A 57,671-nucleotide genomic window follows, 5' to 3' on the forward strand; every position below is an offset into this window, starting at 1 on the left:
CTGCCGAGCGAGTGATCGGGGTGCAGGCCGAGGTACTGGCGGCGGGTGCGGGTGCTCCAACTGCGGGCGGCGTCGGAGCGGGTCTTGTAGAAGTTCGCCGTGTAGCCGCCCTCGTAGATGCGCAGCAGCATGTATCCACCCGGATACTCCTTGACCGCGGCGACTTCGAGGAATTCGACATCGATGCCGATGTTGGGGCGGCTGAGGCGGTTTCGGTGCGTGTGGCCGCTGTGATGGAGAAAGACGCCCGGGGCATTGCGGTAGAGGGTGTGCAGCGCGGCGGCGTTCGACGGGTCGAGGACGAAGCCGGGTCCGCCCGGATTGCTCACTGCCGCATGCGATGTCACCGGGTGATGGCCGAATATCAACGTCGGCCGGTGCGGGTCGGCGGACAGGAGGTCGCGTAGCTGATCCCGTTGCGGGGCGACGATAGTGCCGCCGGAACCGGTCAGCCGTGTGGTGTCGAGCCCGATCAGGCGCAGTCCGCCGAGGTGGTACTCGACCAGTCGCTGGCGGCTGTGGAACACCGCGCCCCAGTGGTCCCGGGTTTCGCCGCGGAGTTGTTCCGGCTTGTCGTGATTGCCGCGGCAGACGAAGTAGTCCTGGCCGAGGCTGCCCCAGCGGTCCAATCGTGCACGCACAGCGCGTGATTGGTCGCGGGTGCCGCTGTCGGTGAGGTCGCCCGCGATGATCAGGTGATCGGCGGCGCGGTCCGGGCTGTGCACGTCGTCGAGCAGGGCGTCCAGCATGATCTCCGGGTACTGCGCGGTGTCGTGGCGGAACCCGGTGGGCAGTCCGCTGACTATCAGTCCGCTGGTGTGCTCGCCGTAGTGCACGTCGTTGGCGAGTGCGATGGTGCGCAGCAATCGGCCCGGTGGGGGAGTCGCGGTGGTGAATGTGCCGGTGGATTCCGGTGTTCCGGATTTGCGGGTCACCAGGGTGCGGGCGGGGACGGCGCGGCGGCCGTACGAGTACGCCTCGAACCGGTAGGTGCGGCCCGGCTCCAGTCCGTTGATCTCCGCGTAATGGTATGCGGTGGAGCGGGAATCGAGGTGACAGGTCCGTGCCGGCCCGAGTTGGTCCGCGGGCGCGATCCGGACCTCGGTGTCCGCGGGGACCGGGCGTAGGCGTCCGGAATGATCGCGGGCCCGGGTCGTCCAGGTCAGGATCGCGGATCGGTCGGTCACGGTGACCAATTCGAGGTCCGAGACGCTCAGCGAATCACGTTGTGTCCGAACCGAATCGGCACGTATCAGGGTCAGCCGCGCCGGCGGGCGGAACGGTGTCCGCACGGTCACCGCCGCCGCGCCCACCGCGATGTTCGCCAGCCAGGCAGTTCTGAGTCGTGGATCGAGCATGGGATCTCCGTCCGCCGCTACTCCATCGACACTACGGTCGCCAGTTGAACGTGTCGTGTGCTGGCACCGTCGATGAAATGTCCTTATCGCGACGAAGGCGGATGCCGCAGGACCAGCGGCAGATACACGTCGTCCACGATGCCGACGATCACGTCCTCCTCGACCGGCACGCCGAACAGCAGGAAATGGTTGCGCAACAGGTCGGGCGCGACCGTTGCCCGGCGGGAGTTCAGGACGGCGCGATCCACCTCGCCGCGTTCGACGGCCCGCTCCAGGATCGTGTGGATCGTCGCGGGTCCGGCCGTGTGCACGTGTTCGCGGATGAGGCGGGCGAGCTCGGGATCGCGGGTCAGCTCGGCGAGCAGGCCGCGCATGATGCCGCCGTAGGGCGTGGCCATCTTCGTGGCCATCTGATGCAGCAGGGCGATCACGTCGGCGCGGAGTTCGCCGGTGTCGGGGATCTCGACATCGGAGGTGCCGCCCAACTTGCATGCGTCCACCACCAGTTCGGCGCGGCCGGCCCAGCGGCGATAGAGGACGGTCTTGCTGGTGCGCGCCCGGGCGGCGACCCGGTCCATGGTGAGCGCCGGGTAACCCACCTCGGCGAGTTCGGCCAATGTCGCGGTGAGGATGGCGTGCTCCAATTCCTCGCCGCGCCTGCGCGTGCCCTTGCGGTAATCGGTCGCCGAGTCGACGGGTTGCTGGACTTTCACTGGCGGCCTGGCTCCTGAAAAACGTTGCGTTGCTTGGGAAGACACTCTAATCTAAAAATAGAGTACTAAGAGTATCTTACGATCTCGAGGGGACCGATGACCGACACTGTTGTGACACCCCGAACCGACAACGCTCCCGCCTTTCCGAGCGACCGCACCTGCCCTTATCAACTGCCCGAGCACTACACGCAGTTACGCGACGATGAGGCCTCGCTGCGAAAAGTGACGCTCTTCGACGGAGCCCAAGCCTGGGTCGTCACCAAACACGAAACCGCCCGCGCCCTGCTCGCCGATCCGCGCTTGTCGTCGGATCGCACGCACGCGAACTTTCCCGCCCTGTCGCCGCGCTTCCGCTTCTTCCAGGAGAGCAAACCCGCGTTCATCAGCCTCGATCCGCCGGAGCACGGTGCGCAGCGACGGATGCTGATCAGCGAGTTCACCCTGAAACGGGTCAAGGCCATGCGCGCCGACATCGAGCGGATCGTGCACGGTTTCATCGACGACATGCTCGCCGCGGGTCCGCCCGCCGACCTGGTCAGTCAGTTCGCGCTGCCCGTGCCGTCCATGGTGATCTGCCGGCTGCTCGGCGTGCCGTATGAAGACCACGATGAATTCCAGGACGCCAGCCGTCGCCTGGTGCAGGCGACCAGCGGCGAGGGCGCGTGCGCCGCGCGTAATGAACTCGCCGTCTATCTGGACGGACTGATCACCCGGTCGCAGGCCGAACCCGGACCCGGCCTGCTGTCCAGTCTGGTCGCGGATCAATTGGCGCACGGCGAGATCGGCCGCGAGGAACTCGTGTCCTCCGCGATCCTGCTGCTCGTCGCAGGCCACGAGACCACCGCGTCGATGACCTCGCTGTCGGTGATCACCCTGCTCGAACATCCGGACCAGCACGCTGCCCTGCGCGCCGACCCCACCCTCATTTCGGGTGCGGTGGAAGAACTTCTGCGTTACCTCGCCATCGCCGACATCGCAGGCGGCCGGTTCGCCAAAGCCGACATCGAGATCGACGGTCAGGTGATCAAGGCCGGCGAGGGTGTGCTCATCTCCAATTCCATTGCCAACCGCGATGGTTCGGTCTTCGCCGCGCCCGACACGTTCGACGTGCACCGCTCCGCCCGCCACCACATCGCCTTCGGCTACGGCGTCCATCAATGCCTCGGCCAGAACCTGGCCCGCCTGGAACTGGAGATAATCCTCGGCGGCCTCTTCGAGCGCATCCCGACCCTGCGCCTGGCCGTCCCCACCGACCAGCTCACCCTGCGCCCCGGCTCCACGATCCAAGGCGTCAACGAACTCCCGGTCACCTGGTAACCGACCACGAAAGAAGCCCGCACATGCGAGTATCCGCCGACCGCACCGTCTGCATAGGCGCCGGCCTCTGCGCCCTCACCGCCCCCACCACCTTCGACCAAGACGACAACGACGGCCTAGTCAAAGTCCTCACCCCCACCCCCGACCCCACCACCGAAAACGAAGTCCGCGAAGCAGCCGACATCTGCCCCTCCGGCGCCGTCACCTTCACCGAATAAGTACTGGTCGGGCTGCGTCGTCAGGCAAAGGCGCTGACGGCGCGGCCCGACTGTGTCCGGTTGACTTCGGTGCGGTTGTGATGGGCTCCAGGTGGGGTGTGGGGGTGGCGGTCAGGTGTCCCAAGGAATTGGGGAAGGCTGGTTCGGGGTGGTGGGGGCGGGTTAGCGTCGGCGCACATCAGGGACTGCACGGAGTGGCGGAGGTGCCGCGTGGGCGATCGTATTGTCCGTGGCGCGGTGGTGATGGCCGTGCGTTGTGCGATAGCGGTGCTGGCCGGGATCGTGCTGACCGGGACTGCGCAGGCTGAACCGGTTATGCCGGAGCCGATTTCGGCTCCCGATGGCTCTCATGTGGTGAGTTTTGCCGAGAGTCGGGCGGGTATTGATCTGACTGTCCACTCGGCGTTGATGGGTCGGCCGGTCGTTCTGAAAGTTCTTCGTGCTCCGGATGATTCGGTACCGGCGCCGACGTTGTATCTGCTCAATGGTTCGGATGGGGGCGCGGACAAGAACTGGGCCGATGCGACCGATGTTGCGGAGTTCTTCGCGGACAAGCAGGTCAATGTCGTCATTCCGTTCGGGGGAGGGGGTAGTTACTTCACCGATTGGCGGGCGGATGATCCGGCGCTCGGTACGCAGCGGTGGGCCACCTTCCTCACCCGTGAGTTGCCGCCGATCATCGATGCCACGTTGAAGACGACCGGTGCGAATGCGATTGCCGGGATCTCGATGTCGGGGACCGCGGTGTTTCAGCTGGCATTGAGCGCGCCCGGTGTGTATCGCGCGATCGGTTCGTACAGCGGCTGTGTGCGGACCAGTGATCCGCGCGGTCAGGCCGTGGTCAACGCCGTTGTCACCAGCCAGCAGGGCAATACGGTGAACATGTGGGGGCCGCCGGGGGATCCGGCTTGGGCGGCCAATGATCCGTACCTGCATGCCGAGAAGTTGCGCGGTACAGCGATATACGTGGCGAGCGGCAACGGCAGGCCCGGCCCGCTAGATACCGTCGACGGGGTCCGTGGCGACCTGGTGCAGCTGGCCTATCAGTACATGTTCGGCGCACCGCTGGAAGCCATCGCGAACGTGTGCACGCAGCAGCTGCGGGATCGACTGCGGGAGTTGGATATTCCGGCCACGGTCGACCTGCGTTCGTCCGGCACGCATTCCTGGGGGTACTGGCAGCAGGACCTGCACAACTCCTGGCCGGTCTTCAGCGCGGCCCTGAATCGGTGAATGTGCCTGAGATACGCGACTGTTGGGAGAAACTCTGATGTCGGATAGTGCTCTCGGCACGCACCTGCCCGGTGCGCCCGCGGACGGTGGAATCGACGCGTGGCTCGCGTTCACCGGCTGTCTCATCGCGGTATTCATGCAGATGATCGACGTGACCATCGTGAACACCGCGCTGCCGAACCTCACCGCGGACCTGGCCGCGTCGCCGTCGCAGCAACTGCTCGTGGTGTCCGGCTACTCGCTCGCCTTCGCGTGCACCCTGCTCACCGCCGCCCGGATCGGCGCCATCTTCGGTCGGCGCATCGTATTCCTGGTCTCCGTGGTCGCCTTCACCGCGATCTCGGTGTGGTGTGGCATGTCCACCAGCGCAATGGAATTGGTGATCGCCCGAATCTTTCAAGGGGCCGCGGGAGCCGGGATGGCCGCGCAGACCATCGCCATCCTCATCGCCAGCTTCCCGCCGAACCGCCATCAGCAGGTGTTCGCCCTGTACGGCGCGACCGCGGGCTTCGCGGGGATGCTCGGCCCGATCGTCGGCGGCGCACTGGTCACGGCCGATATCGCCGGCCTCGGCTGGCATTCGGTATTCCTGATGAACCTGCCGATCGGCCTGCTCGCCTTCGCGCTCGGATTCCGCTACCTGCGTCTCGGCCAGCCGAAGGAACGCGACCGACTCGACCTCGGCGGCGTCGCGCTGTCCACCGTGAGTCTGTTCGGACTGCTCGCCGCGCTCGCCGACATCCAGCAGAACGGCTGGCGGCCAGGGCCATTCGGGGTGATCGCCGCGTCGCTCGCGGTAGGTGCGGTATTCCTCGGCTACGAGCGTAGACTGACTCGGCGCGGCGGCAGTCCACTGGTACGCCTCGATCTGTTCGCCAACCGCGGCTTCGCCCTCGGCTCCGGACTGGTAGCGAGCTTCTTCGGCCTGTTCACCGCGTTCGTCTTCACCGTATCCATCACTTTGCAGGACGAACTGCACTTCTCCCCGCTGCGCACCGGCATCGCGATGACACCGTTCGCCCTCGGCGCGGGTGCGGGCGCGCTCGCCTCGCCATTCCTGGTAAAGCGCTGGGGGGTAGAGGTACTCGCGGCAGGCATCGCCGTCTATGGCGGCTGCGTCGCGATCGGCGCGGGCTACCTCCACCTGACGAACGGAAACGTGAACCTCGCGCTGGCCCTAGGCCCGGTCTTCATCGCGGGCCTGGGCGTCGGCCTGTTCGGCGTGCAACTCCAGCCGCTCATGCTGGCTGGCCTGCGCGAGCGTCAGATGGCCGAGGCCTCCGGCCAATTGCCCACCATCGAACAGATCGGCAACGCGGTCGGCCTCGCCCTGCTGAGCGTGGTGTTCTTCCGCGCCCACACCCTGACCGGTAGCGTGATCATGTTGTCCGCCATCGCAATCGGCGCGATGGCCATGGCCTTGCCGACCCTCGCCCTGCCGGACCCGGCCAAGCGGCTCACGTGATCAAATGCGGACCGCCCAGCGCGGACGACAACGGCGCATCACCGGCCTGCGGTCCGATGAGCAACTGCTTGAGGATCTTTCCGGTCTCGCCACGCGGCAGCGTCGCGAGGAAGGTGACGTCGCGCGGCACCGAGAAGCGGCTGAGCCGATGCCGGATATAGGACCGGATCATGTCCGAATCCAGCCCGGATCCTTCGCGTTTCACCACGAACGCGGCAAGCCGCTGGCCGAACTCCTGATCCGGGACGCCGACCACCGCCACCTCGCTGACCTGCGGCAGGTGCGAGAGCGCCTCCTCGACCGGCCGCGGGAAGACGTTCTCGCCACCGGAAATGATCATCTCGTCGTCCCGGCCCGCGATGAACAACCGCCCCGCGACATCGAGATAACCGAGGTCACCGGTGTCGAGCATGCCGTCCGCCTCGGTCGGCGGCGCCGAGTTCACGTAACCGTCGAACAGCATATGGTTGCCGACGAAGATATGCCCGGTGACGCCCACCGGCACCGGGCGCTGATCCGGGCCGAGCACCGCGATCCTGGTGCCCAGCGGCGGCCTGCCCGCGGTGGTCGGCGCGGTCCGCAGGTCGTCCGGGGTGGCGATGGTGGCCCAGGAGACCTCGGTGGAACCGTAGACGTTGTAGAGGAGGTCGCCGTAGGCATCCATGAAGTCCAGCACCGTCGCCCCGGCCAGCGGCGCACCGCAGCTGACGACGGCGCGCAGGCTCGACGTGTCGTAGCGGGCGCGCACCCCCGCGGGCAGGTCGAGGATGCGGTTCACCATGGTCGGCACGACGATCATGCTGGCGACCCGGTGTTCGGCCACCAGCCGCAGGCACTCCTCGGCGTCGAACCGCTCCGGCAGCACCACCGTCGCGCGCAACGGTGTGCTGATCTGCAATCCGGCCAGGCCCCAGGTGTGGAACAGCGGGGCCGGGATGAGCATGGGCTCCGCGATCGGCAGCGGAATCCGCGACAGCAGCGCAGCGATGGTGCCGAAACCCTTGGGCTGCGGGCGGCGCGCACCCTTCGGCGTGCCACTGGTGCCCGAGGTCAGCACGATCAATCGGCCCGCCCGGGTCGGCAGCCGAAATCGCTCCTCGCCCTTGGCGATCAGGTCATCGATGGTGACCCGGCCCGGTGCGACGCAGCGACCGTCGGTGTTGAAGCGCGGCAGGTCCGAGTGCAGATAATGCACCAGCTGTTCGAGGTCGCCGTCGACGAACAGCGCGGCCAGCCGGTGCCGTTGCACGATGTCCTCGATCTGCCGGCCGGACAACCCCACGTTCAACAGCGCCACGTCGACGCCGAGTTTCCCTGCGGCGACCATGCATTCGACCATTCCGGCGTGGTTGCGCGCGAGCAGTCCGATCGTGTCGCCGAAGCCGAGCTCGAGCTTCGCCATCGCACCGGCCAGTGCGCTTGTGCGCGTGTGCATCTCGGCGAAGGTGCGGGTGCCGTAGTCGTCGATCACGGCGATCTGGTCCGGGGTGTGCGCCGCGGCGGTCGCGTATCCACCGGCCAGGTTGAAGCCCCACTTCGCCAGGGACCGCGCCTGTTTGACGCCGGTCGCGAAGTTCGCGGTCCGGCCGACGCCGACGGTGACCATCTGCTTGGCCACGCTGACCTGCCGTCGCACCGGGGAGTTCTCCGCGTTGATCACGGTCGAGGTCCGCGCGCCACGGATGACGTCGACCGCGCGCTTCAGTCCGCTGTTGACCCACGCCACCACTGCGGCGTTGGACCCTTCGGCGATCGATGGATGCAGCCGGCCCGGTGCGAACACGGTGACGGTGACCTTGGTGCGCTCCTCGTCACCGCGCAGCCGGACGGACACGAAGCTGCCGGTGCCAGGGCACTGCAATTCGAAGCTCTCGTACCAGCGCCACACCGTGAGCAGCAGTTGATGCGTGCGAATACCGGAGCTGGCGGTGCCGATGCGCACCTGCGCGATCCGGCTGTCCGGACGGGCTTCCACCAGCTCACAGGCGCCGATTCCGGCGAACAGCCGCGGGTAGGTCTGCGGTTCGAGGAGCAGATCCCACAGGGCTTTACGGGCGACCGCGAAGTCCGCCCCCACATCGATGATGTCGGTAACCAACTCATGCACTTCTCGTCGGCCGGTTCGAACAGCTCGGGGGCCGGCGGGTGCCCCTCGACCACGGGTCACCCGGCTGGCAGCACCAGCGCCGGCGACCTGCAATCGATCTCAGTATGCGGTGCGACGGCGCAGTTGCTCACCATTTACTCCTACATTGTGCGCTGCCCAAGAGCCGGGGCGCCCGGATGTGAATTCGCCCAAAGTGCAACGGGATTCCGGCGCTACCGGGCGGCACTCCAGCGCGCGACCTGCTGCCCGATCTCGGTGACCGGCGGTTCCCGGTAGAGCCATTCCCGCGCGATCCGGTGCCAGTTGTTGGTGGTCTCCAACTGCCCCAGCGCGGCAAAGGTGAACAGATCGGCCCGGCGGGAGAACACGTGCTCGGCGGGCAGTCGCTGCTGGCGCATGCCGCGGAACTCGGCGGCGCGCGGATCGATGGCGAGAATCAAAGCGCCGGTGGCCAATTCGGGAGTGATGGTGATTTCCTCGTCGCCCAGGTGCCAGCCGGCCGCCGCCCAGACGTACTCCAGGACCTCCGCGGCGTCGACGCCGGAATCGGGATCCATGATGTCGTGGCGGACCCACAGGTCGTACAGATCGTCGGCCCGGTACTCGCTCGCGGCTTGCAGGCACGCGCGTTCGAGCTCGACGTGCACCGGGTTCATGCTGTGGTACAGGCCGAAATCGACGAAACCGAGCCGGCCGTCGTCGGCGAGCATGATGTTGCCCGGATGCGGGTCACCGCAGAATTCGAAGTCGGTGAACAGGGAGCTGATGTAGAAGCGGTAGATCAGCTCACCGATCCGATTGCGGTCTGAGCTCGGTAGCTCCCGGATCTCTTGATACGGCTTGCCTTCGAGGAACTCCGTCACGAGAACGTGTGGGCCGCAATGGTCTTCGATGCTGTCCGGTACCGTCACGAACGGATGGCCGACGTAGCGCGCGGCCACCCGATGCTGGGTGTCCGCCTCGCGGACGTAGTCGAGTTCGCTGCCGATATTGCGCGCGATCTCGTCGAGTACCTCCGCGTCGGCCGCGCTCGGCAGCATGGACTTCCACAGCTTGCTGAACAGCGCCAGATTCCGCATATCGGCTTCGACGGCGTCGTCCACGCCCGGATACTTGACCTTCACCGCGACCGCCCGCCCGTCGCGCAACCGGGCCCGATAGACCTGACCGATCGACGCCGCGGCGATAGGGGTCTCGTCGAAGTCGGCGAAGACGCGCGCCATCGGCCCGAGATCACCCTCGACCACCTTCCGCATGGCCGGGAACGCGACGGCCGGCGCTTGATCGCGCAGTTCGGCCAGCTTGACCCGGAACATCTCCCGATGGGCTTCCGGCAGCAGGTCGACGTCGAGCACCGAGAGCATCTGGCCCAGCTTCATCGCCGCGCCCTTGAGCCCGCCGAGCACCGTGACAAGTTGTTGCGCGGCTTGCAAAGTCGACCGTTCGGACAGCCGCTGCCGGGCCTGCTCGGTGCGCCCGATCATCGATAACCGGGTGCCGACTCCGCGCACCGCCTGCCCCGCGGCCAGACGACCCAGCTTGCTGCCGCGCGCGAGGCGACCCCTCGGTACTCGATCGCCCACTGTCGCACCTCCATTGGCGAACCTGCCGCGTGATGGCACTCACTCTTGCATACTCGAGCCGGACTAAACTGAGCAAAGCTCATTTTCGAGCACGAGCAGGCAGGAGTACGCGATGCCGCCGAAAGCCGCAGGAGAGCGCCGCCGTCCGACCCAGGAACGCGCCAAAGCCACCCGGGAACACATCCTCGACACCGCCGCGCAGCTGTTCGGCGAACGCGGCATCGCCAACACTTCGACGAACCGGATCGCGACCGCGGCCGGGGTGAGCATCGGCACCGTCTACCGCTACTTCACCGACCGTTCGGTCATGGTCGAAGAGCTGCTCCGGCGCTTGCTCGAAAATGTCGAGCGACGCTTCTCCCAGCGGGTATTCGGCCTCGGGGAGCGGCCGACCGACGAGATGATCTACGGCGTCCTGTCCGTCATCGCCGACGAGTTGGTCGAAAACGCCCTGCTGGTGCGGGCGCTGGTCGCCGGGGTGCAGTTCTACAACAGCGGCATCCCCGAGTTCGAACCCCGCCTGCGGCTGCTGATGAAGGTACTGGTGATCCAGATGCTCGGTCCCGGCGACGACCACGAGTACGACCTGATGACGTTCGTGCTGATCAACACCGGTTTCGCGGCGGTGCTGCGGGCCAGTGCGCTGGAGGTGGACGCGGAGTCCCGCGCGGAGTCGCTGCGCATGACCGCCCGGATGATGGCTGCCTGGATCGACGCCGAAATCATGGCCGTCGAAAAGTGAGCACCTCGCTAGGTACGTCCGCACTTTGCTCAGCCCGAACCCCGCGTTGATCCATCGATTCCCCTGGTAACCGGCTGCGAGTGCGCTTGCGGGCAGTGTGCGCAAAGAGGAGTAGAAGGTGAGCGCCCGCTCGGTTTACCGTTGCTTCCACGAGGAAATGGCAAGGAGGCCACCGGTGACGATCGAGAGTCTCGACCGACCCGAGCTCGGTGTGCTCGGGCGACAGATTTCGTTGTCGGCGCGCGATCTGGACGCGCTGACCCGCACCGTGATCGACCACGTCGCGGCGGCCGGGCCGTTTTCCGGCGCCGCGCTGCATGGTGAGGTCAAAATCGTTGTGCGCATCTGCCTCGACTGGCTGATCCATCGGTTGAACGGGCATCCCGGGCCCGTGAGCACCGACAGTCTCGAGGCCGCGGCGGCAGGGTGCGCCCATGCCGGGATTCCGATCGATACGGTGCTGCGAGCCGTGAACGAGGCGTTCAAGTCCGGGCTCGATCTGATCGCTCGGCTGGAGCCCGCGGACACGGTCGGTGTCGTCACCGCGATCGGGCGAGTAGTCGAGTTGTCCAAGTTGGTCACCGGCGCGGTGAGCAAGGCTTACGTCCGGGAGTACAAAGCCGACGCTGCCGAGCATCAGACCGCGACGCACAACCTGACTTCCGCGCTGCTCGGCGGTCAGCCGCCGGCGCACGATTTGCTGGTTGCCGCAGAGTATTTCGTGCTCGCCCTCGCGGTGCCCGCGCATCCCGACGAGGACCGGCCCGGGCTCGATCGGCAGGTCGTCGCCCGGCGCAAGCTGCGCCGGTTGCAATCGGCGCTCGCGGCGCTGCTCGATGGTGCGGCGCTGTCGTTGCTGTCCGTCGACGGGGGAACTGTGCTCGTGCCGTGTACCGCGAGCACCGATGCCGAACTCGACGGGCTGGTGCGGGCGTTGGCCGAGGCGGCGCTGGTGCCGATCACCGCGACCGTGGTGAACGCGCGGCCCGAGGAGGTGCCGACCGCGGCTCGGCAGGCGCACGAACTTCTCGATACCGCGCAACGGATGGGGCTCGACCCCGGCCTGCATCGATTCGCCGAATTGGCGTTGCAACACCAGCTCAGCCGCCCCGGGATCGCCCGTGAGGTGCTCGGCAACCATCTCACGCCGTTGGACGAGCATCCGGAACTGCGCGACACCTTGCAGATCTACATCGACGTCGATCTGAGCAGGTTGCGCGCGGCCGAACGCCTTGGCGTGCATCCGAATACGGTCGACTATCGGCTGCGGCGGATCGGTGAGCTGACCGGGTTCGATCCGGCCCGGGCGAGTGGATTGTGGTATCTGCGTTCGGCATTGATCGCCCGACAGCTTGCTTGATCCGGTCGGGTAGTAGGCAACTGTGCCAAAACGACCGGCCCGATAGCTGTGAGCTGTCCAGTTCCGTGCCGTGCGCAGGTCTTTCCTGCCTGATGATCGTTAGCGTCGTAGCCGAACCGGAATTCGGTCATCGGCCGGCAGGAGGACATGTGCGCACTGCGTTCCGCGACCCCGTGATTCCCGACGGCGAGAAATCCGTGTATGCCGTCGGCGTCCCCGAGCGGGCGCAGGCGTTCGAGCTGACGAGCGTGGTGACGCGGGCGGAGCATGACTACCACTCGACGGTCGAACTCCGTGCGGGCGACGGTAATCCGACGATCACCATCGACCAACGGTTCAGCCGGGTCGGCGGTTGGTTGCGTGCGGCGGACTACCGGGCCGAGACGCGCTCGCAGAACACCGTCGTGTCGCGCGAGGAGGCGCATTTCCTCGACACCACCCACCTCCAATTCGGTAGCGGCGTAGGGCCTTTCCCGCCGAACGTAGTGCCATTCGCCGGGGGACTGACACTGCTGCGCGGGCTGGACTTCGCCGAGGGAGCCGAGACCTCCCTGGACCTATGGCTGGCTTTCTCCGTCCATTGGCCGGTCACGGCCCGAGTGCTGAAGCGGACAACCGTCGACGTCCCCGCCGGCCGATTACCCAGCTGGCCGGTCCACCTACGCCCAGGCTTCGCCCACGTGAACAGCCTCCTGGACAAAATGATCGGCGGCTTCATCCCCTCCGCCATCGCCTACTTCGAAACCGAACCCCCACATCGATTGGTGCAGTTCAGCTTCCCGACCGAGCCAACCACCGCGCCCCGCGGACAGATGGAACTGGTTGCCTAGCAAGGAATCCCGGATCAACGAGCGCCCACGATGTCGAGCAGGAGTTCCGGCAGGTCGGTCATGATCCCACTTACGCCCGCGTCCACGAGCCGCCGGAGATCATCGCCGGGCGCGTCGGCCCTGATGTCGCCGTAGAGGGTGTCGGCGCAAGTCCACACCGGAGTCCCGAGCTCGAGCACCGTGCGCATGAGCTGATCGCCTTTTCCATCCTCGGTGAGGATCCACGACGGCCAGAGTCGGATGAGATCTGCTCCCGCATCAGCGAATTCGGCTATGACAGCCGGATCCGGTGGTGCATCCTGACGCCCGGGCACCAATGCCAGCGCACGCAGTCCCGGATCGAGTTTCTTGAATGCCCGTAGGTCGGTGGCAGTGCGCGGACCGATAATCACTTCATCCGACGCGGAGAGCTCGGCAGTCAACTCGACCACCTCGGCGATCGCATCGATGGGGCAATCTTTGATGTCGAGCAACAACTGTGTTCGACTGCCCTGCAACACTTCCAGCACCTCCCGATAGGTCGGCACCCGTTCCCCACCGAACTCCGGACCGGCATAACGTCCGGCATCGAGCTCCTTGACCTCAGCAAACGTCAGATCGGCAACCCGGCCTCGACCGTCGGTCGTCCGATCCACCGTGTCATCGTGCAGTACGACAAGATGCCCATCGGCAGTCACCCGAAGATCGATCTCGATGGCATCCACACCGAGCGCGATCGCCCCGTGAAACGCCGCCAACGTGTTCTCCGGCAGTCCAGGTGCCAGCCCACGATGGGCTATGACCGTGACTCCGCCCGCCCTCACCATGCGGTGATTGTGTCACCGGCCCGACACCGGCGGTAGGTAGTCGCAGCACTGCGGGCAGGTGATCAAGCGCTCGGGGTGAGGACGGTGCGGTTGAAGGGGGTGGTGTCTTTTGCGGCGTGGGTGATCGCTTCGTTGACTTGGTCGAGGTGGAATCGGGTGAGGTGTTCGGGGGTGAGGTCGAGGGCGCCGGAGGCGATCAGGCGGATCATGCCTACGTTTGCGGTGCGGGGGTACATCCATTGGCCGCGGATGGTTACCGAGTTGCGCATGATCCATGGGTAGGGGAGGGCGAGGTCGGCGCCGCCGAGCATGCCGACGCCGCCCATCAATACGACGCGCCCGTACTCGCGCACCGTCATCGCCGCCGTCCGGGTGATCGCGCTGGGCGCTTGGGGCGGTAGGAAATCGAGGACCATGTCGATGGGGGCGTCGGCGGCGGCGCTCATGGCGGCGCGGTCGGTGTCGGCGTGTCCGGTGAGTTCTACCGGGCTGATCCGTGAGCCGAACCGATCGGCGAGTTGGTCGAGGACGGCTCGGTTGCGGCCCGGAGCGACCACACGCCCGGCGCCCATGGCGAGCGCGATGGCTACCGCGCTGCTGCCGAGATTGCCGGTCGCCCCGCTGATCAGGATCGTCTCGCCGGCTTCGAGTCCGCCGGCCAGCAGGCCGCCGTAGGCAATGGTGTACACGGCCAAACTCGACCACTGTGCGGGATCGAGTGCCGCCCTTTCAGGTAGTCGATACACGTTCTCGGTGGGAACGCGCATGAGTTCGGCAAAGGGTCCGTCGTGCAGGTACTGCGCGAGCCGGGCACCGCCCGGACCGCGAGAACTCCATCCTTGCAAGGTGATGTCCGGCGTCAGGGCGTCGTCGCGGGCTCGTACCGTCGAGTCGCACCAGACCAGGTCTCCGACGTGCAGCCGGGTCGCGTCCCGGCCCACGTGCACTATCCGGCCGATGCCGCCGACTCCCGGCACGACGGGCGGTTCGAGTGGATAGCGCCGTTCACCGCTGAACACGTCGGCCGCGTATGGCGGCACAGAGGTCGCCAAGACCTCGACCAGTACCTCGCCGCTGTTGGTTTCCGGATCGGGCACGTCGTGCACCGTGAGCGATGAACCGAATTCGGTCAGTGTCGCTGCGCGCATGAGAAAGCCTTTCCTGTTTCGCTTTTCCACCACGCTAGGCAGGAGGCGGGCATGCGGGAAGCGAGGATCTGGCATCTCTGGTATGCGTAGTCAGCATGGACATGTCGAGCGCGAATCTCCGGGTGCTCTGTCAGATCGCCGAATCGGGCAGCTTCACCGCGGCCGCCGAACGGCTGGGCTACACCCAGTCGGCGGTCTCCCGCCAGGCGATCGCCCTGGAACGCAGTGCCGGCGCCACCCTGTTCGAGCGCCGTCCCGACGGGGTGCAGCTCACGCAGCCCGGACTGACGCTGTTGCGTTATGCCCGAACGATTCTGGCGTCGATCGACGCGGCAGAACGTGACCTGAACGGCGAGACTCCCCGCACCGAGCTGGTGCGACTCGGGTTGTTCGTGAGCGCCGGGGCGGTGATCCTGCCCGCCGCGCTCGCCCGGCTCGCCGCGGACGCGCCACAGCTCCGGGTGACCACCCGCGAAGGAACCACACCCGGCTTGACCCGGGCGTTGCGCACCGGCTCGATCGACCTCGCCGTACTCTCCTCGCGTCCGCCACACCGGCCCCCGGACAGCGAGTCGCCACGCCTGCACCTCACCACGATCGAAGACACCGAACTCCTCGTAGCGGCGTCGGCCACCGGCACGTTCGCGGGCCGAACATCGGTGCACGTCGACGAACTGGTCGACGCCCCCTGGATCGCCACCCCTTCGTCGAGCGCGGAACCACTGCTCGGTGTCTGGCCGGGTTTACCCGGGCGCGGGCGCGTCGCGTACAGCTCCCGCGACTGGCTGACGAAACTGCATCTGGTCGCCGGCGGATTCGGTATCACCACCGTCCCGGAAAGCCTGTCGCCGGTCTTCCCACCCGGCGTGATCGGTCTACGAGTCCAGGGAGCACCGCCGGAAATTCGCCGGGTTCTCCTGGCTCGACTCCCGGGCCCCACGACACCGGCGATCACGGCAGTAGCTCAGGCGATCATGACCGTCCGCTTCGTCCCGAATCGCTTGCGGAGCTAGCTATTTCGGGCCTGACGGAAGGCGTTGCGGAGCTCGCTGACCAGCACGTCGGGCTTTTCCCAGCCCGGGAAGTGCCCGCCGTATTCCATCTCGTTCCAGCTGATGAGGTTGTGGTAGCGGTGTTCGGCCCAGCGCTTGGCGACCGGGAACGGTTCGCCCGGAAACAATGTGCAGGCGGTAGGCACGGTTACCGTCCGTGCGTTCTGCGCCTCGGCGCTGCGTGGGGTCCACCGGACAGCCTCCCAGTACCAGCGGGCCGTGGAGGCGCCGGTGCCGGTGAACCAGTAGAGGGCGATGTCGTCTACCTGCTGCTCCACACTGACACCACCACCCGCCTCGGGCCGGGTGTCGGAGAAAGCGACAAGAGCCTCGCTCAGCCACGCGGCGAGTCCGGCCGGGGAGTCGAGCAGGGAGTAGCCAAGCGTCTGCGGAAGCATGCCCTGGACGATCACGTGGGTGGGGCCGGTCATCATGAACCGGTCCCGCTTGGCGAGCATGGCCTGTTCGGCGTCGTCGGCCGCAGCGATGTCCTCGGGCAGGGGTGACGCGATCGGCATGGTCAGATGCAGGGCCGCGACCCGCTCGGGCGCCAGGCAAGCCAGTTCGGTGCTGACGAACGCGCCCCAGTCGCCGCCGTGCGCCCCGAAACGTTCGTACCCGAGCCTGGTCATCAGATCCGCCCAGGCCTGTGCGGTACGGGCAGGGTTCCAACCGGGCTCCTGCGGCCGCTCGCTGAATCCGTAACCGGGCAGCGCGGGTACGACGACATCGAAGGCGTCCGCCGCGGACCCGCCGTGCGCGACCGGGTCGGTCAGCGGCCCGATGATCTTCTCGAACTCCAGCACCGAGCCGGGCCAGCCGTGCGTCAACACCAGCGGAAAAGCGTTGGTCTCGGGGGAGCGCACATGCCAGAACGCGATGTTCAGGCCGTCGAGGCGGGTGCGGAAGTGCGGCAGCGCATTCCATCGCTGCTCGAGGGATCGCCAGTCGTGCTTTCGCCAGGCCTCGAGAAGGTTCTCCAGGCGGTGCACGCCGATGCCTTGCGTACCGTCCTGAACCGTTTCCGGTTCCGGCAGGCGGACGCGGTCGAGGCGCTCCCGCAGATCGGTCAGGTCGTGTTCGGGGATGCTCACCGGGAAGGGGTCGATCTCAGTCACGGCCACGACTGTAGTCCGGCGACACCGACCTCCTCGGTGCACAAATTGTACAAATCAGTCGCCCATGTGCGGCCTCCGCGGGGTTCGGATTTCGCTCAGATCCGTTGGGGTCGTGGGAGTCAGCGGCACCCGTTCTTCGACGCGGTCGCTCGACGGCCGACGCGGTGCTCGGCTCGCACTCAGGTCTAGTCTATACGCAACGTTGCGTCTACTCTTGCGATATGACCAACACCTTGCAGAGCGATGCAGTGCTGACCGTGCTCGACCGTTTGTTCGCGGCGGCCGCCGTCGAGGACGAGGATCCTTCCCCTTGGCCCGCGGGCCGTTCGTACGCCGATGCCTCCGCGCAGGAACGTGCGGATGTATTGCAAGACGTCCTCATGCCGATCTCCGCGCGCGGCGGCACCCTGCTCTACACGCTGATTCGGGCCGCCCGGCCGCAGACCGTCGTCGAGTTCGGTACGTCGTTCGGGATCTCGACCATCTACCTGGCCGCCGCGGTAACTGACAACGGCGTCGGCCGCGTGCTGAGTACCGAGCTCAGCGTGGCGAAAATTGCTGCCGCGCAGGCGAATTTGACTGAGGCGGGGGTGGCGGGGGCAGTGACGATCCTGCCCGGCGACGCGCTCGCGACCCTGGCCGACGTCCCGGGGCCGATCGGGCTCGTGCTGCTCGATGGGTGGAAAGACCTGTGCCTGCCCGTATTACGGCTCCTGGAGGATCGGCTCGCGCCCGGCGCCGTCGTGGTTGCCGACGACACCACCCTGCCTTCCATGGGCGAATACTTGGCCTACGTCCGTGATCCGGCCAACGGCTATGCCTCGGTCGACTTTCCGGTGGAGGACGGCATGGAGATCAGCTGCCGCACCGGTTCCGCCTGACTGCCCGTGGCGCCTGGGCGCTCCGATAATCGGTCGTGCTCAGCACGGTCTGGTTGCTACCGTGCAGTTATGCAGGTCAATTCACGAATCGCCGCCGCGGCCGCCCGAGCTCTCAGCTCGCCGGTCGCTGCCGCTTGACCTTTCTTCCCATGCCGGCGACCGGAAACGGTCCGCTGGCCTGCGTCGGTTTTGTTGCCGGACTTGCCATGTGCGGTCGCTTCCGGTCGATTTCTTATCGATGGAGCAACCACCATGATCACGACAGACCACACCGTTCAGCTCTTCCTCGACTTCTTCCGCGAACGCGGGCACGAACTCACGCCGGGCGGATCGCTCATCCCTTCACCGGGGGATCCGGTGCTGTTCACCACCTCCGGAATGCATCCGCTGACCCCGTATCTGGAGGGCCGGCCGCACCCGCTGGGCCGGCGGCTGACCGGCCGGCAGCGCTGCCTGCGCACCACCGACCTCGACGAGGTCGGGGACGACACCCACCTCACCGTGTTCGAAATGCTCGGGTCGTGGTCGCTCGGCGACTACGGCGGTTCGCAGAGCCTGCGCTGGGGATTCGAACTGCTCCGCGACGGATTCGGCATCGACCCCGGCCGGATGCACGTCACGGTGTTCGGGGGTGACGAACAGGTCGAGCCCGACCACGAGTCGTGGCGTACGTGGGAGGAACTGGGCTTACCGGTCGAACCGACCACCGAGGAGAACTGGTGGTCCAACGGCCCGACCGGGCTGTGCGGACCCGACTCCGAGATATTCATCTGGACGGGAGACGAAATACCGCAGGGCACACCGACATCCGACGATCGGTGGGTAGAAGTGTGGAACCACGTCATGATGCGTTACACCCGCCATCCCGACGGCACCCTCGAGCCGCTGCACAGGCCGTGCATCGACACCGGCCTGGGCTTGGAACGGCTGGTGCGAATTCTGCGAAATACCCAGTCCGTCTACGACATCGACGTCTTCCAGCCCTGGATCACCACCTTGCCTCGAATCTGGGATCCACTGGACGAGCGGTCGCTACGACTGCTGTCGGATCATCTGCGATCCAGCATCGTCATCCTCGGTGATCGAGTGACGCCGTCCCCGTCGGGTCGCGGCTATGTCCTGCGCCGTTTGATCCGCCGCACCCTGACCACGCTGCGGCGCGACGATCCGACCCGTACCCTGTCCGACCTGCCGATCGAGCTGATGGAGCACACCCTCGAGCACTTCCGGCAATCTGTCGACCCGCACGAGGTGCGCACCGTCTTGCTCGATGAGGAACGCAAATTCGATCTGCTCCTCCAGCGAGGACGAAAGGTATTGTCGCGCAGCCGTTTCACCGGACCCTTGACCGAAGACGACTACCACTACCTGCACGACACCCACGGCCTGCCCCGCGATCTCGTCGTGTACCTGAATACCGAAGCCGGTGTCAGCTGACCGATCAGCGCCATGCTCCTAGAACGGCACATGATGGAATTGGCGTATGGACGAGATCATCTTCCGATCCGCGACGATCGACGACCTGCCTGCGCTGGTGACGATGCTCGCCGACGACACAATCGGCAGCGTCCGCGAGTCCGCGGACGATCTGACCCCGTACCGCGCGGCCTTCGCCGAGATCGACAACGATCCACGCCAGGAATTACTGGTCGCCGAACACCGCGGAGCCGTAGTCGGCACAGCGCAACTGAGCATCCTGCCCGGACTGGCCCGCAAAGGGGCAGTCCGGGCCCAGATCGAGGCGGTGCGGGTAGACCGCCCGCTGCGCGGCAACGGCCTCGGCTCCCAGCTGATCGAGGAATGCGTACGCCGAGCCAGCGAACATGGCTGCACTCTGGTCCAATTGACCTCCCACGGCAGCCGAGTAGACGCCCACCGCTTCTACGGCAAACTCGGATTCGAACCCACCCACGTCGGCTTCAAGCTGGCACTCGCCGAAGCCACGCCGTCTCCGTCTTGATTTTGCTGCGCCGCCGAGGGTGGTGAGAATGGCTCTATGGTGGAGATTGTGCTGGTTCGGGGGGATATCACCGAGCAGGGTGTGGATGCGGTGGTGAATGCGGCGAATTCTTCGTTGCTCGGGGGCGGGGGTGTGGACGGGGCGATTCATCGGAAGGGAGGTCCGGCGATTCTTGATGCTTGCCGGGATTTGCGGGCGTCGCATTACGGGATATTCGGGTGGCCGATCGATGACGGTGCTCGCATCGCGGTCGAGACTGTGCGGGCCGCCGATACTGCGGTGCGGGAGGTGCGTTTCGTGTTGTTCGGTCCGGAAGCTTATGACGCCTTCGCGGCGGCCGTGTGAACTCTGCGCTGCGGCTGTGCCGAACATATCCTTCTGTTCGAACAGGCTGTCCGGCCAGGCAATTTCGGTACACTTACACGCGGTGAACGGGGTGCGGAAGTCACCTCTGTCTGGCCGAGCGACGCGCCCGGGTTCCTTCATCGAACGCAGCTTTGACACCCTATTCCGAGTACAGGGGAACGATATGAGCATCAGCGAACAGATCACCGCCGGCGAACTGGACAATCTGACGTTTCAGGGCAAGCTCGAGGACGGGCACCTGGTGCCCGGCGGCCTGCTCGGCGACCAAGCCGCGATCGACGACATCGAGGTCGGCATCTACGTGCTGGAGAAGGACGGCACGCTGATCGCCTGCAACAAGACCGCGATCGGCGCCTGGGGACGCACCCCCGAACTCGGCGCGAGCGAGAAGTACTGCGGCGCGTTCCGCCTGCGTTACCCGTCCGGCGAGGTCATGCCGCACGAGGCGGCGCCGCCGTCGGTGGTCATCAACAACGGCGGCACCGTCCGCAACGCCGACGTCATCTGCGAACAACCCGACGGTTTCCGGCTGCTCGCACTGGTCAACGTCTTCCCGATCCGCGACGAGTCCGACGAGGTCGTCGGCGCGGTGAACATCTTCCGCCACAACACCACCAAGACCGTGCCGGGCCTGCTGGAGTCCGCCGGCGCCAGCTGAGCACGTTGCACGCCGCTCCCGACGGGTACCGCCTGCCGGGAGCGGCGCTGTGCCGGTCTCATCCCTCGTTGGCCACCGAGCTGAATACCGCCTGCATCGTCTGGATATAGCGCTGAACGGACTCGTGCGCCACCGGAGTGTCCGGAAAGATCACGCTCAGTGAGGTTTCCGAGGGCATGCGGTTGATCCACAGCAGGACTTCTTCGGAGGCGGCGCGATTGGCGTAGATGCCCCCGTTCACCAGATCGAAGAATTCGTGTCCGGCGAAGTCGCGGGCGTCCACGTAGGAGATCATCGGGGTGGCCCAGCCCGGACGGACATTCAGGTCGGTGTCAGCGGGGAGCAGTTCCAGGACGCGATGAAATGAGGTGGGCGCCAGCCGGATTCCGTTCTCGTAAGCGCTCTGGGCGATGGGTGCCGCGCGGTCGAAGGAGGTGGCCGCGATCGGGAATGCGACCGGCACGAGGGTGACATACCAACCCACAGAGGCCCGTTCGGCGGCAGACGTACGGGTGCTGATCGGCGTCATGCCGAAGTAGTAGTCGCCGCCGGTGAGTTCGGCCTCGGCCAGCGCCGCGACGGCGAAGATGCCGCCGACGAATTCGGCCCCGTGCGCGCGACAGACCCGCTCGAACCGGCGAGCATCGGCCTCGGCGAGCAGGGTGATCGTGCGGTGCGCGCTGCGGTTGTAACCATCCGAGCGTTTCCCGAGATCCAAAGGGAACGACGGCAATTCGCCGTCATTGCCGCGAATCAGCTCCAGCCATTTCCGGACACCGGCCGAGGTGAGCGTCAGCTGGGCAGTGTGTTCCCGTTCCGCCGTGCAGTATTCGAGATAGCTGGCGGCGGGTTCGAGTATCTCACCGAAGCTCCAGGCCTCCCGTGCGTACAGGTAAGCCAGGTCCGAGCAGGACAGGTACTGCCCGAGCCCGTCGGTGTGCAGGTGATCCACCGCGAGGTAGACCGTGGTCGACTCGCCGTGCACGATCGCCCCGAAGGAGAAGCAATCCCATTGGAACGGCCCGGGAGTCGTCTTCTGCACGTGCTCCCGAATCGCCTCCGCGTCATCGAACTCACCGCAGTCGATCGGCGCGAAGTCCACCACCTCCGCGTCGACCAGGTGCCGCTGGATCGTGCCGCTCGGATCGATGGCGAACCACGTCCGAAAGGTGTCGTGGCGCAGCAGGAATGCGTTGATGCTGCGGGTCATCGCGGCTTGATCGAGGTCGCCCATGGGAATCTCGACGGTCACCAGGCACAGACCCGAATAGCGAAAGTCGGCTGCCGCGTGCCGATCTGCCAGCCGCAGATACTCCTCCTGCTGGTGCGACGGCGGCGCGGGATGCGCCGGCGCCGCGGCGGCGCGCGCCACCGATTCCGGTGTGGCGGTCCAGGTCACCAGCCGACCGGGCGCCGGGTTCCACTCGTCGATCAGTCCTAGGTCGATCACAGCGCGGCCACCGGCTCGGAAATCGGCTGCGGGCGACCGGGTTCGGCGGCGAGCACGAGTTCGGCCACCTTCGGCCCGGCCTGTTCCAGGCTGAACGAGCGACCCATCTGCATCGACATCAGGTCGATGCCGAGGGTCTTGGTGACCCGCGCGCCGAGTTCCACGGCCATCAGGGAGTCCAGGCCGAGTTCCGGTACCGGAACCGTCATGTCGATCGAATCCACCGGCACCCCCATCACCACGGCCAGTTCCGCGGCCATCTTGCGGGCGATGAACGGCCCCCGCTTGGTGTCGTCCAGTTCGACCAGTTCGGCACGCAGCCGGGCCAATTCGGAGGTGTCCTTGGCCGACGCCTTGGCCAGCTCGATCGTCCGGCCGGTGCGGGCCAGCTGCGGGAAGGTGCCGGTGAGCTTGGCCCAGTCGGTGGGGATGATCGCCGCCCTGGTGTCCGCCAACCGCAGGGTCTGCTCCAGATACGCGGTGGCGTCGGACATGTCGATCGGCCCGAAGCCGACCAGGTCGAGGTATTTGGTGGCCGTCGCGTCGGCGGCCATCCCGCCGGTCGCTCCGGAGAGGTGCCCCCACCCGACGCAGAGCGCACGCTCACCCGCCCTGGTCCATTCCTCGGCCAGCGCCTCGACCGCGACATTCGCCGCGCAGTAGTTGTATTGCCCGAAGATTCCGTACATCGAGCCGCCCGAGGAGTACAGCACGAACATGTCCAGCCGGATGCCCACCTGGCTGACCGCGCGATGCAGCGCCCGCGCACCGTGCACCTTCGGCCGGTACACCTGGGCCAGCTGTTCGTGCTCCATGAGATCGATCCGGTTGTCCGACACCGACCCTGCCGCATGGAACACCCCGCGCAGCGGGTGCTCAGCCGTGTGCGCTCGCGTAACCACAGCGGACACCGCATCGGCATCGGTCACATCGACCAGTTCTTCGATCACGTCGACCCCGACGGTGCGCCACGCTTCCAGCTGCCGCCGGGCCGCCTCGGTGGTCGCACCGCTGCGACCGAGCAGCACCAGCCTGCGCGCGCCACGCAGCACCAGCCAGCGGCCGGTGGCCATGCCGAAGCCACCGAATCCGCCGGTGACGAGATAGGTTGCGTCACCACGGATCTCGATGTCCGGCAGATAGGGCCGAACCGGTGGCTCCGGCGCGTCGATGCGCAGCGCGATCCGGGTGAGCCCGGCCGAACGGATGACCTCCTCGAAAGCGCTTCCTACGTCCTCGGTTTCGAACATCCGGTAGGGCAGCGGCCGATACACGCCGGCCAGCACGTTCTCGTAGACCCGTTGCAGCAGACCGGCCAGCCGCTCCGGCCGGATCGCGACCAAGCGGTCCAGATCCATGGAGTAATAGGCCACGTTCTTGTCGAAGTTGGCCAGCTCCAGCAGCCCACCGGTGTAGATGTCGGCCTTGCCGACCTCCACGATGCGCCCGAATTCGGCGACGGCATTGAAGTTCTGGCGCAGGATCTCACCGGGCGCACTGCTGAGCACGACCTCGACGCCGAGCCCGTCGGTCAGCGCGAGCACCTCGTCTACGAAGTCGAGCGAACGCGAGTTGATCGCGTAGTCCGCGCCGAGCTCCAGAATGTGCTGTCGCCGTTCGTCGGTGCCGGCGGTGCCGATGATCCGCGCGCCACGCGCCTTGGCGACCTGGATGGCCGCTGTGCCGACACCGCCTGCCGCGCCGTGGATCAGCACCGTCTCGCCGGGCTCCAACCGCGCCAGCTCCAGCAGTCCGTACTCGGCCGTGGCGAAAGCGATTGCGCTGGTGCAGTATCCAGGGTCGGTGTCGGCGGGCAGCGGAATCACCAGTTGCCGATCGATGAGGGCGTAGCGCCGCATCATGCCCTTGGCCGCAACCGCCACCAGGTCGCCGGCGGCGATGCCCTCGATGCCGGCGCCGACCCGCACCACCGTGCCGACGCCCTCCATACCCGGCACGGTGCCGAAATAGGTTGGGGCCAGCTCGCGTTCGCCGAGCAGGCCGATGACCTTGAGCGGGTCCTTGTAGTTGAGCCCGATCACCTGCATGCGGACCTCGACTTGGCCGGGGCCCGGCTCCTCGCGCGGGCACTCGCGCCAAGCCAGCGCCGACAGCAAGCGGGTGCGGGGGAGTTCGAGCTCGAAGTTGGCCTCCGGGTCGGTGAGTGGCTCAGGAGTGTCATGTACCGCCAAGCGGTCGGAGAGCGGCTTGGTGACTACAGGCGCCCAGCGTTGACCGTCGCGCAACAAGACCTCGTCGGCGTTGTCGTACGAGAATGCTCCGGGCACAGCCAGTTCCGTGATCAGCTCGGCGATGCCGGTGTCGGGTGCCACGTCGATCAGCCGCCAGCGCAGCGCTGTCTGCTCGTTCAACAGCACTCGTCGTGCCCCGGCCAACGCGGATTGCCGGGAGCCGGGCGCGATCGTGCTGTCCGGCAACGCGAACGCACGCTCAGTGACCAGGGTGGCGTGCACCGAACCGTCACCGAAGACCGTCTGCGGCGTCTGCTCGTCCGTCCGCGGGTTGGCGAATCCGTGTATCGCGACGGCGATCCGCTTCAAGGTCCACAGGTCCGCCAGATCGTCGGTGCCGGCACCGGCCACCACACAGACGTGGAGTCGTGCGGTCTCCGCCGTCCTGGCCTGCCGCAGGACCTCGACCAATTCGGTTTCGAGTTCCGCACCGGCCGATTCGACCAGGTACCGCCGGGCATTCGGGATCGTGTCGGCCAATTGCTCAGCCCTGCCGCTTTTCCCGAGGGCGACGACGACCATGGTCGCCGAGTCTGCGTCGGGCAGCGCGGCCGGATCGATGGGCTCGCACTGCTGGATGGTCTCGCGATAGTAGAACTCGGCCATCCGATGCAGCGGATCGTCGCCGGGCTTCAGCGCGCCGATCTGCAAACCGGTCAACCGCAGCACCAGGTTGTGTTCGGCGTCCAGCACATCGACATCGGCCCGCAACCGCGCCTTCGGATCGCGCCGGGCGACCACCGTCGCCTGCTCGGGAATCGCCGCGAGCAATCGAACCGCGGCCACCCCGACCGGCACCATGACGCCCTCGTTGATCCGCTCGTCGGCGAAAAGCATGGCCGCGGTCTGCATTGCCGCGTCCACCACCGCCGGATGCGCGAGATGGCCGGAGTCCGCGGCGATCGCGCCGTCGACCGCCGCCACCGCGACGTCCCGGCCGACCCGCACCGAGGTGACCCGCCGGAATGCCGGGCCGTACTGCAAGCCGGCCGCGGTCAGTCCCGCGTAGAACATCTCCGGATCGATATCGACCCCGACGTCGATCGTGGGAACCGTTGCCGTCGTGGGCGAATGACTGCCGGTCAGGGTGCGGCCGTGGGCGTGCACGGTCCACGCCGTGCCGGTCGCGTTGCGCGATCTGATCAGGAAGCGGCCGCTGGACTCTTCGATGCTCAAGGCCATCAACGGCACATCCGGCGCGGCCATGACCAGCGGTGCGACGAAGCGAACCTGCTCCAGCGCAACCCGTTTGACCCCGAGCCGGGTCGCCGTAGCGCTGAGCGCGGCATCCAGGTACGCGGCGCCCGGCATGATCCGCACCCCGTTGACCACGTGATCGGCCAGCCAGGGCAGCAATTCGGAGCCGACCTGCAACAGCCAGTCCGAGCGTCCCTCGACATCCGGATCGCCGAGCATGGCATAGCTGTCCGGTGTGCCGAGCCGGGCCTGCTCGAACAGCGGCAGCGTCGAATGCAATCGCGTCCGCTGCCACGGATAGCGGGGGAGCGGCACGTGCGCGGTGACAGGACCGTCGTCCGGGAACAACTGATCCGGCTCGAGCACCCCGGCGCTGTAGAGACCGATGAGCGTGCGCCGGACGCTCGCGGAATCGGGTTCCTTGCGATCGAGGGTCGGCACCGTGGTGCCGTGCACATCGGCGTCCACCAGGGCCTCGCGAATATTGCCGGACAGCACCGGATGCGGGCCGACCTCCAGGAAGACCCGGCTGCCCGCACCGATCGCCTTCGTCACGGCATCGTGGAAGCGCACCGGCTGACGGACGTTCGCACACCAGTACTCGGCATCCCAGTCGGCCGCGGTGCCGAGTTCGCCGGTGACGGTCGAATACAGCGGCACCCTCGGCGGCCGCGGAGACAGATCGGCCAGTTCGGTGCGCAACGCGTCCAGGATCGGATCCATCAACCGGCTGTGATACGGCACCTCCACCCGCAGCCTGCGCGCGAAAGCGGCCTCCTCGGTGAGCTTTTCGGCGATCTCGTCCAACCGGTCCGGGTCACCCGACAGGGTGAGCGAGGTCGCGCTGTTGATCGCCGCGATATCCACCCGCGGGTCGTCCGCGATGAGGTCGCGAGCCCGTTCGAGCGGGAGCCCGACGGCGAGCATGCCGCCCGATCCGGCGGTGGTGGCCTGCAACCTGGCCCGGTGGTACGCGACCCGGACCGCCTCGCGCAGCGTCAGCATCCCGCTGACATACGCCGCCGCCACCTCACCGACGCTGTGCCCGATGATCGCGGCAGGCGAAATCCCGTACTGGGCAAGCTCACTCACCAACGCGACCTGGACGAGGAAGTTGGCCGGCTGGGCCACCTCGGTACTCGTCACCCGCGACTCGGCCTCGGGTTGCAGCAGCGCGTCGATGATCGACCACTCCGAGAGCTTGGTGAACTCGGCATCGATCTGCGCCGCGGTCTCCGCGAATACGCCACCGGCGCACAGCAACTCCCGCGCCATGCCCCACCACTGCGGTCCCATGCCGGAGAACACGAAGACCGGCTCGGCGTTGCGCGACGCGACGGTGCGCACTGCGTCCCGACCCTCGCCCGCCGCGAACTGCCGTAATTCGTGCAGCATGTCGTCGGCCTCAGCGACCAGCACGCCGGTGCGGAACGGGTGGTGCGCGAGCCGGGTCCACGCGGCCTCGGCCAGCCGCTGCGGGTCGGCGCCCGTCCCGATCAGCTCGGCGAAACGACCGGCGATGGCCCGGGCGGCGCCGGTACTGCGGGCGGAGATAGGCAGGATCCCGAGGTGGCGCGCGGGCCCGGCGGCTGACGCCGGCGGCCCGAGATATTCCTGGAGGATCGCGTGACCGTTGGTGCCGCCGTAACCGAAACCGTTGACCGCGATCGTCATCGGGTCCGCGCCCGGCGGCAGCGGCTCGGCGTCCACCTGGATGTGCAGGCCGAGTTCGTCGAGCGGGATGTCCGGGTTGGGCTGGTCGAGCCAGCCCTGCGGCGGAATCACCCGATGCCGAATTGCCAACGCCGCCTTGATGATGCTCGCGATTCCGGCGGCAGCCTCGGTGTGGCCGAGGGTCGCTTTGACCGAACCGACACCGAGGGAACTCTGCCGCCCGGCCGGAGCGCCGAAAGCTCGCCCGAGAGCGCGTAATTCGACCGGATCGCCGACCAAGGTGCCGGTGCCGTGCGCCTCTACATAGGTGATCGCGTCCGGTGTCAGCCCGGCGCGGGCGCACACCGTGCGGGCCAGCGACTCCTGCGACTCCGCGTTCGGCACGGTGATCGCCGTGGTGCGCCCGTCCTGATTGGCCCCGGTCGCCTTGACCACCGCGTAGATCCGATCGCCGTCGCGCACCGCGTCGTCGAGCCGCTTCAGCACCACCATGCCCGCGCCCTCGCCGCGGCCGTAACCGTCGGCGGCTGCGTCGAAGGACTTGCACCGGCCGTCGGCGGCGAGAAAGCTGCCCTTGCACATGAGCACGAAGGTTTCCGGTTGCAGCATGACGTTCACGCCGCCGGCCAGCGCGATATGGCAGTCGTCGTTCTCCAGCGCCTGGCAGGCGAGATGGAAGGCGACCAACGACGAGGAGCAGGCCGTGTCGACAGTAAGCGCAGGACCGGTCAGGTTGAGCGCGTACGCGATTCGGTTGGACAGCATGGTGTACGACGCACTCGCCGGCGTGTGCATGTCGGTGTGGAACAACGCCGGTCCGACGACGCCGATCACCGACTGATCCACCACGAACCCGCCGACATACACGCCGACCGGCGCGCCGGTGGCCCGCCCGGCGACACCCGCGTCGTCGAGCGCCTCCCAGGTCACCTCGAGCAAGAGGCGCTGCTGCGGATCGAGCACGGTCGCCTCGCGCGCCGAGATGCCGAAGAAGTCCGGATCGAACTCCCACGGATCGGTGGTCATGAACGCGCCGTGCTTGGTGTAGCTGCGGCCGGGGGTGCGCGGTTCCGGGTCGTAGTACCGGCGATAATCCCAGCGGTCCGGCGGAATCTCGACGACACCGTCGCGCTTGTCGAGGACGAAATCCCAGAACGTATCCGGCGAGTCGATGCCGCCCGCATATCGACACCCGATACCGACAATAGCGATATCCGACACGTAGGCCCTCCAATACGGTCGTTCTGCGCCGCCGCACGAATCGGCTGGGCGTAAAACAAAGTCCGACACAATAGGTAAACCGGGCTCGATCATATCGACGCGGATAACCGGCACCCGGAAATTTGGAGATCGCTGCACTGCGACCGGTGATCATCTGTGAAATGTCCTGATCCAGTGCCCTTTACGGCGAGCACCAGCGCTGATCCGGTGCATGTCCGGGGGCTATAGGTACAGTTCACTGCTCAGTCGGTGGTCGAGTTGTGCGCTGTCGGAATCTCCGATCGCGATTGTTCGGACCGTGGTATCCCTTGGTACGTTCCAGGCTCATCGCCGGACGCCACCGAGCGTCGAGCAATTCCACGCACGATTCAGGAGGCGGCCGTTGTTCGCGGATTTCACCCAGTGGGCTGATGTGGTCGTCCGGCGGCGATTCGCGGTCATCGGAATTGTTGTCTTCGTCCTGTGCGCGCTCGGCGGGTACGGGCTCGGACTCGGCGGCGAATTGAGTTCGCGCGGTTGGGATGATCCGGGATCGGAATCCGCGCAGGCGGCCCGATTGCGGGACGAGGCATTCGGCCGTGACCCCAGCGGTGACGTGATACTGCTGTTCCACGCGCCGCCCGGCAAGACGATCGATGATCCGGCCTTCGGCGGGCAGGTCGCCGGCTATCTGAACGACCTGCCGCGGCGCTTCCCGGACGAGATCGCGAAGGTCAACGGCACCTACTGGCCGACCGAGACCGGCCTGACGCTGCCGGACCTCTTCGGCTCCCAGGATCGTCAGCACGCGTTCGCATCCATCGCGGTACGAGGCGTCGATGACACCGCGTTGCTCCGCAACTACGGCAAAGTCGCTGACCGCCTTGCCATTCCGGGTGTCGACATGGAGGTCGCCGGCGGCCAGGCGGTCGCGGGCGCGCTCAACGACACCATGGTCCGCGATCAACGGCGGATGGAGCTGATCGCCGTCCCGGTCGTCGCGGTGCTGCTGTTCTTCCTCTTCGGCGGCGTCGTCGCGGCCGCACTTCCGCTCATCGTCGGCGGACTGACCGTGGTCGCCGCGTGGGGTGTGATTCGCGCTCTGACCACCGTGACCGAAGTCAATTCGTTTGTCTCTCCGGTGGTTTCGATGATCGGACTCGGCCTGGCCATCGACTACGGGCTGTTCCTGGTGAGCCGGTTCCGCGACGAACTCGCCGACGGTCACGAGGTTCCGGTGGCGGTGCGCCGGGCGGTGACCACCGCCGGTCGGACGGTGATGTTCTCGGCGACCATCGTGGTCGTTGCGGCGGCGGGCGTCCTGCTGTTCCCGCAAGGCTTCCTGAAGTCGTTCGCCTGCGGCGCAATGGTGACCGTCGCACTGGCCGCGCTGACCTCGATCACGGTGTTGCCCGCGCTGCTCGCGGTGCTCGGGCATAGGGTGGACGCGTTCGGCTTCGACTGGTTCCGCAGGACTCGAACTGCCGACGCCGTGCGGGACAATGTTTGGGGACGCATCGCGGCGGCGGCCATGAAACGACCACTGGCCGTGGTGATCCCGGTGTGCGCGGGCCTGCTGCTACTCATCGCGCCGATACAGCACGTCGCCTTCGGCGGCATCACCGAACGCTTTCTCCCACCGGACAACCCGACTCGATCGGCGCAACAGCACTTCGACGAGATCTTCCCGCTGCGGCGGATAGATCCGGTCCAGCTGGTCATGATCACCTACCGCAGCTCGGACATCGATGCCGTTGTGGCGCAGGCGAATCACGCGCCCGGTCTGGCCGCGCCGTTCCCCGCTCCGATGCAAGGCGCAGAGCCTTTCGTCTATGCCACCGACACCGTGCTGAGTGGCCCGGACCAGGCGAGCGCAACCATCGACTACTTGCGATCGATGGAATTGCCCAGGGGTACCACGCTATTGGTCGGCGGCGACCCTGCGGCGAAGCGCGACAGCATCGACACGCTGCTCGCCCGGCTACCCCTGATGCTCACGCTGGTCTTCCTCGCCACGACCGCCCTGCTGTTCCTGACCTTCGGCTCACTGGTCCTGCCGCTGAAAGCCGCGGTGCTGAACCTGCTCGGGCTCGGCGCCACCATCGGCGTGCTGACCTGGATCTTCGTCGGAGGCCACGGTGCCGGCGTACTGGGGTTCACGCCCCAGCCGATCATGCCGTTGATCCTGATGCTCATCGTCTCGGTGATCTACGGCCTGTCCACCGACTACGAGGTGTTCCTGCTCGCCCGCATCGTCGAGGCCTATCGGGCGGGGGAGTCTACGGCCGAGGCGATCCGCACCGGCGTCGCCCGCACCGGCCGGATAATCACCGCCGCCGCAGCGATTCTCATCGTGGTTATCGGCGCGTTCGCTCTCTCTGATCTGCTGATGATGCAATACATCGCCCTCGGCATGGTCACCGCCCTGATCATTGACGCGACAGTGCTACGCCTGCTGCTGGTCCCCGCGACCATGAAACTGCTCGGCGAAGCGTGCTGGTGGGCCCCGAACTGGCTGCGTCGCCTGCACCGGAAAGTCGCTGCCCCGGAGCCGGCGTCGGCCGGGACGGCTCAGCGAGCGAGGCCGAATCTGAAAGTGGTTGCGTCCGAAGGTATATCGACCACTCCACCCGGGTGAGCTCGGGTACTGTCGAACCTTGACGTGTTATCGCAGCCTCGGCGTCGTGCATGTACTGATGGACGTAGCCTGATCGATGCGCATCAGTTGCTGCTCGACCCGCCGCTGCGTCGACTACCGACCTCCCGCAAGTTGATCGCCCCGCGGGATTGGTGATAAGCGGGCGTAATAGCGAGATAACCCCTCGGCCGCAGTCGTAATATTCTGGTAAACGTCTGAACAATATTGCACGCTCCGAACACTTTTAGCGCGTGGTCCGGAACGGTGCGGCGCGGCGATATCAGGCGCGTTCGGGGGCGGTCGGCGCAGCGATGCGGGACTTTGCCGGATCGATTCTGCATCCATTCGCGACCCGGTGTGCGGCCCCGGCGAACGGAAAGCAACCGGGCGGTTGGTAGTAAGCAGAACCCGCAGCGCCGTGGTGTGATTCGAGGGAGCGCCGAGGGAGTCGAACGCGGCGGCGCGACCGCGTCCGCAGGGTTGCGGACCACGCTTGCTGCCGGCCTCGTCGGGGTCTGATCGCACGGCCTCGGCTGTGCTCGCACCCGTTCGCCGCCAACGGATTCCGCAGGCGGAAAACCCCACCCTGACGTAGGGTCATACTTACGAGTATTCAATACTCACCGGTATTGCGGGGTCTCGGGACCGGTGCTAGCTTTCCACTCATCCAGGGGTAAGTCGGTCGAAGATGCTCGAATCCCGGGACTTCCCTCCGTCTGAGCAAGGGCTGAAGCGTGCGCCAAATGCAGGAAAACGGGTCATCGGTAGAGCAGCGAATCCGGATCTGGCTGATCGGCCGGGTCGCTGAGATCATGGTCGTCGACGCCACCGCTGTCGACACCGAAACCAGCTTTGCCACATACGGTCTCACGTCCGCCGACGTGGTCGGCCTGTCCGGTGAGCTGGAGGAGATACTGGGCCGCAAGCTCCCCGAGACGCTGCTGTACGAGCATCCATCGATCGGTCAGCTCGCCCGCGCGCTGGCCGATCCGCACCGGGCTCCCGAGGTTCAGCCCGGGCTGGAGGCGCCCGACGAAACGTCCGATCACGTCGATGATCCGCTCTGCGTCGCGGGCCTGGCCTGCCGCTTTCCCGGCGGCGCGAACACGCCGGCGCAGTTCTGGCAGAACCTGCTCGACGGCGTCGACGCCAGTGCCGAGGTGCCCGTGCAGCGCTGGGACGCGCAGTCGTTCTACGACCCCGATCCCTATGCGCCGGGCACCGCGTACACCACCCGCGGCGCGTTCATCGACGACATCGCGGGCTTCGACGCGAAGTTCTTCGGCATCTCACCGCGCGAAGCGCTTCGGCTGGATCCGCAGCAGCGCATGCTGCTAGAGGTGGCGTGGTCGGCGCTCGAGGACGCGGGCATTCCGGCGGACCGGATCCGCGGCAGCCGCACCGGCGTGTTCGTCGGCATGATGGCGACGAGCCAGTACACGAACGTGCTGACCGACCGTGGCGGACCGGCCATGTTGGACGACCCCTACGTCGGGCTCGGCACCTCGCCCAGCGTGCTGGCCGGGCGGGTCTCCTACCTGCTCGACCTGCGCGGCCCGAGCCTGGTGCTGGACACCGCCTGCTCGTCGTCGCTGGTCGCGCTGCATCTCGCGATGGCGAGCGTGCGCAATGGCGAGTGCGACCGCGCGATCGTGGCCGGCGTCAGCGCCATCGTGCATCCGGACATGTTCCGGCAGGCGTGCAAGATGCGCATGCTGGCGGTCGACGGACGCTGCAAGACCTTCGACGCCGCGGCCGACGGATTCCTGATCGGCGAGGGTTGCGGCGCGGTGGTGGTCGAACGCCTGAGTACCGCACGGCTGCACAATCATCAGGTCCATGCCATCCTGCGCGGGTCGGCGGTCAATCAGGACGGGATGAGCAACGGGCTCACCGCGCCGAACGGCGCCGCCCAGGTCGACGTCATTCGCGCGGCCCAGCGCCGCGCGGGCGTCCGGCCGGACGAGGTGGACTTCGTCGAGGCGCACGGCTCGGGCACGCCGCTCGGCGATGCCATCGAAATCGGCAGCCTCACTGAGGTTTTCGGCGGCACCGAGCGGGCGTCGGGTCCGTTGGCGGTGGGCGCGGTGAAAACTAATGTCGGTCACCTCACCGGCGCCGCCGGAATGGCGGGCCTGATCAAGACGATTCTGGCCCTCGGTAACCGGATGATTCCGCCGAATCTGCATCTGCACGAACGGAATCCGTCGATCGACTGGGTCGCGGCGCCGGTCCGGCTACCGGACGTGCCGACGGCCTGGCCGTCACGTGACACGGCCCCGATCGCAGGCGTCAGCTCGTTCGGCTGGTCCGGGACGAACGCGCACATAGTTCTCGAAGCGCCACCCGAACCGCAACCGGCACTGGCTGATTCAGCACCGGAGCAGTGGCATGTCATGCCCCTCTCGGCGCGCACCCCGACCGCGCTGGCCGCGAGTGCGAAGGCGCTGGCGAATCATCTTCGGACGCAAGGGGATATCGCACCGGCCGAGCTCGCCTACACCGCGCAGTTCGGGCGCAGCGCGCTCGAGCATCGAACCGCCGTGGCGTTCCGATCGATCGCGGAGGCCGCGAACCAGCTCGACGGCGTCGGCACGAAGGTGCCGACCGCGCTGGTGCAGCGTGGCGAGACCGCCGAGGTGAGCTTCGTGTTCCCCGGAACCGGCGACCAGTTCGTCGGCATGGGCCGCGGGCTCTACGACACCGACGCCAGTTTCCGGGCCGCCCTCGACGCCTGCGCCGAACTGGCGATCCCGCTGCTCGGCACCGACTTCCGGACGGTGCTGTTCGCGCAGGCCGACGCGGACCAGTCGGATCTGCTGTCCGCCTTCGGGCGCGGCGGCTCCGGCGCCGATTCGCCCCTGACCAGCCGCACCGACCTCGCGCACGCCGCGGTGTTCGCGCTGGACTACGCCGCGGCGCAGATGTGGCGCAGTCGCGGCATCGAGCCGGCGGCCCTGATCGGTTACAGCCTCGGCGAGTACGCGGCCGCCTGTGTCGCCGGCGTCTTCGCGCTGGAAGCCGTGGTGCCCTTGGTCATTCGGCGCGCACAGCTGGTCGCCGAATCGGAGCCGGGCGTGATGCTCACCGTCGGCGACAATGTCGAGCGCCTTTCCGGTCACCTGAACTCCGAGCTGTCACTGGCCGCGGTGAACAGCCCGTCGGCCTTCGTGGTAGCCGGACGCGAGGCCGCGATCGCCCGGTTCGAGGCGGTGCTCGCCGCCGAGGAGATCGTCTGCCGCCGGGTGCCGACGAGCCGGGCCATGCATTCGCACCTGCTGCGGCCGCTGCGTGACCGCTGCACCGCGATGCTCGCCGAGCTCGAGCTGAAAGCGCCTGCGCTGCCGCTGATCTCGAATGTCACCGGCACCTGGATGACCGCGGAGCAGGCGCAGGATCCCGGTTACTGGGTGGACCACATGTGCTCCACGGTCCGGTTCACCGACGGCATCCGGACCCTCGCGAGCGGCCACCCCGGCGTCGTCCTCGACCTCGGCGCCGGCCAGACCGGCAGCCTCGTGCGCCAGTCGCTGACCGGCCACGCGGACAGCACCATGGTGCTGCCGACGCTGCGCGCGGCGGCGATGAAAGAGCCCGAGCCCGCGCTGATCGCCCGCACCACCGGCCGGATGTGGACCCGTGGCGTGCCGGTCGACTGGCGGGCCGAGGGCAGCATCGTGCACCTGCCGACCTACCCGTTCGAGCACGTGGAGTACTGGCCGGATGCGGCGGCCGGGCGCGAGGTCGAGCGCGCGGCCGCCCCGAGGCAACCGAGTTCGGACACCGGATTCGCGGTCCTGCAACCGTATTGGGAGCCGGAGCTGCCGACCGGCGGCAGCGTCGCCGGGCCGCAGCTGATCTTCGCCGATCAGCAGGGCCCGGGGATCCGGCTGGCCGATCGGATGCGCCGCGTGCTGGCGCCGTCCACCCGGGTGGTCACGGTCGTTCCCGGCGCCGCCTTCAACAAGCTCAACGACTCGACCTACGAGATCCGCCGCGACGAACCCGGCGACTATGTGCGACTGCTGGATGCGCTGGGCGACGACGGCGCGCTGCCGCGGGTCGTCACCCACCTCTGGTCGGTCACCGGACCCTGCCCGGACCCGCGCTCGCCCGAGCGCGTGGCCGAGCATCAGCGGATCGGTTTCGACAGCATCGTCGCGCTCGGAAACGCGCTGGGCAGCAAGGTGATTCATGGTGTCCGCCTGATCGTGGTGACGGATTACGCCGAGATCGTCGACGGCGACGATCAGTTGCACCCCGGCAAGGCGACGATCCAGGGCCCCGCGCTCACGCTGCCGCAGGAATACCCGGGCCTGTCCGTGCGCACGGTAGACCTGGAGCCGTCCGCCGACGACGGCGCCGAATGGGACCTGTTCGCCGTGCAACTGCTGAGCGAGCTGCGCTGGCCGGGCACGGCGACCTCGGTGGCCTATCGCGCCGCGAAACGCTGCGTCAAGCGCTTCCGTCCCGCGGCGCTTCCGGCCCGACCGCTCGGATTCCGGGCCGGCGGCACGTATGTGATCACCGGTGGACTCGGCAAGATCGGTCTGCAACTGGCGCGGCACATCGTCGGCGCCCAGCCGGACGTCAACGTGGTGCTGCTCGGCCGCACCGGGCTCCCGGCCGATCCGGCGCCCGGGTCGCAGGACGCGGAACGCGGGCGGGTCGTCGCCGAACTGGCCGCGACCGGCGCCGGAATCCTCGTGCTCGCCGCGGATCTCGGCGACCCCGAGGCCCTGCGCGCCGCACTGGAGCGGGCCGCGGAACAGTTCGGGTCGATCAACGGTGTCGTGCACGCGGCCGGGCTCACCAGTCCGGAAACCTTCGCGACCGCGAACACGCTGACCCCCGAACTGATCGCGCCGCATTTCGGCCCGAAGGTCCACGGCACCGTCGCCCTGGCCGAAGCTTTGGCGGGCTACGAGGACCTCGAGTTCGTGCTGCTGATGTCGTCGATGTCGGCCATCCTCGGCGGCCTCGGCTTCACCGCCTACGCGGCGGCCAACGCGTTCCAGGACCGGTTCGTCGAGACCGCGGATCTGCCGGTCCCGGCCGCGTGGCGGTCGGCGTGCTGGGACACCTGGCAGGCCACCACTGCGAGCGAAGCCGTTGCGGGCGTGGGTGATTCGCTCAATCGCTACTCGATGACCACCGAGCAGGGTCTGGCGACGCTGGACCGGCTGCTGGCCGGTGCGCCGAGCCGGGTGATCGTCTCGGCGGGCGAACTGACCAGCCGGATCGCCGCCTGGGTGCCCGGCCGCGACCCGTTCGACGGTATGCCGCAGTTGGGCGAGCACCGTCCCGCCGGGCCCGTCGACGCCGAATCGGCCGATCGCCCGAAGGCTTTCACCGGTGAGACCGTCGGGGTGCAGGAGTACCAGCGCAGGCTGGCCGCGCTGTGGCAGACGGCGCTCGGTGTCGAACAGGTCGACCTGTACGACAACTTCTTCGAACTCGGCGGCAATTCGCTGGTCGGCCTGCAACTGGTGAACTCCATCCAGAAGGAGTTCGGCGTCACGGTGCCGACGCTGGCGCTGTTCGAAGCGCCGACCGTGGCCGACATGGCCGACTATCTTCTGCCGGACGCTCCGGAGCAGCCGCTGCCGGAGGTTACGGTCGCCACTGCGCCGGTTCCGGTGTCCGACGGTCTCGTTCGCCGCGGCGGCATGCTGGTCGAGGACATCGCCATCATCGGCATGGGCGGCCGCTTCCCGGGCGCGAACTCGGTCGACGAGTTCTGGCAGAACGTGCGTGACGGCGTCGAGTCGATCAGTTTCTTCAGTCCGGAGGAGCTGATCGAGGCGGGCGTGCCCGCCGAGGTGGTCAACCAGCCCGGTTACGTCCGCGCCCGTCCGGTGCTGGACAACATCGAGGATTTCGATGCCGAGTTCTTCGGCTTCACGCCGTTCGACGCCCGGCTGACCGATCCGCAGCAGCGGCTGTTCCTCGAGGTCGTCTGGGAGTCGCTGGAGAACGCGGGGTACGCGCCCCGTTCGATCGGCAAGCCGGTCGGCGTCTTCGGCGGCGCGAATATCAGTACCTATCTGCTGCGCCGGATTTCGCAGGATCCCGACATCATCGACATGATCAACGACTACCAGTTGGTGATCAGCAACGACAAGGACTCGCTCACCACCGCGGCGTCGTACAAGCTCAACCTGCGCGGGCCCGCCGTCTCGGTGCAGACGTTCTGCTCCACCGGCCTGGTCGCGGTGCACCTGGCCTGCCGCAGCCTCATCGGCGGCGAGTGCGACATGGCGGTCGCGGGCGGCGTCTCGGTCCGGGTGCCGGACAAGGTCGGTCATCTCTTCCAAGAGGGCGGGATGGAAAGCCCCGACGGGCACATCCGCACCTTCGACGCGAAGGCCAAGGGCGCGCTCTTCGGCGACGGCGCCTCGGTGCTGGTGCTCAAGCGGCTCTCCGACGCACTGGCGGACGGCGATTCGATCACTGCGGTGATCAAGGGATCGGCGATCAACAACGACGGGTCGCAGAAGGTCGGCTTCACCGCGCCGAGCATCAAGGGCCAGGCCGAGGTGGTGGCCAAGGCGCTGAGCGTCGCGGGCGTCGACGCGAACACCGTCGGCCTGATCGAGGCACACGGCACCGCAACGGAATTGGGCGACCCGATCGAGGTGGCCGCGCTCACCCGCGCGTTCGGCGATACCGAACGCAAGCAGTACTGCGCGATCGGATCGGTGAAGACCAACATCGGTCACCTGGACCGGGCGGCCGGCTCGACCGGGCTGATCAAGGCCGCACTCGCGGTGCGCGACGGCATCATTCCGGCGTCGCTGCACTACGAATCGCCGAACCCGGAGATCGATTTCGAGCGCAGCCCGTTCTATGTGAGCACCGCCTCGACGCCGTGGCAGCCGGCCGGGCTGCCCCGCCGGGCCGGGGTGAACTCGCTGGGTATGGGCGGCACCAACGCGCACGTGGTGGTGGAACAGCCTCCGGTGCAACAGCATTCGATCGACGACGGCCGGCCGAACGTGCTCGTGCTCTCGGCCCGCACCAAGCTGGCGCTCGACGCCGCGACGAAGAATCTGCGCGCGCACATGAACGAGCATCCGGAGCAGTCCCTGGCCGATGTCGCCTACACCTTGCAGGTCGGGCGGGAGCGCTTCGAGCATCGCCGGGCGGTGGTGGTCGCCGATCGGCTGGACGCGCTCGACGTGCTCGACGCGGCTCCGTCGGATCGGTTGGTGGACAACCGCGATCGGTCCAACAATCGGCCGATCGGCTTCCTGTTCGCGGGGGTCGAGGGCATCCGACTGGATGCCGTCGCCGATCTCTATGCCGATGGCGGCGTCTTCGCGAAGACGGTGGACGCCTGCGCGGATCTGGTGAAACCGTTGACCGGCCACGATATTCGCGACGTGCTGCTCGACGTCGACCGATCACGCACCGCGGGCGACGTATCGCCGAGCGCGTTGCCGCACGTCTCGGCGTTCGTCGCGGAATTCGCACTCGCCCAGCAGCTTTCGGCGTGGGGCCTGCGACCTCAGGTCATGCTCGGCCGGGAGATCGGCGAGCTGGTGGCGATGTGCCTGGCCGGCATGCTGCCGTTGCCGGACGCGCTGGCGCTGGTGATCGAACGCGCCCGCCTGCTCGACGCGGCCGGCGCCGAGGCGGCACTCGACGGAGTCGCCCGCGGCCTCGCCGAATGGGCTGTCCGGCAGCTGAATCCGGTCGAGCCCACCGTTCGCTGCGTCTCGACGGTCACCGGAACCGGGATCACCGCGCGGGACCTCATCGACCCGGAATACTGGGCGGGACATGTCCGCGGACCGGTCGCGGTCATCGCGGCCGCCGACGAGATCCTGGCCGAGCCGGAACGCATCCTGCTCGAGGTCGGACCGGCCGGCTCCATCGGCGCGCTGATCGCCGAGCGATGCCCGGCGGAACGGCGGCGAATGATCGTCGCCACCGCACCGGCCCAGGCCGAACCCGCGACCGGCACGGCGCGGCTGGCCGAGACGCTGGCGGCGCTGTGGGTCAACGGTGTCGCGATCGACTGGCAGTCGGTGCACGACGCGCCGCGTCGGCGAATTGCGTTGCCCACGTACGCCTTCCAGCGGCAGCGCTACTGGATCGAGGAACGCCCGGCCGGCGCGGCGCGGGACAACGGCATCAGCGCCGACGACGTCGCCCGCGATCCGGCCCGCGCCCTCGCCACCCTGGGCCGCCGATCGGCCGACGAATGGTTCGCCATCCCCGCCTGGCACCAGTCCGCGCCGACCACCGCGGAGCGGGCTCGCGTGGACGGCACCTGGCTGCTGCTCACCGATGTCTCCGTGCGTGCCATGGAACTGGCCGAGTCGATCACCGCCGCAGGCGGATCCGTGGTGTCGGTGACGGCGGGCGTGGAGTTCGCCCGGGCCGAGGACGGTTCGTTCACCGTCGAGCCGGGTTCGACCCCGGACTATCTCGCGCTGCTGTCCGAACTGGTCGCCGAAGGTTCGGTCCCGCAACGGATCGTGCACCTGTGGTCGGGCACCGAGGACGGCACGCCCGCCGACGTGAACTCGTCCTTCCACAGCCTGCTGGCCCTGGCGAAGGCGGTCGCGGAGACCGGCCTCGGGGACGTCGGCCTGGACATCGTCACCACGGGGGCGTTCGATGCCACGGACGCCGACCGGGTGGATCCCTACCAGGCCATGGTCACCGGTCCGCTCAAGGTGATTCCGCTGGAGTATCCGGCGGTGCGCGTGCGCCATATCGACATCGGCGCCGGCGAGCCGAACGCCGACCTGGTGCTGCGCGAATTGTGCACCGCCACCGCCGATTCCCAGGTCGCGCTGCGCGGACGCCGCCGGCTGACCCCGCACTTCGAACAGCTCGTCCCGCCCACCGTCCCCGCGCCCGAACAGGTCCTGAGCGAGCGCGGCGTATACCTGATCACCGGCGGCCTCGGCGGCGTCGGACTCGCCATGGCGCACCGGCTCGCCGAACACGTCCGGGCGCGGCTCGTGCTTGTCGGCCGCACCGGTCTGCCGGACGAATCCACCTGGGACGACCTGCTGGCCGACCAGGACACCCCGGTCGAACTCGGCCGGCGCATTCTCGAGGTGCGTGCGCTGGTCGGGGCGGGCGCGGAAGTGCTGGTGCTGTCCGCCGACGTGTCGGACCGGGCGGACATGCGCAGGGTCGTCGACGAGACGCTGGCCAGATTCGGGCACATCGACGGCGTCCTGCACGCCGCGGGCCGGCCGGGTCAGGGGCTGATGCAGTTCAAGACCGACGAGCAGATCGCCGAGGTGTTCGCCGCCAAGGTCGCGGGCACGGACGTGCTGCGCGACGTGCTCACCGGCATCGACCTGGACTTCCTGCTGCTGTTCTCCTCGATCGCCGCGCTCACCGGCGGCGGCCCCGGCCAGATCGACTACTGCGCGGCAAACGCCTATCTCGACGCGGTCGCCCACGCGAGCAGCGACGCGTATCGGGTGATCTCGATCGACTGGGGCGACTGGCAGTGGAACGGCTGGGACGACGCGCTGGCCGGACTCGACTCGGGCGCAATCGAATTCCTGCGCGCGAACCGGGCCCGGATCGGCATCGACTTCGATGACGGGTGGGAGTCGATCCTGCGCGTCCTCGCGCTGGACGAGCCACAGGTCTCGGTGTCCACCCAGGAGATGAACACCCTGGTCGCGGTGACCGCGGCGCTGACCGTGGCCACCCTGGCCGGCGCCAGCGGGCGGCCGCGCGGGGAGAAGCATCCGCGACCGGATCTGGGCATGCCGCTGGTGGCCCCGGACACGGACCTGACCCGCGCCATCGCGGAGATCTGGCAGGACGCGCTCGGGCTGCTGGAGGTCGGCGTGCACGACAACTTCTTCGAACTGGGCGGCAACTCGCTGCTCGGCGTCGACCTGGTGACGACGATGCGCAGCCGGCTGAAGCTGCCCGCGCTGCCGCCGCACGTGCTGTACGAGGCGCCGACCATCGCCGATCTCGCCGAGTTCATCGACGACGCGGGGGACGGCTCCGCCGAAGAGGTCGGCGCAGGCAATGACCGGGGCGCGCTGCGCCGGGAGGCATTGATGAATCGACGGCGCAATGGATAGCCGCGTCGAGCCGCCGCCGTTCGCCGTCGCGATCGTCGGCATGGCGGGCCGGTTCCCCGACGCGGAGGATGTCGACACGTTCTGGCAGAACCTGCAACAGGGCCGGACGGCGATCCGGCAGCACAGTCCGTCGGCGGCCGTGCTGCGCGCGGCCGGGGCGAACGGGGCCGGACCGGTCACCGCGAGCGTCCTCGGCGACGCGGAGTGCTTCGACGCCGCGTTCTTCGGGGTCGATCCGGCGGAGGCACTGATCACCGATCCGCAGCATCGGCTGTTCCTCGAATGTGTCTGGACGGCACTGGAATCCGCGGGCTACGACCCGGGCAACTCCGGGGTCCCGACCGGGCTCTTCGCCGGATCGTGCTTTCCGACCTATCTGCTCGGCCTGCTGGCTCAGCGACCGGACCTGGTCGCCGAGCACGGGTTGATGCCGATCACCGTGGCGAACGACTGCGACTCGCTGACCTCGTGGGTGGCCTACAAACTGAACCTGCGCGGTCCGGCGATGACGGTGCGGACCTTCTCGTCGAGTTCACTGGTCGCGGTGCATCAGGCCGCGCAAAGCCTGCTGTCCGGCGAGTGTGATCTCGCCGTCGCGGGCGCGGCGGCGGTGAAGTTCCCGCAGGCGATCACCTATCCCGGCGTGAGTTCGCCGAGCGGGGTATGCCGGGCCCTGGACGTCGGCGCGGACGGATCGATCGTCGGCAACGCGGTGGCCGCCGTGGTGCTCAAGCGCGCCGCGGACGCCATCCGCGACGGCGACCACGTGCACGCCCTGATCCTCGGCTCGGCCACCAATACCGACGGATCGCGCCGGGCCTCCTACACCGCGCCCGGCGTCGCGGGCAAGACGGCGGTCGTCGCCGAGGCGCTCGCCAACGCCGACGTGCCGGCCGGCAGCCTCGGCTACCTGGAGGCGCACGCGATGGGGACCAAGCTGGGCGACGAGGTCGAAATCGCTTCGCTGGCAAAGATATTCGGCTCGGCGAAGGCGGCGCAGCCGTGTTTCGTCGGCGCGGTCGCCGCGAATGTCGGTCATCTGGACGCGGCATCCGGCATCGTCGGCCTGATCAAGGCCGCGCTGATGCTCGAGCACGGTCGTCTGGTCCCGCAACCGAACTTCCGCGCGCCCAACTCGGCCCTGCGGGCGTGCGCGAACCTCGCGGTCTCCGCGCAGGGCGGGGAGTGGAAGGGGGACGGGCCGCGCCGGGCCGGGGTGAGCTCGTTCGGCCTCGGCGGGGTGAACGCGCACGTCGTGCTGCAAGAGCCGCCCGCGGTACCGGCAGGGTTGCCGACCGGCGAGCCGGAGTTGGTCGTGCTGTCCGCCCGTACGCCCGACGCACTGACGAAAATGACTGAACGACTGCACAACTGGGTGCAGCAGCGACCGACGACATCGATCGGCGACCTCGCCCACACGCTGCGGGCCGGCCGGCCGGAATTCCGCTACCGGCGAGCCGTGGTCGCGGCGAACCATCGCGAGTTGCTGTCCGCTCTCGATGATTCGGCGACCGTCGTTGCCGACGACGCCACTCGGTCGCGGTTGGCCGCCGCAGGGGCCGACTGGGTCGCCGGCGGCACCCTGGGCAACGTGGCCGGGAACGGCGCCGCGCGCCGAATCCCGGTGCCCACCTATCCGTTCGAACGCACCAGTTTCGCACTGTAACCAGCCGGCCGCGCGCCGGTCGACATCAATCCATTTCGGCAATGGCGCCTACTCGATCGAAAGCAGCAGGTATGAAACAAATCGGAGTTGTCGGTGCCGGCATCATGGGCACCGGTCTCGCACAGGATCTCGCGGCACACGGCCTGGAAGTGGTGCTGGTGGACAATTCACCGGACCAGCTCGCCAAGGCCGAAGAAGAAGTGGCGCGGTTCTATCGCACCGGACGGCTCTTCGGCAAGGAGACCGACCGATTCGGCGACATGACCGAAAAGGTCACCTACACCACGGATGTGGAGCTGCTCGGCTCCGCGGAATTCGTCATCGAGAACATCACCGAGAACTGGGACCTGAAGGCGAAGGTATATCCGGAACTGGATCGGGTGTGCGCGCCGGAAACGGTGTTCGCCGCGAACACCTCGTGCATCCCGATCACCAAGCTCGCGTCGCTGACCGGCCGCCCGGATCGGGTGGTCGGCATGCATTTCATGAACCCGGTGCCGATGAAGTCGACCGTCGAGGTCATCCGGGGCTTCCACACGTCCGAGGCGACCATCGAGGTCGCCGGGAACCTGTTGAGCAGCATGGAGAAACACGGCATCGTGGTGAAGGACATGCCCGGCTTCGTGTCCAACCGGGTGCTGATGCTCACCGTCAACGAGGCCATCTTCCTGTTGCAGGACGACGTCGCCTCGGCCGCGGACGTCGACGAGATCTTCCGGTCCTGCTTCGGCCATGCCTCCGGTCCGCTGGAGACCGCCGACCTGATCGGTCTGGACACAATACTTCTGAGCATCGAAGGGTTGTACGAGTTCTATGCCGACAGCAAATACCGGCCATGCCCGCTCCTGAGAAAGATGGTCTACGCGGGGTTGCACGGACGGAAGACCGGTCAGGGTTTCTACACCTACTCCTGAGCTATTGGACGCCACTACCGAACGAAACAACAGGGAGATCGCATCATGTTTACCGACGCACGCACGGAAATTCGTAACTTCACCGCCCGCCGCTTTCCCGACGGCATGATCGCCGACGACCGGGACATCTTCGAAAGTGGTTTCGTCAATTCGCTGTTCGCGATGGAACTGGTCATGTTCATCGAGAAGAACATCGGCGACCGCATCCCGAACGACGAGGTCCGGCTGGACAATTTCCGCACGATCGACTCGATGACCGCGCTGGTCTCCCGGCTGCTGGCCCGGACCGCGACGCCGGCCGAGAGGTCGGCATGACCCTGGTCGCCGGCTTCGAGCCGGACCTGGCCGAACGGCACACCCGGGCGAGCTTCCGCGCCGTGGTCGACCGCGTCGTCGTGCCGCACGCCGCCGAGTTCGACCGGGCCAGCCGGGTCCGTGCCGACGTGCTGAACGAGTTCGGCGCACAAGGGTTTTGGGGCGCGGTGCTGCCCGAGCGGGCCGGCGGCACCGGCCGGGGCATGACCGCATTCGGCGAATTGCACGAGGAGGTCGGCCGCGGCTGCTCCTCGATGCGCAGCCTGCTCACCGTGCACAGCATGGCCCTGTACGCGCTGGACCGCTGGGGCGGCCCGGCGCTGCGTGAACAGTGGTCCGCGGCAATGGTTTCCGGTAAGCGCCTCGGTGCGTTCTGCCTGACCGAACCGGACGCGGGCAGTGACTTCACCGCGCTGAGCACCTTCGCCACCCGCGACGGCGACGGGTATCTGCTCAACGGGCACAAGCTGTGGGTCACCGGCGGTCAGCTGGCCGACGTCTTCTTGGTCTTCGCTCGCACCGACAGGGGGCCGTCCGCGTTCTTCGTGTCGGCGGATCAGCCCGGGCTGCACCAGATCGCCGTGCCGGAGATCATGGGCACGCGTGGCAGCCAATTGGCCGAGATCACCTTCGAGGACTGCTACGTCGGCCCCGAAGCGCTACTCGGCGCCGAGGGGATGGGACTCGCGCTCGCCACGAATGTGCTCGACATCGGCCGGTTCAGCGTCGCCGCGGGCTCGGTCGGCATCTTGCAGGCGTGCCTGGAAGCCTGTGTGAGCTATGCGAATTCGCGCACGCAAGGCGGGTCTTTGCTGCGTGAGCATCAGCTGATCCAGCAGATGATCTCGACCATGGCGACCAATACCAGGGCGGCCAGGCTGCTGGTCTGGCAGGCGGGGCTGCTGAAGGAACAGGGCGACCCGGACACCATCATGGCCACCTGCATCGCCAAGCAGTTTTCGGCGACCAGCGCGGTGGCCGCCGCGAACGACGCGGTGCAACTGCACGGCGCGCTCGGGTGCAGCGACGCCTACCCCGTCGCCCGCTACCTGCGTGACGCGAAGGTCATGGAAATCATCGAGGGCAGCACGCAGATGCAGCATGTGCTCATTTCCGCCGACGCGTGCCAGAACCGGGGCCGCATCGTTCCGATCGATGAACACTAACTCGCAAAGGACAGCCGGATGAGTGCACAGAGCGCACCGGAGTCGACGCGCACGTCGACGATCAAATGCGTGGTGTGGGACCTGGACCACACCCTGTGGGAGGGAATCCTGCTCGAGGACGGCGACCGGGTGCGGCTGCGGCCGGAGGTGGTCGAGACGATCGTCACGCTGGACCAGCGGGGGATCCTGCACTCGGTCGCGAGCCGCAACGACCACGACACCACGATGGCCAAGCTCACCGAACTCGGTGTCGCCCAATACTTCCTGTATCCACAGATCGGCTGGGACGCCAAGTCCGAGTCGGTGGCCAAGATCGCGACGTCGCTGAATATCGGCATCGACGCGCTGGCCTTCATCGACGATCAGCCGTTCGAGCGCGAGGAGGTCGCGTTCGCGCACCCCGGCGTGCTGTGCATCGACGCGGTGCACGCCGGCGAGCTCGCGGCGCGGCCGGAATTCACGCCGAAGTACATCACCGAGGATTCCGCCGCCCGCCGGGCCATGTACCTCGCGAGCATCGACCGGACCAAGGCCGAGGAGGAATTCACCGGGAACAGCGAGAAGTTCCTGGCCACCCTGGGCATGGAGTTCACCATCAGCCGGGCGCAGCGCAAGGATCTCGGTCGCGCCGAGGAACTGGTGGTCCGGACGAATCAGCTGAATTCCACCGGCATCATGTATTCGGCGGAGGAGCTGGCCGATCGATGCGATTCGGATCGGCACCTGTTGCTGATGGCCGAGTTGAAGGATGTCTACGGCTCCTACGGCCAGATCGGGCTCGCCTCGGTCGAATTGGGCGAGCGTGAGTGGAAACTCGAGCTGCTGCTGATGTCGTGCCGGGTGATGTCGCGCGGGGTGGGCACGGTGCTGCTCAATCACACTGTGCGGCTGGCGCAGCAGAGCGGCGCTCGCCTGGTCGCCGCGTTCGTGCCGACGGGACGCAACCGGATCATGTACGTCACTTACCGTTTCGCGGGCTTCGAGGAGCTCGGCGAGCGCGACGGCGTGCAGGTGCTCGGTGCTCCGCTGTCGGCGCCGCCCGAGCCGCCGGAGTACCTGAAGCTCAGCACCGGCCCGGGGGTGTAGGGATGTCGACCGCCGTGACGTCGCCGTGGGTGCCGTATCCCGCGCCGCCGGCGCCGGCCGCACAGGTGACGCTGTACTGCCTGCCGCACGCGGGGGCGGGCGCCTCGGGGTTCCTCGAATGGCGCCGCGTGCTGCCGCCGGAGATCTCGGTGGTGCCGCTGCAACCGCCGGGCCGGGAAATGCGGTTCCGGGACCGGCCGTACGACGATGTGCATCCGTTGGTCGACGACCTGCTCGACGCGATGGCGGGGCAGTGGCGGACGCCGTTCGCGCTGTTCGGGCACAGCATGGGCGCGCTCATCGCCTACGAGCTGGCCCGCAGGCTGTGCGCCGAGGGGCACCCGAGACCGGTGCATCTGTTCGTCTCGGGCAGGCGGGCGCCGCAGGTGCCCGCGCGGGAGCCGCTCATCCACGAGGCGGACGAGGCCGAATTCGCCGATGTCGTACGGAGTCTCGGTGGAACGCCCGACCAGGTTCTGGCGGACGAGACGTTGCGGGCGAACCTGTTCACGCTGCTGCGTGCGGATTTCGCGGTGAACGAGACCTACCGATATCGGCCGGGGCCGCCGCTCGACCTGCCGGTCACGGTGTTCGGCGGCACCGCCGATCCGAAGGTAGCGCCGAGCGAGCTGACCGGGTGGCGCGATTGCGCCGCCGGGCCGGTCGGCGTGCGGCTCGTCGCGGGCGGCCATTTCTTCGTCGTCGCGCAAAGAGCAAGTGTGCTCGACCATATCGCGCGCAAACTGATTCGGACCGAAGCCACTCGCGCCGAACCTCTCGACTGCTCCAGGAGTGCCACGCAATGACTATCGAACTGCAAAATACCGGCCGCGCAAGCCAAGTCGACGATCCGGACTGCGCCGCCGCCACTACCCTGGTCGAGCTGCTGACCGCCAGGGCGCTGCGGCAACCCGACGACACCAGGTTCATCTTCCTCGGTGACGGCGAGAACGAGACCTCGGCGCTGACCTACGCCGCGGTCGACACCGCCGCACGCGCCATCGCCGCCCGGCTCGGTACCGTTGCGCGCCAGGGGGATCGGGCACTGCTGCTGTACGCGCCCGGCCTGGACTTCGTCGAAGCCTTCTACGGTTGCCTCTACGCCGGGATCATCGCGGTGCCGGTCGCGCCACCGCAGATCAGCAAGCTGGAGAGCTCACTGGCCCGGCTGGCCGCCATCCGGGCCAACGCCGGCGCGCAGCTGATGCTCACCACCTCCGACATCGCGGGCCAATTGGCCGCCATCCCGGCCGGATTCGACGGGTTCGCCGGACTGGAGACGCTCGCCACCGATACCATCGACCGCAGCGCGGCGACCGATATCGAGTTGCCGGTGATCGCCGCCGATTCGGTGGCCTACCTGCAATACTCCTCGGGCTCCACCGGTCAGCCGAAGGGCGTCGTACTCACCCACCACAATGTGCTGAGCAACAACGCGCTGGTGCGGGACAACGCCGAACTCGGCAGGCAGAGCTGGGGCGTGTCGTGGTTGCCGACCTACCACGACATGGGGCTGCTCTCCGCGGTCACGCAGCCGATCTTCAGTGACTCCACCATTGTCAAGATGTCGCCGCTGTCGTTCGTCCAGCAGCCGGTCCGCTGGATCGCCGCCCTGGCCAAGTATCAGGCGGTGATCACCGCCGCGCCGAACTTCGCCTACGCGCTTGCGGTGCAGCGGGTTTCGGCCGAGCGGGTGGCCCAGTTCGATCTGTCGCAGCTGAAGATCGCGCTGTGCGGCGCGGAGCCGATCCGGCCCGCCGCGATGGCCAAGTTCGCCGCACACTTCGCGCCCGCCGGGCTGGACGCGCGGTCGTTGTTCCCGTGCTATGGCCTCGCGGAGGCGACCCTGTTCGTCACCGGCGGTCCGCTGGGCAGCGGCGTGCGCACGCGCAAGGCGGATCCGGAACAGCTTGCGGCGCACCGCTTCGTGCCGGACGAGGCCGACGGGCGCGAGATCGTGTCGAGCGGCCGGACCAACGACGGGTTCACCATGGCGATCGTCGATCACGAGACACTGCACACCCTGCCCGACGGGCAGATCGGCGAGATCTGCATCGCCGGAGACAGTGTCGGCCAAGGCTATTGGGAGTCGCCGGAACTGTCGGCGGAGTCGTTCGGTATCCGGCTTCCGGACCGCGACGGCAGTTTCCTGCGGACCGGCGATCTCGGCTTCCTGCTCGACGACGAGCTGTACGTGACCGGCCGGCTGAAGGATCTGATCATCGTAGATGGGCATAACCACTACCCGACGGACATCGAAGCGACGGTGATGGCCAGCCACGACGCGCTCCGGCTCGACCGTTGCGTTGCCTTCCAGGTCGACGGCGCGGTGAACGCGGGAATCGTGGTGGTGGCCGAGATCGATCGAGGCTGGCAGATCGTGGACGACGTCCACGACAATGCGGCTGGGGTCAAGCAGGTCCAAGCCGGTGAGGTCGACCGGGCCGTCCGGGCCGCGGTCGGGGAGAAGCATGGGCTGCGGCCCAGCGACGTCGTGCTCGTCGAGGCCGGCACGCTGCCGCTGACCTCCAGCGGAAAGTTGCAGCGCTACGCGGCGAAGGCGACCTACACCGGCGGCGGGTTCACGAAGCTGGGTTGACGTCTTCCTCGTCCGGGGCACAGGCCAACTGCAGGATTCGGCCGAACAGATCGTTCTGCACTGTGCCCTGGTCGGGGATCTCCTCGATGGACAACCCGTTCGACAGCGCGAGCGCGACGATCCCCATTTCATAGGGGCTGATCCGCAGGGTCAGGTTGCGCCGCCGCGCTTCCGCCTCGACGAAGTCGGCGATGGTCTGCCGGAGCTGGCGGCGCAGCACGCGGAACTGCTCGGCGATCCGCGGATCGCGGACCACGCGCAACCAGAACTCGACGAACAGGATCTGCCAGTCCTGCTCGGAGACCAGCGCGTCATTGATCTGCCGGCCGATCGCCGCGGCCGGGTGCGTACCGCCGGCATCGTCCATCGATCGCTCGAGCGTGGTCTTCGCCGCCGCGATCCGGCCGATGACCTGCTCTTCGAGCAACGCGAAGAACAGCTCGTCCTTGCTCGAAAACCGGGAATACACCGCACCTTTGGTGAAGCCGGCGGCCGCGGCGACCTCGTCGAGGCTGGTCCGGTCGAAGCCGTTGCGCGCGAACTCGGCGGCCGCGGCGGCCAGAATCCGGCTCCGCATCTCCGCGGAACTGAGCCGACGCCGAATTTCCGGTCGTGGCATTGACACCAACCTCCTGCCGGTCGATACTCATTGGTATCGAATACTGGCGAGAATCGTACCACCAGCGCACGACACGTCAGATGGGGATCATATGTCGACACCAGTCCGGGGCAATGGAGCACCGGTGCGGGTGCTACTGACCGAAGTTTCCAGTCTTACCGCTCGCGAGTTCCTGTCCGTGCTTGGCCCGGCGGGCTATCACCTGGAAGCGTTGTCCGCCAGTGCCTTTGCCCTCGGCCGCTGGAGCGTATGGCTCGAGCGGGTGCACCGCGGCCCGGCCGCGGGCGCCGATCCGGAGGGATTCGCGCGGGCGCTCACCGCGGTGACCCGGGATCGCGCGTTCGATGCCGTGCTCTCGACGCACGAGGATGTCGTGTTGTTCGCGGACCGGCGTTCGCTGTTCCCGGCCGACCTGCCATTGGCGATCTCGCCCGCGGCCAGCGTGGCCCGCGTCGCGAGCAAGCTCGAATTCGCCCGGCTCGCCGACGATCTCGGCCTGCCGCAACCGGACTGGGTGCGGCTGACCGAGGACCGGCAGTCCTTCGAATACCCGTACTACGTCAAGGCCGCGTTCGGCACGGCGGGCAACGGCGTGCGCCTGGTGACCGACGACCGCAGCCGGGTCCGCGCGCCACAGGATCTCGCGCGGCGCGGTCCGCTGCTCGCGCAACGGTTCGCCCGCGGGGAGTACGCGCAGGTGCAGGGGATGTTCGAGCACGGGCGACTGGCCGCCGTGCACACCTCCGAACAGCGGGCGACCGGGATCGGCGGCAGCGCGGCGGCCAGAGTGAGCGTCGATCACGAGTTGCCGCGCAAGCACATCGCGTTACTCGGCGATGCGCTGGCCTGGCACGGCGGGCTGACCATGGATTACTTCCACGAGGACGGCGTGCCGCAATACATCGAATGCAATCCGCGCACGGTCGAGCCGTTCAACGCGGCCGCCAGCGGCGTCGACCTTCCGGTACTGGCCGTGCGGCTGGCGCGCGGGGACAGCCTGCCCGATGGTGTGCAGGTCGGCAGGCCCGGCGTCCGCACGCACAGCCTGGCCGCGATCAGTCTCGGCGTCGCCGCCACGACGGGTAGGCGGCGCGCGGTGCTCGGTGAGGTCAAGGCGGCGCTGGCCAAGCGCGGAACCTACCGGGACAGCACCGAAGCCCTGACCCCGCCGGCCGATCCGCTGAGTCTGCTGCCGCTGGCCGTGATCGTGTCCGGTCTGCTGCTGCGCCCCCGCCTCGCCGACACGCTTGCCGCCAGGGCGGTGCGCAACTACGCCGTGCTGCCCGCCCGCCGTGACCCCGATCCGACGCACCCTTAGGAGCACCGCTTATGGCCCGCCTGCTGTACACCCTCGGCGCATCGTGTTTCCGGCATCGGTGGGCCGTCGTGTCGGGGTGGTTGCTCCTGCTGATCGCGACGGGCGTGCTCGCGCTGGTGCACGGCGGCACGCCGACCAACACCTTCGTCGTCCCCGGCACGGAGGCGCAGTCGAGTATCGAGTTGATCAAAACCCGGATGCCGCAGGCCAATGCCGGGGGAGCGACCGCACGGGTGGCGATCCAGGCGGCGAAGGGGGAGCGGGTGACGAGCCCCGCGGGCGCGGTCGCGATCGGTCAGGCGGCCGGTGCGATCGGCGCGCTCGATCATGTTGCGTCCGTGCGCAGCCCGCTCGATCCGCAGAACCGGGGGATCTCGCTGGACGGGCGGGTGGCCATGATGGTGGTGACCTATGACATCACCTCCGGCGAGCTGACCGCCGCGGACCGGACCGGGCTGGACCGCGCGGTTTCCCCGCTGCGCGACGCCGGTCTGGTCGTCGAGATCGGCGGCACCGCACGGGAAGAGCCGATCCCGACCTCGCCGCTCGAGCTGGCCGGTCTGGTCATCGCGCTGGTGATCCTCACCGCGACCTTCCGCGCCGTGCTGGTGGCGGGGTTGAACATGCTGACCGCCGTCGTCGGCGTCGGCGTCGTCACCTTCGTCATCATGGTGACCAGCTCGGTCGTCGAATTGCACCTGACGGCACCGGTGCTCGCGACGATGATCGGCCTGGCGGTCGGCATCGACTACGCGCTGCTGATCCTGTCCCGGTATCGCGCGGAGATCGCCGGGGCGCCCACTCGCGCGGAGGCGGCAGGCCGCAGCGTGGCGACCGCGGGCAGCGCCGTCGTGGTCGCCGGGGCCACGGTGTTGATCGCGCTGGCCAGCCTGGCCGTGGTCGGGATCCCGTTCCTCAGCGGGATGGGCCTGGCGGCGTCGATCGCGGTCGCGATCGCGGTGCTCGTCGCGCTGACCCTGCTGCCCGCCCTGCTCGGTATCGCAGGCGGGCGGATCGCCCCGAATGTGGTGTCCGACGCGACTTCGCGCGGCCGGGACGGGCGGTGGATCCGGTTCGTGGCGCGCCGGCCGGTGGCGGTCATCGTGGTCTGCGTCGGGCTGCTCGGCGTGCTGGCGCTGCCGATCGGCAGCATGGCCACCGGGCTGCCCAACGATGAGACGATGCCACCGAGCTTCGGCAGGCACAAAGCCGCGGATATTCTCACATCCGGCTTCGTCGCCGGGGTCAACGGCCCGTTGATCGTGGCTGTCGATCTCGGCGAGACCTCTGATCCCGTGCACGCGAGTTCGCAGATCGCGCAACGACTTCAGGCGCTGCCGGGCGTAGTGGCGGTGTTGCCGCCGCAGCTCGACGCCGCGAATGATCTTTCGATCATCACCGTGATCCCGGCGACCGGGCCGTCCAGCAAGGCCACCCGGGATCTGGTCGACCGGATTCGGGATACCGCGCCGGATGCGTTGGCGGACAGCGGTGCTCGCGTCTCGGTCACCGGGGACGTTGCCTTGGCGATCGATACGTCGAGGAAGCTCGGGGATTCGCTGCCGATCTATCTGTTCATCGTCGTCGCGTTGACGCTCGTGCTGCTCACCGTGTTCTTCCGATCGATATTCGTGCCGCTGATCGCGGCGGCCGGCTTCCTGCTCACCGTGGGCGCGGCGCTGGGCTGCGCGACGGCGGTGATCCAATGGGGTTGGCTGGCCGATGTATTCAGCGTCGACCAACCCGGGCCGCTGATCTGCGTGCTGCCGATCCTGGTCACCGGCGTCCTCTACGGGCTGGCCATGGACTATCAGGTGTTCCTGACCACCCGGATCAGCGAGCAACGACGCGGTGGCGCAACGCCTTCCACGGCGGTGACCAGTGGCTACTCGCGCAGTGCGCGGGTCATCGTGGCCGCCGCGGCCATCATGGTCGCCGTATTCGGCGGGTTCGCGTGGTCGCAGGATCAGATCGTGCAGGCGCTCGGATTCACGCTCGCGGTGGGTGTGCTGATCGACGCGTTCGTGGTCCGGCTGACGCTGGTGCCCGCGGCGATTCTGGTGCTCGGCCGGGTGGCGTGGTGGTTGCCGAGCCGGCTGACTCGGGTGCTGCCCGAACTCGATCTCGAGGGTTCGCGATTCGACCATCGGGAGGCCACGGCGGCCGATGTCGCGCACGTCACCGAGGTCGATCAGAAGGTGTCGAGAAGATTGGGCAGCCCGGATTCGTAACGCTGCCGGTCGATCTGCTTCGCGGCGTCGAATTGCGGTAGGCGGTAGAGCTCGAACACTCGGGCTCTGGCTGCGGAGGAGCCGGCGGCATCTAGGAGGGCGTTGACCGCCGCGCGGCCGGATTCGTTGGCGCCCTCCATGGTTGCGAGGTCGACGTTGGTGCGGACGTAGTCGCCGGCCAGGAACAGGTTGGGGATGTCGGTCTGCGCGGTCGGGCGGAGGTCCCAGGAGCCCGCGGTGTTGATCAGCAGGGGTTCGTCGTTGGTGTTGGTGCGGTCGGCGGCGGACCACTGGATGGCTGGGTCGAGGAACCAGGAGTGCAGGCTGTCGTCGCGCAGCAAAGCTTTGTTGTCGCCGTACAGACCGGCTTTGAGTTGTGCCCAGACCTCGGCGGCGATCTCGTCGCGGGTGCAGTCGCAGGCGGGCTTGCCGTACCGGATGCCGGGGGTGTTCCAGTCGGAGATGTCGACGGAGAGGATGTCGCGGACGGTGCCGTCGCCGTAGTCGCGGGGGAGGTCGCGCTGCTGCCAGAATTGGGCTTGGTTGAGGGCGCTCAATGCCCAGGGGGAATCGAGAAAGCCCAAGTGGCCCTCGATGATCGGGGCGTCGGTGGTGAGGTAGTACTGGATGCCGTTCATCCAGTCGGTGGTGAGTCCGTGCATTCGGGTCAAGTTTGCGTCGAGTGCCGATATCGCTGCGTCCCACAGGGTTCGAGCGCGTTCGGCGGGCATGGCGCAGACGAACCAGTCGGCGTCGATCCGCGTGGTCGTGCCATTGCTGTTGCGGGCGCTTGCCGAGGTTATGCGACCGCCGTTCGCCTGCAACGATTCCACGGTCACCCGGGTCTGGAATCGTACGCCGAGTCTGGTCAGGTGAGCCACCCACGGATCGATCCACGCCTCGTTGGTGGGCAGGTTGAGGACTCGGTCGGGTGCGCCGTCATTGCCTTGCAGGACAAGGGCGGCGAGGAACGCGTCGGCCATGTTCCCGATGGTGCGGGCGCTGGCGACCTGTTCCTTGGCGGCTACCAGGGCGCGAGTCAGAGCCTTGGACAGGAAGCGGCGGTAGGCCTCGGACTTGCCGGGCGCGCGGACGAAATCGAGCCAGGACACGTATTCCCATTGGCCGTAACGACGTTCGTCGCAGCTCGTGAGAAACATGAGCATACGGGTGCCGAACTCGGCTGCCTCGAGCGGCGGCACCTGGAGGCCGATCCGGGTGCCGCCGATCAGGGTCTGGACGATGTCCTGCGGGGTGAGCACCGACGGTAGCTCCGGGGTGAGGCCATAGCTCGACTCCTCCGATAACGCGTGGTCTGCCGGCGGATCGGGGTCGACCTCGCTGCCTGGAGGGTTTCTAGCAAGAACAATTACTCGCGTTCAATTCGCGTTCCGACCCGCGTTCGACGGTCAGGTCGCCGGTGCGGCGTTGGCAGAAACCGTGATGACACCGGTTGGTTCGGGGTGCGCTAAGGTGCCTGACCTGTGCAATCGCGTTGTGGGCGGCACCGGACCGTACTCAACGGTCCGCAATGCGAGTCGAATACGAGTAGGTCGATCGTGGGTGGGTATCGCCGGATCGTGACTTTCGACCTGACACCGACCGCGGCGCAGCATGATCTGGCCAAGCGGGCGCACGAGTTCGCGGAAGAGTGCATTCGGCCGGTGGCGGCCGAGTACGACCGGGCGCAGGAGTTTCCGTGGCCGGTGCTCGAGGAGGCGGCGGAGCGGGGGTTCTACAGTCCGCTGTTCTATCGGGACCTGATCGGGGATCCGACGGGGTTGTCGTTGCCGATGTTCATGGAAGAGCTGTTCTGGGGTTGTGCGGGCATCGGATTGGCGATCGTGATGCCCGCGTTGGCGCTGTCGGCGATCGGGCAGGCCGCGACGCCGGAGCAGATGTTGCAGTGGGCGCCCGAATGTTTCGGCACGCCCGGGGATCTGAAGCTCGCGGCATTGGCGATCTCGGAACCCGAGGGCGGCAGTGATGTGCGGAATCTGCGTACTCGCGCGGTGCGCGACGGTGACGACTGGATCATCGACGGTCACAAGATGTGGATCGGCAACGGCGGCATCGCCAACGTGCACGTGGTGAACGCGGTGGTGGACGAGGAGCTGGGGCACCGCGGGCAGGCGCTGTTCGTAGTACCCGGCGGCACACCGGGATTGGAGCTGGTGCGCAAGCTCGACAAGCTGGGCTGCCGGGCCTCGCACACCGCGGAATTGAAGTTCGACAGCGTGCGGGTGCCGATGGAGAACCTGCTCGGTGGGGTAGACAAGCTCGAGCACTCATTGGCGAAGCGGCGTGCAGCGGTCCGCACCGGCGGCCGGTCCGGCTCGGTCACTCTCGGTACCTTCGAACAAACCCGTCCGATGGTGGCCGCGCAGGCGCTCGGAATCGCCAGGGCCGCACTGGAATACATGACCACCTACGCGAAGGAACGGCAAGCCTTCGGCGCACCGATCCTCGACAACCAGGGCATCGCGTTCCCGATCGCGGACCTGGCCACGCAGATCGACGGAGCCCGGCTGCTGACCTGGCGCGCGTCCTGGATGGCCGCGAACGGCGTGCCCTTCGAACGCGGCGAAGGCTCGATGTCGAAGCTGGCCGCCAGTGAGGTGGCCGTGAAAGCCACCGAACGCGCGATCCAAACCCTCGGCGGCTGGGGTTACATCAGCGACCATCCGGTGGAGAAGTGGTACCGCGATGCCAAGCTGTACACCATCTTCGAAGGCACCAGCGAGATCCAGCGCATCGTCATCTCGCACGCGCTCGGCGCGGCCGAAGGCAGGCCGCCGCTGCACGTCGACCTGGAACCCTCAGGCGGCCCGCTGAACAAAGTGTTCGGTCGCGGCACCGAAGCCAGAAGCAAAGCCGCCGCAGCGGCATTGAACATGCGCGACCGCGTCCCGAGCCCGATCATGAAGGCCGCGTTGAAGTTTCTCCGCCCACCCCGCTGAATCCCGAAAAGACAACTCAGGCCGACCCTCGGGGCCGGCCTGAGTTGTCTTCAGTTGGAAGCTCGATCAGCTGAGGTCGAAGCGATCGTTGTTGACCACCTTGACCCACGCGGCGACGAAGTCGTTGACGAACCTTGCCCCGGAGTCCTGCTGGGCATACACCTCGGCGATCGCGCGCAGTACCGAGTGCGCGCCGAAGACGAGGTCGTTGGCGGTCGCGGTCCAGGTGGTCTTACCGGTGCGGTCGTACCCCTGATACACGTTCTCCGTCGACTCCGAGGCCTTCCACTCGGTGTTCTGGTCGAGCAGGTTGACGAAGAAGTCGTTCGTCAACGTGCCTGGGCGGTCGGTGAATACGCCGTGCTCGGTGCCGCCGTGGTTGGCGCCGAGCGCGCGCAGGCCGCCGATCAGGACGGTCAGCTCCGGCGCGGTCACATCGAGCAGGTACGCCCGCTCGAGCAGCAGCCGCTCGAGCGGAGCCTTCTCCCCGGCCCGCACGTAGTTGCGGAACCCGTCGGCGCGCGGTTCGAGCACCGCGAACGACTCCACGTCGGTGTTCTCCTGCGACGCGTCGGTCCGGCCCGGCGCGAACGGCACCGTGACCTCGTGGCCCGCGTCCTTGGCCGCCTTCTCCACCGCCGCGGAGCCGGCGAGGATGATCAGGTCGGCCAGCGAGACCTTCTTGCCGCCGGTCGCGGAGGCGTTGAAGTCCTGCTGGATCTGCTCCAGCACGGGCAGCACCTTGGCCAGCTCGGCGGGTTCGTTGATCTCCCAGCTCTTTTGCGGTTCGAGCCGGATGCGGGCGCCGTTGGCGCCGCCGCGCTTGTCCGTACTGCGGAAGCTCCCCGCGGACGACCACGCGGTCTTGACCAGTTGCGGAACCGACAGGCCGGACTCGAGCACCTTGCTCTTCAGCGCCGCGATGTCCTGCTCGTCGATCAGCGTGTGGTCGACGTCCGGCACCGGGTCCTGCCACAGCTGCGGCTCCGGCACCCACGGCCCGAGGTAGCGGCTGACCGGGCCCATGTCGCGGTGCAGCAGCTTGTACCAGGCCTTGGCGAACGCCTCGGACAGCTCCTCCGGGTGCTCCAGCCAGCGTTGGGTGATCTCCCGGTAGATCGGATCCTCGCGCAGGGCCAGGTCCGAGGTCAGCATGGTCGGGGTCCGGCCGGGGCCGCCGAACGGATCGGGGATGGTGCCCGCGCCCGCGTCGTCCTTCGGCTTCCACTGCCACGCGCCGGCGGGGCTCTTGGTCAGCTCCCACTCGTAGCCGTAGAGGTTCTGCAAGAAGCCGTTGCCCCACTGGGTCGGCGTCGACGTCCAGACGACCTCGAGACCGCTGGTGATGGCGTCCTTGCCCTTGCCGGAGCCGTAGGCGCTCTTCCAGCCCAGGCC

37 protein-coding genes (2 of these 37 only partly in view) are annotated in these 57,671 nt (G+C 67.6%); 25 read left to right on the plus strand and 12 right to left on the minus strand.

Going from position 1 to position 57,671, the window contains the following annotated elements; translation table 11 throughout:
* Both F3087_RS07585 and F3087_RS07590 read right to left on the minus strand, forming a co-directional pair.
* Window positions 1-1,358 carry the 5' portion of a metallophosphoesterase gene (locus F3087_RS07585; protein ID WP_150401133.1) on the minus strand. It extends 67 nt beyond the left edge of the window, so only the first 1,358 of its 1,425 coding nucleotides appear in the window; its start codon is at window positions 1,356-1,358; the stop codon falls past the left edge of the window.
* 83 nt (window positions 1,359-1,441) lie between these two features.
* Complete coding sequence (locus F3087_RS07590; RefSeq protein ID WP_150401134.1) at window positions 1,442-2,071, minus strand: TetR-like C-terminal domain-containing protein; 630 nt, start codon at window positions 2,069-2,071, stop codon at window positions 1,442-1,444.
* A 96-nt stretch (window positions 2,072-2,167) separates the two neighbouring features.
* Between F3087_RS07590 and F3087_RS07595 the strand changes: the two genes are divergently transcribed.
* The 4 genes from F3087_RS07595 (at window position 2,168) to F3087_RS07610 (ending at window position 6,304) form a co-directional block, all read left to right on the plus strand.
* Window positions 2,168-3,388, plus strand: coding sequence for a cytochrome P450 (locus tag F3087_RS07595; RefSeq protein WP_150401135.1), 1,221 nt, complete (start codon window positions 2,168-2,170; stop codon window positions 3,386-3,388).
* A gap of 23 nt (window positions 3,389-3,411) precedes the next feature.
* Window positions 3,412-3,606, plus strand: a complete 195-nt coding sequence (locus F3087_RS07600) for a ferredoxin (RefSeq protein ID WP_150401136.1) — start codon at window positions 3,412-3,414, stop codon at window positions 3,604-3,606.
* 243 nt (window positions 3,607-3,849) lie between these two features.
* Window positions 3,850-4,839 carry an alpha/beta hydrolase gene (locus F3087_RS07605; RefSeq protein WP_191093911.1) on the plus strand — a complete coding sequence of 330 codons (990 nt, stop codon included), beginning with the start codon at window positions 3,850-3,852 and terminating at the stop codon, window positions 4,837-4,839.
* 37 nt (window positions 4,840-4,876) lie between these two features.
* Window positions 4,877-6,304, plus strand: coding sequence for an MFS transporter (locus F3087_RS07610; RefSeq protein ID WP_150401138.1), 1,428 nt, complete (start codon window positions 4,877-4,879; stop codon window positions 6,302-6,304).
* Here the strand turns inward: F3087_RS07610 and F3087_RS07615 are convergent.
* Together F3087_RS07615 and F3087_RS07620 are read right to left on the minus strand one after the other, a co-directional pair.
* On the minus strand, window positions 6,297-8,402 hold the full coding sequence (locus F3087_RS07615; protein ID WP_150401882.1) for an AMP-binding protein: 2,106 nt from the start codon (window positions 8,400-8,402) through the stop codon (window positions 6,297-6,299). The two genes, F3087_RS07610 and F3087_RS07615, sit on opposite strands and share 8 nt — an antisense overlap.
* Window positions 8,403-8,623: 221 nt before the next feature.
* Window positions 8,624-9,994 (minus strand): ABC1 kinase family protein, encoded by a 1,371-nt coding sequence (locus tag F3087_RS07620; protein WP_150401139.1) that lies wholly within the window; start codon window positions 9,992-9,994, stop codon window positions 8,624-8,626.
* Between the two features lie 112 nt (window positions 9,995-10,106).
* Here F3087_RS07620 and F3087_RS07625 point away from each other — a divergent pair, with 112 nt between their 5' ends.
* The 3 genes from F3087_RS07625 to F3087_RS07635 all read left to right on the plus strand — a co-directional run bounded on the left by F3087_RS07625 (window position 10,107) and on the right by F3087_RS07635 (window position 12,926).
* Window positions 10,107-10,736, plus strand: coding sequence for a TetR/AcrR family transcriptional regulator (locus F3087_RS07625; protein WP_150401140.1), 630 nt, complete (start codon window positions 10,107-10,109; stop codon window positions 10,734-10,736).
* A 175-nt stretch (window positions 10,737-10,911) separates the two neighbouring features.
* Window positions 10,912-12,096, plus strand: coding sequence for a PucR family transcriptional regulator (locus tag F3087_RS07630; RefSeq protein WP_150401141.1), 1,185 nt, complete (start codon window positions 10,912-10,914; stop codon window positions 12,094-12,096).
* Between the two features lie 149 nt (window positions 12,097-12,245).
* Window positions 12,246-12,926 (plus strand): hypothetical protein, encoded by a 681-nt coding sequence (locus tag F3087_RS07635; protein WP_150401142.1) that lies wholly within the window; start codon window positions 12,246-12,248, stop codon window positions 12,924-12,926.
* Between the two features lie 14 nt (window positions 12,927-12,940).
* Here F3087_RS07635 and F3087_RS07640 read toward each other — a convergent pair whose 3' ends face one another.
* Window positions 12,941-13,732, minus strand: coding sequence for a glycerophosphodiester phosphodiesterase (locus F3087_RS07640; protein WP_150401143.1), 792 nt, complete (start codon window positions 13,730-13,732; stop codon window positions 12,941-12,943).
* 62 nt (window positions 13,733-13,794) lie between these two features.
* Window positions 13,795-14,880 carry an alcohol dehydrogenase catalytic domain-containing protein gene (locus tag F3087_RS07645; RefSeq protein WP_191093840.1) on the minus strand — a complete coding sequence of 362 codons (1,086 nt, stop codon included), beginning with the start codon at window positions 14,878-14,880 and terminating at the stop codon, window positions 13,795-13,797.
* 101 nt (window positions 14,881-14,981) lie between these two features.
* Between F3087_RS07645 and F3087_RS07650 the strand changes: the two genes are divergently transcribed.
* A complete protein-coding gene (locus tag F3087_RS07650) occupies window positions 14,982-15,893 on the plus strand; it encodes a LysR family transcriptional regulator (protein ID WP_223884909.1) in 912 nt (303 codons plus the stop codon).
* On the opposite strand, the gene F3087_RS07655 is transcribed toward F3087_RS07650, so the two are convergent.
* Window positions 15,890-17,050, minus strand: coding sequence for an epoxide hydrolase family protein (locus F3087_RS07655; RefSeq protein WP_150401144.1), 1,161 nt, complete (start codon window positions 17,048-17,050; stop codon window positions 15,890-15,892). The two genes, F3087_RS07650 and F3087_RS07655, sit on opposite strands and share 4 nt — an antisense overlap.
* 221 nt (window positions 17,051-17,271) lie before the next feature.
* On the opposite strand from F3087_RS07655, the gene F3087_RS07660 reads away from it, so the two are divergent.
* The 5 genes from F3087_RS07660 (at window position 17,272) to F3087_RS07680 (ending at window position 20,915) form a co-directional block, all read left to right on the plus strand.
* The gene (locus F3087_RS07660) at window positions 17,272-17,931 is read left to right on the plus strand and encodes an O-methyltransferase (protein WP_150401145.1); all 660 of its coding nucleotides are present in this window, start codon (window positions 17,272-17,274) and stop codon (window positions 17,929-17,931) included.
* A 252-nt stretch (window positions 17,932-18,183) separates the two neighbouring features.
* A complete protein-coding gene (locus F3087_RS07665) occupies window positions 18,184-19,368 on the plus strand; it encodes an alanine--tRNA ligase-related protein (protein ID WP_150401146.1) in 1,185 nt (394 codons plus the stop codon).
* A gap of 46 nt (window positions 19,369-19,414) precedes the next feature.
* The gene (locus F3087_RS07670) at window positions 19,415-19,891 is read left to right on the plus strand and encodes a GNAT family N-acetyltransferase (protein ID WP_150401147.1); all 477 of its coding nucleotides are present in this window, start codon (window positions 19,415-19,417) and stop codon (window positions 19,889-19,891) included.
* Window positions 19,892-19,927: 36 nt separating this feature from the next.
* A complete protein-coding gene (locus F3087_RS07675; RefSeq protein WP_150401148.1) occupies window positions 19,928-20,236 on the plus strand; it encodes a macro domain-containing protein in 309 nt (102 codons plus the stop codon).
* A gap of 184 nt (window positions 20,237-20,420) precedes the next feature.
* Window positions 20,421-20,915 carry a PAS domain-containing protein gene (locus tag F3087_RS07680; protein ID WP_150401149.1) on the plus strand — a complete coding sequence of 165 codons (495 nt, stop codon included), beginning with the start codon at window positions 20,421-20,423 and terminating at the stop codon, window positions 20,913-20,915.
* A gap of 58 nt (window positions 20,916-20,973) precedes the next feature.
* Here the strand turns inward: F3087_RS07680 and F3087_RS07685 are convergent, their stop codons facing one another.
* Entirely contained in the window at window positions 20,974-22,365 is a 1,392-nt protein-coding gene (locus F3087_RS07685) for a condensation domain-containing protein (RefSeq protein ID WP_150401150.1), read from the minus strand.
* On the minus strand, window positions 22,362-28,709 hold the full coding sequence (locus tag F3087_RS07690) for a type I polyketide synthase (protein ID WP_150401151.1): 6,348 nt from the start codon (window positions 28,707-28,709) through the stop codon (window positions 22,362-22,364). The genes F3087_RS07685 and F3087_RS07690 overlap by 4 nt, the downstream gene beginning before the upstream one ends.
* Window positions 28,710-29,091: 382 nt before the next feature.
* Here F3087_RS07690 and F3087_RS07695 point away from each other — a divergent pair, with 382 nt between their 5' ends.
* The 9 genes from F3087_RS07695 to F3087_RS07735 all read left to right on the plus strand — a co-directional run bounded on the left by F3087_RS07695 (window position 29,092) and on the right by F3087_RS07735 (window position 49,148).
* The gene (locus F3087_RS07695) at window positions 29,092-31,326 is read left to right on the plus strand and encodes an MMPL family transporter (RefSeq protein WP_150401152.1); all 2,235 of its coding nucleotides are present in this window, start codon (window positions 29,092-29,094) and stop codon (window positions 31,324-31,326) included.
* A gap of 743 nt (window positions 31,327-32,069) precedes the next feature.
* Window positions 32,070-41,402 carry a type I polyketide synthase gene (locus F3087_RS07700; protein WP_150401153.1) on the plus strand — a complete coding sequence of 3,111 codons (9,333 nt, stop codon included), beginning with the start codon at window positions 32,070-32,072 and terminating at the stop codon, window positions 41,400-41,402.
* On the plus strand, window positions 41,395-43,068 hold the full coding sequence (locus tag F3087_RS07705) for a beta-ketoacyl synthase N-terminal-like domain-containing protein (RefSeq protein ID WP_150401154.1): 1,674 nt from the start codon (window positions 41,395-41,397) through the stop codon (window positions 43,066-43,068). Before F3087_RS07700 ends, F3087_RS07705 begins: the two co-directional genes overlap by 8 nt.
* A 71-nt stretch (window positions 43,069-43,139) precedes the next feature.
* The gene (locus F3087_RS07710; protein WP_150401155.1) at window positions 43,140-43,982 is read left to right on the plus strand and encodes a 3-hydroxyacyl-CoA dehydrogenase family protein; all 843 of its coding nucleotides are present in this window, start codon (window positions 43,140-43,142) and stop codon (window positions 43,980-43,982) included.
* 45 nt (window positions 43,983-44,027) lie between these two features.
* Window positions 44,028-44,297, plus strand: coding sequence for an acyl carrier protein (locus tag F3087_RS07715; RefSeq protein WP_150401156.1), 270 nt, complete (start codon window positions 44,028-44,030; stop codon window positions 44,295-44,297).
* Window positions 44,294-45,463 carry an acyl-CoA dehydrogenase family protein gene (locus tag F3087_RS07720; protein ID WP_150401157.1) on the plus strand — a complete coding sequence of 390 codons (1,170 nt, stop codon included), beginning with the start codon at window positions 44,294-44,296 and terminating at the stop codon, window positions 45,461-45,463. The genes F3087_RS07715 and F3087_RS07720 overlap by 4 nt, the downstream gene beginning before the upstream one ends.
* An 18-nt stretch (window positions 45,464-45,481) precedes the next feature.
* Window positions 45,482-46,549, plus strand: a complete 1,068-nt coding sequence (locus F3087_RS07725; RefSeq protein ID WP_150401158.1) for an HAD-IIIC family phosphatase — start codon at window positions 45,482-45,484, stop codon at window positions 46,547-46,549.
* A 2-nt stretch (window positions 46,550-46,551) separates the two neighbouring features.
* Entirely contained in the window at window positions 46,552-47,355 is an 804-nt protein-coding gene (locus tag F3087_RS07730; protein ID WP_150401159.1) for a thioesterase II family protein, read from the plus strand.
* Window positions 47,352-49,148 (plus strand): fatty acyl-AMP ligase, encoded by a 1,797-nt coding sequence (locus F3087_RS07735; protein ID WP_150401160.1) that lies wholly within the window; start codon window positions 47,352-47,354, stop codon window positions 49,146-49,148. Before F3087_RS07730 ends, F3087_RS07735 begins: the two co-directional genes overlap by 4 nt.
* On the opposite strand, the gene F3087_RS07740 is transcribed toward F3087_RS07735, so the two are convergent.
* Entirely contained in the window at window positions 49,132-49,767 is a 636-nt protein-coding gene (locus F3087_RS07740) for a TetR/AcrR family transcriptional regulator (RefSeq protein ID WP_150401161.1), read from the minus strand. The two genes, F3087_RS07735 and F3087_RS07740, sit on opposite strands and share 17 nt — an antisense overlap.
* Window positions 49,768-49,891: 124 nt before the next feature.
* On the opposite strand from F3087_RS07740, the gene F3087_RS07745 reads away from it, so the two are divergent.
* Both F3087_RS07745 and F3087_RS07750 read left to right on the plus strand, forming a co-directional pair.
* Window positions 49,892-51,085 (plus strand): ATP-grasp domain-containing protein, encoded by a 1,194-nt coding sequence (locus F3087_RS07745; RefSeq protein ID WP_150401162.1) that lies wholly within the window; start codon window positions 49,892-49,894, stop codon window positions 51,083-51,085.
* A gap of 11 nt (window positions 51,086-51,096) precedes the next feature.
* Window positions 51,097-53,316, plus strand: a complete 2,220-nt coding sequence (locus F3087_RS07750; RefSeq protein ID WP_150401163.1) for an MMPL family transporter — start codon at window positions 51,097-51,099, stop codon at window positions 53,314-53,316.
* Here the strand turns inward: F3087_RS07750 and F3087_RS07755 are convergent.
* Complete coding sequence (locus F3087_RS07755; protein ID WP_223884910.1) at window positions 53,277-54,578, minus strand: hydroxysqualene dehydroxylase; 1,302 nt, start codon at window positions 54,576-54,578, stop codon at window positions 53,277-53,279. The genes F3087_RS07750 and F3087_RS07755 overlap by 40 nt on opposite strands.
* A 318-nt stretch (window positions 54,579-54,896) precedes the next feature.
* Here F3087_RS07755 and F3087_RS07760 point away from each other — a divergent pair, with 318 nt between their 5' ends.
* Window positions 54,897-56,276, plus strand: coding sequence for an acyl-CoA dehydrogenase family protein (locus F3087_RS07760; RefSeq protein ID WP_150401164.1), 1,380 nt, complete (start codon window positions 54,897-54,899; stop codon window positions 56,274-56,276).
* Between the two features lie 66 nt (window positions 56,277-56,342).
* On the opposite strand, the gene katG is transcribed toward F3087_RS07760, so the two are convergent.
* A protein-coding gene (katG, locus tag F3087_RS07765; protein WP_150401165.1) for a catalase/peroxidase HPI crosses the window boundary here: on the minus strand, window positions 56,343-57,671 show its 3' portion. Its footprint extends 891 nt past the window's final position; 1,329 of the gene's 2,220 nt are visible here — the last part of the coding sequence; its start codon lies off the right edge, out of view; the stop codon is at window positions 56,343-56,345.

Source organism: Nocardia colli (genome assembly GCF_008704205.1).
In the GTDB taxonomy this organism is placed as follows: domain Bacteria; phylum Actinomycetota; class Actinomycetes; order Mycobacteriales; family Mycobacteriaceae; genus Nocardia; species Nocardia colli.

What these genes read in the sequence shown, in the direction of transcription:
- F3087_RS07680 (WP_150401149.1), top strand. Translation starts at nt 20,421, where the DNA reads ATGAGCATCAGCGAACAGATCACCGCCGGCGAACTGGACAATCTGACG.
- F3087_RS07740 (WP_150401161.1), bottom strand. Translation starts at nt 49,767, where the DNA reads ATGCCACGACCGGAAATTCGGCGTCGGCTCAGTTCCGCGGAGATGCGG.
- F3087_RS07600 (WP_150401136.1), top strand. Translation starts at nt 3,412, where the DNA reads ATGCGAGTATCCGCCGACCGCACCGTCTGCATAGGCGCCGGCCTCTGC.
- F3087_RS07650 (WP_223884909.1), top strand. Translation starts at nt 14,982, where the DNA reads ATGTCGAGCGCGAATCTCCGGGTGCTCTGTCAGATCGCCGAATCGGGC.
- F3087_RS07645 (WP_191093840.1), bottom strand. Translation starts at nt 14,880, where the DNA reads ATGCGCGCAGCGACACTGACCGAATTCGGTTCATCGCTCACGGTGCAC.
- F3087_RS07710 (WP_150401155.1), top strand. Translation starts at nt 43,140, where the DNA reads ATGAAACAAATCGGAGTTGTCGGTGCCGGCATCATGGGCACCGGTCTC.
- F3087_RS07750 (WP_150401163.1), top strand. Translation starts at nt 51,097, where the DNA reads ATGGCCCGCCTGCTGTACACCCTCGGCGCATCGTGTTTCCGGCATCGG.
- F3087_RS07595 (WP_150401135.1), top strand. Translation starts at nt 2,168, where the DNA reads ATGACCGACACTGTTGTGACACCCCGAACCGACAACGCTCCCGCCTTT.
- F3087_RS07730 (WP_150401159.1), top strand. Translation starts at nt 46,552, where the DNA reads ATGTCGACCGCCGTGACGTCGCCGTGGGTGCCGTATCCCGCGCCGCCG.
- F3087_RS07705 (WP_150401154.1), top strand. Translation starts at nt 41,395, where the DNA reads ATGGATAGCCGCGTCGAGCCGCCGCCGTTCGCCGTCGCGATCGTCGGC.
- F3087_RS07720 (WP_150401157.1), top strand. Translation starts at nt 44,294, where the DNA reads ATGACCCTGGTCGCCGGCTTCGAGCCGGACCTGGCCGAACGGCACACC.
- F3087_RS07735 (WP_150401160.1), top strand. Translation starts at nt 47,352, where the DNA reads ATGACTATCGAACTGCAAAATACCGGCCGCGCAAGCCAAGTCGACGAT.
- F3087_RS07725 (WP_150401158.1), top strand. Translation starts at nt 45,482, where the DNA reads ATGAGTGCACAGAGCGCACCGGAGTCGACGCGCACGTCGACGATCAAA.
- F3087_RS07640 (WP_150401143.1), bottom strand. Translation starts at nt 13,732, where the DNA reads ATGGTGAGGGCGGGCGGAGTCACGGTCATAGCCCATCGTGGGCTGGCA.
- F3087_RS07660 (WP_150401145.1), top strand. Translation starts at nt 17,272, where the DNA reads ATGACCAACACCTTGCAGAGCGATGCAGTGCTGACCGTGCTCGACCGT.
- F3087_RS07605 (WP_191093911.1), top strand. Translation starts at nt 3,850, where the DNA reads ATGGCCGTGCGTTGTGCGATAGCGGTGCTGGCCGGGATCGTGCTGACC.
- F3087_RS07625 (WP_150401140.1), top strand. Translation starts at nt 10,107, where the DNA reads ATGCCGCCGAAAGCCGCAGGAGAGCGCCGCCGTCCGACCCAGGAACGC.
- F3087_RS07715 (WP_150401156.1), top strand. Translation starts at nt 44,028, where the DNA reads ATGTTTACCGACGCACGCACGGAAATTCGTAACTTCACCGCCCGCCGC.
- F3087_RS07700 (WP_150401153.1), top strand. Translation starts at nt 32,070, where the DNA reads ATGCAGGAAAACGGGTCATCGGTAGAGCAGCGAATCCGGATCTGGCTG.
- F3087_RS07610 (WP_150401138.1), top strand. Translation starts at nt 4,877, where the DNA reads ATGTCGGATAGTGCTCTCGGCACGCACCTGCCCGGTGCGCCCGCGGAC.
- F3087_RS07675 (WP_150401148.1), top strand. Translation starts at nt 19,928, where the DNA reads ATGGTGGAGATTGTGCTGGTTCGGGGGGATATCACCGAGCAGGGTGTG.
- F3087_RS07665 (WP_150401146.1), top strand. Translation starts at nt 18,184, where the DNA reads ATGATCACGACAGACCACACCGTTCAGCTCTTCCTCGACTTCTTCCGC.
- F3087_RS07670 (WP_150401147.1), top strand. Translation starts at nt 19,415, where the DNA reads ATGGACGAGATCATCTTCCGATCCGCGACGATCGACGACCTGCCTGCG.